Origin of the sequence: Allokutzneria multivorans (assembly GCF_039537405.1) — a bacterium.
Classification (GTDB): domain Bacteria; phylum Actinomycetota; class Actinomycetes; order Mycobacteriales; family Pseudonocardiaceae; genus Allokutzneria; species Allokutzneria multivorans.
In genome coordinates this window covers 1-55,819 of sequence record NZ_BAABAL010000024.1, presented here as the reverse complement: position 1 = coordinate 55,819, position 55,819 = coordinate 1, and the positions used below count along the sequence as shown (strand labels likewise).

Genomic DNA, 55,819 nt, shown 5'->3' with positions numbered 1-55,819 from the left:
CTCGTGGCCGCGTGCAAGGTGTTGTTCCACCGCTGGTCCGGCCAGCGCGACGTCGCAGTGGGCACGGTCGCCTCTGGCCGTGAGCGCGCCGAACTGGAGCGGCTGGTCGGGTTCTTCGTCAACACCCTCACGCTGCGGTCCACTGTGGATACTCAACGGACGTTCACGGAGTTCCTCAGTGACGTGAAGACGACGGTGCTCGACGCCTTCGCCAACCAGGAGGTGCCGTTCGAGCGCGTGGTCGACGCCGTGCAGCCCGACCGCGACACCAGCAGGACGCCGCTGTTCCAGACCATGGTGGTGCTGCAGAACGTGCCGGGCCACAGCGAAGGCTTGATCGGCTTGGAGGCGGAGGACGTCGAGCTGCCGGTGACGACGGCAAGCTTCGACCTCACGGTGGAGTTCTACGAACCCGACCTCACCGGTGTGATCAACTACAACGCGGACCTGTTCGACCACGCCACGGTCCAGCGGCTGGCCGACCAGCTCTCCGTTGTGCTGCACGGCATCGCGACCAACCCCGAGCGGCCGTTGTCGCAGCTGCCCGTGCTCACCGAGGGCGAAGAGCACCGCGTGATCACCGAGTGGAACGACACCGCGCGGGAGATCAAGGAAGCGACGTTCGCGGAGCTGGTGCAGGCCCAGGTCGCCAGGACACCCGACGAGCCCGCGCTGGTCCACGACGGCGGCTCACTGAGCTACGCCGAGCTGAACGCGCGCGCCAACCGCTTGGCTCGCGTGCTCGTCAGCCGTGGTGCTGGCCCGGAGCGGATCGTCGCGATCGCACTGCCGCGCTCGGTGGACATCATCGTGGCTGAGCTGGCAGTCGCGAAGACCGGCGCGGCGTTCCTGCCCGTCGACCCGGCGTATCCGGCCGAGCGGATCGACTTCATGCTTGACGACGCGAAGCCCGTGCTCGTCCTCCGTGAACTCCCAGACTCGTCCACTATGGACGATTCGAACCTGGATGTCGTGGTGAGCACGGAGAACGCGGCCTACGTGATCTACACGTCGGGTTCCACCGGACGCCCGAAGGGGGTTGTGGTCTCGCACAAGGGGCTCGCGAGCTTCGCCGCCGCCGAGGCCGAACGCTTCGACGTGCGGGCGGGCGATCGCGTGCTGGAGTTCTCTTCCCCCAGCTTCGACGCCTCCGTGCTGGAGCTGTGCATGGCATTGCCGACGGGCGCCGCGCTCGTCGTCCCGCCACCCGGCCCCCTGCTCGGCGACCAGCTCGCCGAGGTGATCAACACGCACGGTGTGACCCACGCGTTGATCCCGCCGGTCGCACTGGCCACTGTGGACGATGAGCTGTCGTCCTTGCGCAGCCTGGTGGTCGGCGGTGACGCGTGCTCGGCCGAGCTGACCGCGAAGTGGGCTCCCGGCCGTCGGATGATCAACGCCTACGGCCCCACCGAGTCCACAGTGGTCACGACGTGGAGTCAGCCGCTGGTTCCCGGAGCGCACCCGCCCATCGGCCGCCCGATCCCCAACACCCGGGTCTACGTGCTCGACGCGGCGCTCAACCCGGTGCCCGTCGGCGTTCCCGGTGAGCTGTACGTCGCAGGAGTCGGCCTCGCGCGCGGCTACCTCGCCCGGCCCGGCCTCACCGCAGAACGGTTCGTCGCCAACCCCTTCGAAGGCGCGGGCTCGCGGATGTACCGCACCGGCGACGTCGTCCGCTGGACCTTGTCCGGAGAGCTGCACTTCGTCGGCCGAGCGGATGAGCAGGTCAAGATCCGCGGCTTCCGCATCGAACTAGGCGAGATCGAAACCGCGCTCCTCGCCCACCCCGGCATCACCCAGGCCGCGGTCGTCGCCCTGGCCAACCGCCTCGTCGCCTACGTGGTCCCCAACATCAACGCCTCCTTTGACGCGTCTAACGCACTGAACGACCCGTTCAGCGCGCTCAACGCACCAAACGGGTCGTTCAGGGCTCCCAACGCGTCAAAGGGGCCGTTGGGGGTCAGTGTCGGAGAGCTTCGGGAGCACCTCGCGGAGCGGTTGCCGGAGTACATGGTGCCGTCGGCGTTCGTGGAGCTGGACGCGATCCCGATGACCTCGAACGGCAAGCTCGACCGCAAGGCGTTGCCGGAGCCGGACTTCAGCGCCGCGCAGGCGGAGTACGTCGCGCCGCGCACTCCGGTCGAGCAGGCGCTGGCCGAGATCTGGGCCGACGTGCTCGGCCTGGAGCGGGTCGGCGTGGAGGACAACTTCTTCAGCCTCGGCGGTGACTCGATCCTGAGCATCCAGGTCTCCTCGCGGGCCAGGCAGTCCGGACTCCGGCTGGCCACCAAGGAGCTGTTCCTGCACCAGACGATCAGCGCGCTCGCGCCGCACGTCACGACCGCGCAGGACGAAGCCGACCGCGCGGCCGTGGTGGGCGAGGTCCCGCTGACGCCGATCCAGCACTGGTTCTTCGGCTCGGACCGCGTGAACCCGCACCACTTCAACCAGTCCCATTTCGTGGAGCTGGCGGAGCGGCCCGACGTGGACGCGCTGCGCCGAGCCCTCACTGCGTTGATGGAGCAGCACGACGCGCTGCGCATGCGCTTCGAGCAGCGCGACGGTCAGTGGCACCAGCACAACGCGGACGTCGCACCGGTTGACGTCCTCACACTGTCCACAGAGGACGATGTGGAGGCGGTCGCCGACGAGGTGCACGCGAGCTTCGACCTGGGCACCGGGCCGCTGTTCAAGGCGGTGCTGTTCAACCACGAGAGGCTCTTCCTCGTCGCGCACCACCTCGTCGTGGACGGCGTGTCGTGGCGCATCCTGCTCGACGACCTCGACCGCGCCTACCAGCAGGCGGCGCGCGGCGAGAAGATCGATCTGGGCGGCAAGACCACGTCGTTCCGCGACTGGTCGAAGCAGCTCTCCGCGCACGTCGCGGACGGCGGCCTCGACCACGAGCGCGACTACTGGGCCTCTGCGACGGCCACCGCCGACCTGCCCGTCAAGCAGGGTGAGCCGGGCTCGGTCCCGGTGCTGCTCAGCCCCGAGGACACCGAGGCCCTGCTGCGCGGAGCGCCGACCGCCTACCGCACGCGCATCAACGACGTGCTGCTCGCGGCGTTGGCGTGGGCGCTGTCCCGGTGGACCGGCGAGGACCGCGTTTCCGTTGCGCTGGAAGGACATGGCCGAGAGGACGTGCTCGACGGAGTCGATCTGAGCAGCACGGTCGGCTGGTTCACCACGATGTACCCGGTCGCGTTGACCGTGCCCGACGGGGGCTGGCGCGAGCTGGTCAAGTCGGTCCGCAAGCAGCTGCGCAAGGTGCCGGGCAACGGCTTCGGCTACGGCGCGCTGCGTTACCTGGGCGGCCTGCCGGAGGGCGGCCCGGCTCCGAAGATCTCCTTCAACTACCTGGGCCAGTTCGATTCCAAGGCCCAGGACACCGAGCACAGCCTCTACCGCGCGGCGCTGCCGTCGATCGGCGCCGACCAGGACCCACGAGACAGCGCGGGCCACCTGGTCGACGTGGTCGGCGAGGTGACGGACGGAGTGCTCGGCTTCTCCTGGTACTGCCACGACGTGGAGTCCGTCTCGCGCGTGGCCGCCGACTTCGAGGCCGCACTGCGCGGTATCGCCGAGGACTGCCGATGACCACCACCGTTCCCCTGTCCCGCAACAGGAACTACACGATCCTGTGGACCAGCCAGGCGCTGGCCGAGGTCGGCTTCAGCGCGACCTCGTTCGCGTTCCCGCTGCTGGCGCTGCTGATCACCGGCTCGCCCGTGGTGGCGGGCGCGATCGTCGCGGTGGAGTCGCTCGGCCAGGTGCTGGTCGGCCTGCCCGCCGGGGCGCTGGTCGACCGGTGGGACCGCAAGAAGGTCATGGTGTGGTGCGAGGCGGCCCAGGCGGTCTCGCTCGGCAGCCTGGTCGCGGTCCTGTTCTGGGGCACCGTGACCGTGCCGCACCTCGTGGTCGTCGCGGCGGTGATGGGCATCTGCCGCGCGCTGTTCGAGCCCGCCGAGGACGCGTGCCTGCCGAACCTCGTCGCGGAGAGCCAGCTGTCCACGGCGATCGGTCTCAACGCGGCACGCAGCGCGCTCGGTGACTCCGGCGGCAAGGCGCTCGGCGGTGTCCTCTACGGCCTGAACAGGGCTTTCCCGTTCCTGCTCGACATGATCACGCACGTCATCGGGTTCGTCGCGCTGCTGTTCCTGCGCGTTCCACCGCGCGAGCGCGTCAAGCCCGAGAACCCGCATCTTGGTCGCGAGATCGCGGAGGGGCTGCGGTGGGTGTGGCAGCGCAAGGAGATCCGCGTGACCACGATCTGCGCGGCCGTGCTGAACATGTTCTTCGCGGGCTTCTACCTGGTGGTCCTGGTTCTGGCGCACGGAAGGGGAATCCCCGAGGCGGAACTGGGGTTCATGGCCGCGATGCTCGGTGTCGGCGGGATCGTGGGCTCGCTGTTCGCGCCCGCGCTGTGCGAGCGGCTGAGCCCGTACCTGTCGATCGTCGGCGTGTTCTGGGGCGTGACGGTGCTGACCCCGCTGACGCTGCTGTTCGACAACGGCTACCTGATCGGTGTCCTCTTCGGACTGATGGCTCTGCTCGCGCCGACCGCGAACACCACGATCAGCACGCACCAGATGCTGATCACCCCGGACGAGCTGCGCGGCAGGCTGGGCAGCGTGCTGACGCTCGTGGTCGGTGCCGCGTTCGGCGTCGGCTCGCTCGCCGGCGGTCAGCTCGCCGCTTCGCTGCCGCCCGTCGCGGCCGTGCTCACCTGCACGGGAGGGATCGCGGTGGTCACGCTCCTGGTGACGCTGAACCCGACTCTGCGCCGCTATCCCGCGAACCGTCCCGAACAGCTTTGAGGTCGTCGCACAGCAGCGTGGACTTGTCGATCGCGCCCGTGCGGTAGGCGGCGCGCCCGAGGAACTGCGAGAGCACCGGCGCGGTCAGCACCTGGAACAGCGCGACCAGCGCCAGGCCGACCGCGTACGACGGCGGAAGCTGCAACGCCGTGCCCGAGAGGATCAGCAGTAAACCGAGCGTCTGCGGCTTGGTCGCGGCTTGCAGGCGGCTGGGCACGTCCGGCAGGCGCAGCATGCCCAGCGCGCCGAGCACGCAGAACAGCGCGCCGCCGAGCAGGAGGACGGAGGAGATCACGTTCGTCACCGGTGGTCCTTCCTGTCCTCGATGAGCCGGACCGCGCCGATCGAGCCGAGGAAGCCCAGCAGCGTGATCGCCAGCAGCAGCGCGATGTTCATCCCCCGCCCGGACTCCGCCATCTCGACGGCGACCCCGCAGGCGATGAGCACCACCAGCACGTCCACAGCGAGGATGCGGTCCAGCGTCCTCGGCCCGCGCGCGAGCCGGACCAGCGTCAGCACTCCGGCCAGCACCAGCAGCCCGAAGGTGATCGTGAAGACAGTGCTCATCCCGGTTCTCCAAACGCCTTGATCACCCGGCGTTGCAGGCCGAGCACGTCCTCCCGCGCGCGGTCCACCTCCGCGTCCGAACGCACCCCGAGCGCGTAGACGTAGAAGATCCGCTCGCGCCGGTCCAGCTGGAGCACGAACTTGCCCGGCCCCAGCGACAGCAGGTTCGCGGCCGTGGCGATCACGTAGTCCTCGTCGGAGAGGACCGGGACCGCGATGACCGCCGCGCGCACCTTCCGCCCGTAGCGCAGCGCCTCCCACGCGACCCTGATCCCGGAGGTCACCAGGTCGGCCAGCAGGAACAACCCGAGCCGGAGCAGGCGGTGCGGGCGCCGCAGCATCCGCGAGCGCACCGGCGGCAGCGGGTAGAGCACCAGCACGCCCACCGCCACCACGCAGCCGAGCAGCACCAGCCCCAGGTCGACCGAACCCCACAGCATCAGCCACACCACGACGAGCCACACGAACGTCGAGATCATCGGGCGGCTCCCAGAACGGCTTCGCGGTAGGACTTCCCGTCGATCAGGTCGTTCGCCGCGCGCCCGCTGATCCCGGCCAGCGGTCCCGCGAAGACCGCGATCGCCACCCCCACGGCAACCAGCGCCGCTGTCGCGGAGACCATGCCGCGCGAGGTGTTGCCGGTGCCCACGGTGACCTCGTCGGTCGGATCGGGGTCCTCGTACGGCGGTCGGGTCTTGCCCCAGAACGCGCCGACCCAGATCTTGGTCACCGCGTACAGGCTGAGCAGGCTCGTCAGCACAGCCGCACCGGTGACCAGGTAGGCGGTGAAGGTGGCCGACTCCGCGCCCGCCCGCAGCAACGCGATCTTCGCGACGAAGCCGGAGAACGGCGGCACCCCGGCCAGGCTCAGCGCCGGGATCGCGAACAGCACCGCGACCAGCGGATAGGCCGTGGCCACACCGGACATCGCGCGCAGCGACACCGTCCCGGTGTGCCGGGTGATCAGACCGCCGACGAGGAACAGCGACGCCTGCACGGTGATGTGGTGCACCACGTAGAGGATCACGCCGGTCAGCCCGATCTCGGTGTAGAGCGCGAGCCCGAACAGCATGTAGCCGATGTGGCTGACCAGCAGGAAGGACATCATCCGGTTGATGTCGTTCTGCGCCAGCGCCCCCAGCGCTCCGACGATCATCGTCAGCAGCGCGGTCACCAGCAGCAGCGTCCAGATCGCCTCGCTGGTGAAGATCAGCGTCTGGGTCCGGATCAGCGCGTACACGCCGACCTTGGTGAGCAGTCCGGCGAAGACGGCGGTGACCGGCGCGGGCGCGGTGGGATAGCTGTCCGGCAGCCAGAAGTGCAGTGGCACCAACGCCGCCTTGATGCCGAACACCACCACGGTGAACAGCCCGAGGCTGGTCCGGATGCCCGGCGGCAGCTGCGCGACCTTGTCCGCGAGGTCGGCCAGGTTCACCGTGCCGGTGGCCGCGTACACAAGCGCGGTCATCGTGATGAACAGCAGCGAGGAGGTCAGGCTGACGATCACGTAGGTCATGCTCGCGCGCACGCGCTGCGCCGTGGTGCGCCTGGTGATCAGCACGTAGGACGCCGACAGCATGATCTCGAAGCCGACGAACAGCGTGAACAGGTCGCCGGTGACGTAGCAGAGCGCAACACCCGCGCACAGCACCAAGTACATGGGGTGGAAGGTGTTCGACGCCGTTCCCCGGCCGTAGTCGGTGATGCGCTGGCCGATCGAGAACACCAGCACGGCCAGCGTCACCACGGCCGAGACGAGCAGCAGCAACGCCGAGAGCCGGTCGGCGACCAGGGTGATCCCGATCGGCGGGCTGTAGCCGCCCATGCGCAGCACCGCCGGGCCCGCGCGGTCGACGTGCGCGAGCAGCACCGACGCGTCGACCACGATCGCCGAGAGCACGATCACGCCGAGCACGCGCTGCACGCGCGGGAAGGTGTTGAACGCCAACGACAACGCGGCGGCGAGCAGGGGAAGCAGGACGGGCAGCGCGACCAGGATGCTCACGGGGCGGCCTCCTGCACGAGGTCGTTGCGCTCGGCGGTGGTGCCGACGCGGCGGTCCTCGACGTCGTCCTGCACCTCGTCGTGCCCGAGCAGCACGAAGGAGCGGAAGGCCAGCGCCAGCAGGAACGTGGTCAGCGCGAAGGTGATCACGATCGCGGTCAGCGCCATCGCCTGCGGGAGCGGATCGACCATCGCTTCCGGCGCCGACAGTCCGGCGAACGGCGGCACTCCGGGCGGCCCACCCGCGACCTGGAGGAACAGGTTGGCGCCATGGCCGAGGATGACGATGCCCAGGATCACCCGCATCAGCGAGCGCTGCATCAGCAGGTAGAAGCCGACGGAGTAGAGCCCGGCGAGCAGGACCGCCATGGTGATGTTGATCGTCACTGGTCCTCCTCCAGGCTCACGCCGAGCGTGCCGAGCAGGTCGACCACCACGCCCACGATCAGCAGGTAGACGCCCACGTCCAGGAACAGGCTGGTGGCGAGCTTGACCGGCCCGAGCTGCCACACGTCGGTGGTGAGCACCGGCAGCCCGAACAGCGTCGGCACGAGCGCGGTGATCACCGCGATGCTCAGCCCGGTGCCGATCACCACCGGCGGGCGCACCCGGACCACGGCGCTCAGCTCGACCTTGCCGCCCGCGAGGTAGCGCAGCACGAACGCCAGCCCGGCGACGAGCCCGCCGGTGAAGCCGCCGCCGCTGTTGTTGTGCCCGGCGAAGAGCAGGTACACCGACAGCACGAGCACCGTCGGGAAGACGATCCGCGCGCACACCTCCAGCAGCAGCGAGCGCGGCCAGCCGTTGCAGTCCCGCTCGGTGAGCAGCCACCGCTCGCGCGGGGCGTCCCACTCCCACCACGGTCCCCTGTCGCTCATCGGTCCGCCTTCCGCCTGGCCCGGTGCGAGGCCAGGATCAGGCTCGCCGCCCCGGTCGCCGCGACCGCCAGCACCGCGATCTCGCCGACCGTGTCGAAGGCGCGGAAGTCCACGATGATCGCGTTCACCACGTTGCTCGCGCCCGCGTCCTCCTGCGCGCGCTGGATGTACTCCACGCTCGCCTCGGGCAGGCCGTCCCGGTTGGCGGAGAACAGCACCGCCAGCACCGCGACGAAGGTCCCGGCCACGCACGCCACGACCGCCTTCACCCACCTGCCCTCGCTGAGCGGGCGCCGGTCCTCGCTGAACCTCGGCGGCATCCTGCGGAGCACGAAGACGAACACCACCAACGTCAGCGACTCCACCAGGAACTGCGCGAGCGCGAGGTCCGGGCCGCCGTCCACCAGGAACAGCGCACCGATCCCGTAGCCGATCACGCCGGTCACCAGGACGGCGGTCAGCCTGCGCCGCGCCAGCACCGCGAGTCCGGCCGCGACGAGCACCACGATGGCGAGAGGCACCTGCATCCACGAGTCGAACCACTGCATGCGCGGCAGCGGAGCCACTCCGGCCAGCAGTCCCGCGCCCGGCACCACGACCGCGACCATCAGGATCACGCCGAGGTAGACCGGCACCGAACCGGCCTGCAACCGGCCGGTGACCCCGCGCGCCACGCTGTCCAGCGCCATCACCACGCGGTCGTAGCCGGTCTGCGCGTGCACCGCCTCCGGCAGCCAGCCCGCGCGCCCGGTGGCGAAGCGGTACACCAGCCAACCGCCGCCGAGCACCACCGCGGACAGCAGCAGCGGCAGCGTGAAACCGTGCCACAGAGCCAGTCCGTACGGCTCGGCGACGGGGTAGGCCGAGGCGTAGCCCGCGATCACCGGTTCCACGATCCCCGGCGCGAAGGCGAGCACGAGCCCGGCCAGCGCGGGGATCGCCACCGGCGCGGCGAGCGCGGCACCGGGCCCTTCACTGTCCACAAGGGACACTCCGGGCCTCGTGCCGAAAGCGCCGACGAGGAACCGCAGGCTGTAGGCGACGGTCAGCGCCGAGCCGAGCACCAGGACGACGAGCACGAGCGGCTCGGCCTGGAGCGCCTGGAACGCGGCCTCCTTGCCGACGAAGCCCAGCAGCGGTGGCGCTCCGGCCATCGACGCGGCCGCGAGCACGACGAACCCGGTGAACACCGGCCACCGCCTGCCCAGCCCGGACAGCTCGCGGACGTCCCTGGTCCCGGTGAGCTTGTCGATCACGCCGACCGCGAGGAACAACGCGGACTTGAACAACCCGTGCGCCAGCACCATCGTGGCGCCCGCGACGGCCGCGACGTGCTCGCCGACGCCCAGCAGCACGATCAGGAACCCGAGCTGGCTGACCGTGCCGAAGGCCAGCAGTTTCTTCAGGTCGTGCTCGCGCAGCGCCCTGACGCCGCCGAGCACCATCGTCCACAAACCCAGTACCACCAACGGGATCCACCACGCGGGCAGCTCCGCGAAGCCGGGCGCGAACCGGGCGACGAGGTACACACCGGCCTTCACCATGGCGGCGGCGTGCAGGTAGGCGCTGACCGGCGTCGGCGCGACCATCGCGGCGGGCAGCCACGGGTGGAAGGGCACCTGGGCGGACTTCGTCAGCGCTCCGACGAGCAGCAGGACCACGGCGACCTCGACCACAGCGCCGGAGGGCGGGTAGGCCACGATCGCGGAGATCCGGAACGAGCCCGCCGCCGTGCCGAGCAGGATCAGCCCCAGCAGCATCGTCAGCCCGCCGAAGCCGGTGACCAGCAGCGCCTGCGTCGCCGAGCGGCGCGCAAGCTTGGTCAGCCCCGCCCCGCCGACCAGCAGGAACGAGCACACGGTGGTGAACTCCCAGAACACGTACAGGGAGAACACGTCGTCGGCGGTGACCAAGCCGAGCATCGACCCAGCGAAGACCACCAGCAGCGAGGAGTTGCGCCCGATGCCTTCTGGCGGGGTGTAGGCCGCGTAGTAGACGAAGACCAGCGCGCCGACCCCGGACACCAGGACGATCATCAGCAGCGAGAGCGGGTCCAGCCGCAGCGTCAGGTCGAGCCCGATCGACGGCGCCCAGCTCAGCGTCTCCGTCGGCGGCGATCCATTGAGGACGGTCGCCGACCACGACAGCGCCGTCACGAGCGCGGCGGCCGGGGGCAGCGCGGCGAGCACGAACGCGGCCCTGCCCCAGCGCGCCGCGACGGCGGGAAGCAGTGCGGCTACGAGAAAGTGGACGGCGATCAGAATCAGCACTCCGGCACCACCCGGCGCCACACGCACTCGATCACCGTCACCGCCCGTCGCTCGATCAACCCCGAACCACGCACCACCATACTTCGCCGGTCCGACATTCGCCCACTTCGGAGCGGGAACCGTTGGTGCGCAAGGGAAAGAGCGAAGGCGGGCGACCCGGGTGGGCCGCCCGCCGAGCGCGAAGCGTCAGAGCTGCTGCTTGATCAGGTCCACGTAGGAGGACACGCGGGCGTACACGCCCGGCTTGCCCGCGAGGGCGCAGCCCTCACCCCAGGAGACGACGCCGATCAGCTTGCCGCCCGCGACCAGCGGACCGCCGGAGTCGGCCTGGCAGCTGTCCTTGCCGCCGTTCGGGTAGCCCGCGCACACCATCGACGCCTTGCGGTAGTCGGCGCCGTAGGCAGTGGCGCAGGTCTGGTCGGAGGTCACCGGCACGTCGACCTGGTTCAAGGTGTCGGAGTAGGTGCCGGTACCGGTGGTGTCGCCCCAGCCCAGGGTCTTGGCGACGGTGCCGGCCGAGTAGAGCCCGGAGTCCGCCGAGGTGGCCAGCGGCAGGGTCTTGTACGGCAGGTTCTGGTCCAGCGTCATCACGGCGACGTCGTCGCCCTGGGTGACGCTGCGGTAGTTCGGGTGCTGCCAGACCTTGGTGACCTTGGCCAGCACGCCAGCGCTGGTGCGCAGGTCGGTGCGCCCGGCGGCGACGCCCCAGGAGCTGGCCGCCTTGCCCGCGGTGCAGTGCGCGGCGGTGACGACCTTGTTCGGCGCGACGAGCGTGCCGCCGCACCACTGGGTGCCGTTGTAGATCAGCGCGACCGTCCACGGGTACTGCTCCGTGGTGGCGGGGCCGCCGCCGACGATCATCGGCGACAGGTCGCCGGACGGCTTGGCCGGTGCGGCGGTGGCGGTTCCGGTGGCGGCGATGCCGAGCGCCGCGGCGATGCCGACGATCTTGACCAGGTGACGCAGGGAGCCCACTGGTTCACTTCCTTTCCCCGTGCCCTCGAACGAGGTCCGGCCACGGGCGGGCCGGTTGAGAAAAGGCAACTCCAGAACGGGTTCTCCGGACAAGCGACGCTGGAGGGGCGACCGATCGGAGCAGGAACGGGGACCGAACGCCGCAGCGCGCCAGGGGTTTCGCGCTCGTCAAGGGCTCTGCCGAAATCCGGAGGGATTGTTGATTCCACAGTGGACGGCCTGAGAAAGTCCTTGCTGGACCTATGAAACCAGATGGTGTACGAGTCGCGCGAGTGCCTCGGCCGAACTCGTCCCGGTTTCCGCCGTGTAGACGACGACCCGCTGCCCCTCGTCGTCCGGCAGCAGCATCAGCTCGTCCGTCAGCGTCAACCGACCGACGACGGGGTGGTCGTACTCGCGCGCGTTGAACGCGCAGTTGCGGACCGGGTACTGCGTCCAGAGCGCGGCGAACTCCTTGCTCTGCAACGACAATTCCTCGATGAGGCGCGCGATGCCGTTGTCGGCGGGATACGCGCCGGAGATCATCCGCAGGTGCGCGACGGCATCGCGCATCTTCCGGTCGTGGTCGACGTAGAGATCGCGCGTGCGCTGGTCGAGAAAAACCAACCGCGCGAGGTTCACGGCTTGTGGCTCCGCGAAGTCGTGGTGCGACGCGAGCAGGGCGTGCGCGAGCCGGTTCCACGCGAGCACGTCCGTCCGCCGCCCCATCACGAGCGCCGGGACGTCCCGCATCGAGTCGATCATCAACCGCACGCTCGGCCGGAGCCGTTCTTCCGCGTTCGGCGTGCTTCCGCGAGCCAGCCGGTACAGGTGCGCGCGCTCGTCACCGTTGAGCCGCAGCACTCGCGCCACCGCGTCCAGCACGGAGTCCGAGGCGTTGCGATCGCGCCCCTGCTCCAGGCGCGTGTAGTACGGCACGCTGATCCCCGCGAGCTCGGCCAGCTCCTCCCGCCGCAGCCCACGCACGCGGCGCCTACCGCCCTCCGCCAACCCCACGTCGGTCGGGCTGATCCGCGCGCGGCACGCCTTGAGGTACTCCCCCAGCTCCATATCCTGACCTTCCCAGGGTCCTGGCTAGCGTTGCTCGTCACGACAACGCTCAACGCCATGAGAATCATCGTCATCGGCGCGAGCGGCACCATCGGGTCCGCCGTGTCGTCCCTCCTGGAAGCTTCCGGCCACTCCGTCGTCCGCGCATCCCGGTCCGGGCCCGTCCACGTGGACCTGGCCGATCCCCGCAGCCTCGATGCGCTGTTCGCTTCGGTCGCGGATGTGGACGGGGTGGTGTGCACGGCGGCCCATGCTCCGCTTCAGCCGCTGGCCGAGTTGGATGACGCGTCATTTCGACAGGTGAAGCTCGATGGCCAGTTGGCGTTGTTCTGGCGCGCGGTTCGAGCGTTGCGCGATGGCGGGCGCATCGTGCTGACCGCCGGTCGCTTCGAGGGCGCGCTGTGCCGAGGATCGGTGGGGGCGATGGTCAACGCGGCCTTGGAGGCGTTCGTGGAGAACGCTCGCGAGGAGCTGCCCCGGGGGATCTCCGCGGCGGTGGTCAGTCCGGGATGGGTTTCGGAGACGTTGGCGGGGATGGGCCGCAGCGGTGGGACTCCGGTGGCGGAGGTGGCTCGGGAGTACGTGGAGCTCGTCACCGGGGCCTGACGGGCAGGCGCGGCAGGACGTGCTCCCGGGCCGTGCGCTTCCACTCGGTCGAGCCCGAGGTGCCCCGGGGAGTTCGGCCCCGGCGCCGTGCGTCCCACCGCCCTGTTTCCTGGTCGCGGAGAAGCTCGCCACCATGGGCTTCTCACCCCAGGGACCGGGTTGAACGCGCTGGGGCTGATCCGCGAGCACGGACTGGATCAGTCCGTGGTCGACGAGGTCGTGGCCGAGTAGGCAGAGCCGACCGTTGCTCGGACTGCCACTCGGTCACGTCAGCGTGGTTCAGCTCCAGCAGGGCCGTGCTTCACGGGCAGCGGGTCTCGAAGCTCTCCGCCTTGTCGTTGGCACCGATGCGGCCCAAGTGCGGTTCCGACTTCTCCGGCCTGATTTCCCAGGACTTGCCCTTGGTGTTGTCATCGTCGAAGAGGACGATCGTGCAGTTGGTGAGGTTGTGCAGGGAACTGATCTCGTTGTCCCCGTTCCACCCGTCGATCTCGTACTTGGTGTTACCGGAAGGAGGATCGAGGAAGATGTAACGGTCACCTGAGTAGTTCTCGTGCTCCCACATGCAGACGTGGCCGCCTGGGCACTGCACGTCCGCGTTGGCGGTCGGCGTCAGGACGACAGACGCGGCGGTGGCGAGCGCCAGTGCGAGTGCGGTTCTGGACATGGTTCTCCTTGTTCGGGGGAACTCACGGTAATTCTCCCCGCACCGCCGGTCGCCCTGATTCACCCGCCGACGAAAACGTGCGCCGCTCGCATTGCCCTGGGCGTCGCGAACCCCTTGCCGCACACGGGACGTGCGGCGCGCCGCGCTTGTTCGTCAGCCACGACAGGACACCCGGCGGACCAGATCACGAAGACGACTGCCGCAATTCTCGTCAATGTCACAGATTCCGTGGACAGAGCAATTCAGCACCTACCCCGCGCTCCGCACGACGATCGGGGCGATCTTGTCGACGACGGCGCACGGGGACAGCGACTGCGGCGGTGTCCCGCCACGCTTCACCGGCTTGGGCTGCAGGTCGACGCCGATGAGGTGGGCGTTCTTCGACCCCTTGGGCTCGGAGGAGCGGTAGTTGAGGGAGAGCGTGCAGTACTCCGGCAGGCCAGGCATGAAGTTCTTGCTGAGCCGAATGCCGCTGAGGCCCGCGATGGACACCGCGGGGGTGTCCGCGGTGACCGCCTGCTCGACGTTGAGGTGGAAGTCCAGGCCCAGCTCGTAGCTGTAGGGATCACCGGCCTTGGTCAGGACGATCTCGCACGCGTAGGTCGTGGCGCGCCCGACCCTCTCCACCGTCCAGCCGGGGAACTCCGCGACGACCTGCGCCTGGGCCGCGCAGGGGTCCTTGCCCAGCAACGACTTCCCCGTGGGCGGGGCGGTGCGGGCCGGGAACGAGAGCAGCTTCGCCGCGATCGCCCCCGTGTAGGCCTTGGTGTCCGCGCACGCCTCGGGCCACGTCGCCCGCTGCCCCTGCCCGACCGCTTTGTAACCCTCGACGATGAAGGCGTAGCCGCTCTCGGCGATCGGCAGGCGGTAGGTGCAACCGGAGTCGATGAGCTGCTTCTCGGAACGGAAGACCTTGTGCCCGCCGGCCTCTTCCTCGACGTCCCTGTCCTTCGCCCTGTCGATCTCGGTGTAGATCCTGGTCGAGACCTCGAAGCGGTGGACCGGATCGGCCGCGCCGGAGTTGCCGGAAAGGATCTTGCAGCCGAGCAGGCCGGGTCCGGGCGTGGTGGTCTGCTTGGAGCCGTACTTCTTCATCGGCTCCGGGTCCAGCGCCAGGCACAGGTCGGCCGCGCGGAGCTTGGCCGTCAGCGCGGCGCTCTCCGGCAACGAAGCCACCCGCTGCGTCTCCTCAAGCGCGGCCGCCGCGGAGACCTCACGTGCGACGCTGGGCTTCGTGCTCGTCGGCGGAGGCGGGGCAGCCCCCGGCTGAGCGCTCCCGACCACGGTGGACGTGCAGCCGGTGAGCAACGCCGCCACAACGGCAGCACCGACCACGGCTCGACAAGAAGACGTGCGCATTCCCAGCCCCTCGTGAAGTCATTGCTCCGGCGGAACCTACCGGAAGTTCGCCGTGGACCTCAGACGGAGAACCGGCCGAGACGGTTCCCAGCGCCACCGTCGCGATCGGGGCCGACCGGTATCCACTATCTGTCCACAAAGGACGGATACCTGGGCGGCGGCGTTATGGTGATCGTTGCTTTGTCCCCCAGCCGGGAGTCTCATCGGATGACCTTTGCCCTGAACAGTTTTTCGCGTTCGGCGGGTGCTGCCAGCAGCACGGGGACCTACGCCGACGTGCTCGGCAAGGGAACAACGCTGGCCGTCGGCTTCCGGCACGCCCTCTGCCTGCTGATCGGTGCCGTCTGGTTGGCGTTCCCGCCCCGGCCCTTTCCCGTCCTGATCGCCACGGTCGCGTTGATGGTGTGGTCGGCCGTCCGGCTTCGGGACCGCCGTGCGGGTCCGGGCTGGGTGACGGCCGACCTGCTGGTCGTGGCCGCGTACCTCGCGGTCCCCGCGAACATGGCCGCGTCAGCCTCAGCCATCGGTGGCACCACTCAACTGAAGCTCGCCTACGCGATGGTCATCTCGTTCGGGATCGAGCAGAGCGTGCGGCGGTCGGCGGCCAGCCTCGCGGTGGTCCTGGTGGCGCTGTTCGTGGGGTTCCGCAACGTCCCGGGCCTTGACGTGGGCACGTTCATGGGCACCTTCAACGTGCAGTACCTCTTCGTGTTGTGGGCGATGTCGGTCGGCGCGCGGCAGGTGGTGCTGCGAGCCGCGAACGGCGTCGACGTGCTGCGGGAGGCGTTGGCACGGACGCAGATGCTGGCCACGGTGAGTGGGGCGCGGCGACGTTACGAACGTGAGCAGATGGCATTGATGCACGACACCGCCGCGTGCACGCTGCTGATGGTGAGCACGGGCGGTGTCGCGGACGAGCGGGCGCTGGCCGCGCAGGCGCGTCGAGACCTGGCCGCTCTTGAGGCCGGGGTGCCGGTGTTCGACGACAGCGCTGACGACGGCGTGGATCTGGTGGTGTTGCTGGCGGGCATCGCGAGCGACTGCCGCACACCGTTGACGCTGGTGGGGCTCGGGAGTCTGCGGGTCCGGCAGGCGGTCGCCTGGGCGGTCACGTCGGCCGTTCGCGAGGCGTTGACCAACGTCGACCGGCACGCTCGGGCCCGTTCGGTGGTGGTCGAGATCCGCGACCACAGCGTCCTGGTCATCGACGACGGGATCGGGCTCGGACGGCGGGAGGCGGGTGCTGGGCGGCACGGGATTCGCCGCTCGATCGTCGGACGGATGCACGGGGTCGGCGGCAGCGCGTCCGTGACAGGCGTGCTGGGCGGCGGCACGCGGGTCGAGTTGACGTGGACGTCGTCCTCGGGTGCGGGTGAAGCAGACGAGGGCACGGGCACATCGCGCATCGCCAGTGGCATCGAACGACTCGAACTCAAGCTGGCGTTGGTTCTCGGCGGTATCGCGATCGTCGACGTGGTGATGCAGTCGTCACGGGTGTGGTCGGAACCTGCACCAACGCCGCCTGTGTGGGCACATGTCGCGTTGACCGCGGTGGTCGTGGCGTGCGCGCTGACGGCGATGTTCGCTGCGCGTCGGCGGCGCAGGACAACTGTTGGCTTGATGGTGGTCGCGGTGTCCGTGTCGGTGTTGCTGTGCCTGCTGTTGCCGACGAAGGAAATGCTCGGTGTGGAGAACTGGAGCGTCGGTGCCGCCGGGTGGACGATCATCGCGCTCGGGTCACGCGAGCCCAGAAGCGTCACCATGACCGCGTTGGGCGGGTGGTGGCTCCTGGTCTGCGCCACCACGCTGACCCGTGCTCCGAACGCCGACACGGTCGCCCTGCTCGGCCACGTCACTTCGACGATCCTCGGCGTGCAGGTGCTGATCATGCTGCTCGTCGCCACGGTGCACCAGATCGCGCTGGTCGCCGCCGAACGCGATCGCGAGCGGCGGACGATCGAGTTGGCCATGGCCGTCGACCGCGTGCTCAAGCAGGAATGCCAGCGGCGCTACCGCGACCAACTCCGGTCGGTGGTGCCGATTCTCAGGGGTCTCGCCGAGGGGACGATGTCGCCGAAGTCGCCGACCGTCGTAGGGGTCGCCCGAGTTGAGTACGGCCGGCTGCGGCGCCTGTTCGACCATGCGGACCGGATGGACCACTGGCTGTTGGCCGACCTGAGCGCGGAGATGGACGACGCGGAGGCACGCGACGTGCGCGTCACCGCCGAGGCCGCGAGCGGGCTTCCGAACATCTCCGATGAGGCACGTGCCTATGTACGGGCCGCCGTGGCGCCCCTGTTGGCGACGAGCGCGACAAAAGCTCGAATAGTGTTGACGACCGAGTCCGGGCAGCTGGTCGTCAGCGTCGTGTGTGACGCCACCGAGGTCCCGTTGCGCGAGAACGAACTTGGTGGCGGAGTGGAATCGGAACTGGTCGTCGACGAGGAATCGGAGACGGTCTGGTTGCGGCTGCGCTGTCCGTCCACGGACGTGGAAGGGGCCCGCAGGTGATCACAGTCGCGGTCATCGACGACCATCCGCTCATTCACGGCGGGGTCCGGGAGTGGTGCCGGAACAGCACGCCGCCGATCGAGGTCACGACCACGTGGGAGAGCCCCGGCGCGTTCCTCTCCGCCGAGCCGCGGCCGGAGGCGAGCGCGGTGGTCCTCGATCTCCAGTTCGGCAACGCGGCTCCGGATCTGGGGGCGCTCCAGGAGATCTGCGGCATCGGCTACCGAGTGGTCGTGCTCTCCCACTACACCGAACCGGACCTCGTGATGGACTGCCTCGACGAACGCGGCGTGTCCAGTTTCCTTTCCAAGGGCGAGAAACCCGCGAACGTGGTGGCCGCCTTGCACGCGGCGGCGGCCGATCTTCCTCACCAGAGCATCACCATGACCAAGGCCATGCACTTGGGGCGCTCGCCGCACCGGCCTCGCCTGTCCAACCAGGAACGCAAGGTCCTGCTGCACTGGTTCCAGACCGAGTCGAAGGTGCTCGTCGCCAAGGAGCTCTACCTGACGCCCGCCACCGTCGACACCTATCTGGCCCGTATCCGTACCAAGTACGCGGCGGTCGGGCGACCGGCTCCGTCGAAGGCGGCGCTCGTCGCGCGAGCCATCCAGGACGGGTTGGTCACTCCCGACGAGCTGTGAATGTCCTGTGATTACAGGACAGACGGCGCGGTCACGCCCTCGCGACACTCGGTGAGCTCAGTTCACCGACGCGGGATCGGACCGTCCCTTGATGCACCGAAATCTGACGTTTGCCTTGGTAGCGGCCACGATCGCGCTGCTGACGTCGTGCAGTCCGAGCCGGGACGATCCGCCGAACGAGGCGAAACAGGAGGCCGTGGCCACCATCGCGTGGATACGCGGTGAGGGACGGGCGGCGGTCGCGGTGCACGACACCGCCCGGTCCCTGATCTCGGCGGAGATCACGGTGTCGAGCTGCGACGCCGCCGTCGACGCCCTCGACAGGACCTCCACGCCCGTCGCCGTGGTGGAGACGATCACCAAGGTCCCCAACGCGGACCTCCGCGCGGCGCTGGAGGAGGAGCAGGGCTTGTTCCGCGCGGTCGTGAGCGACACGACGCGGGGCCGCCCGTCGGAGCCGGACGCGGGCGTGGACCAGCTCCGGATCGTGGCCGACGCCGTGACCGCGCTGATCCGCCATCTTGAGGAGCTGGCGCGATGAGGTCGTTCATGGTCGCCGTCTGCGTGCTGAGCCTGCTTTCCGCGCCCGAAAGTGCTGCGGCCCAACCAGCTCCCACGCGCACATGGCTCGTGCTGGGAGACTCGTACTCCTCCGGTGAAGGCGTCCAGAACACCGCGACCCCGAGCGAACACCAGCCGCCCGAGTCCGGGGAGCGGGTCCGGGACTGCCGACGGGCCGACGGCACCGAGGGCAACGCGTCGTCGTGGGCGCCGACCGCGTACCGGATGGTCGCCGCCGAACTGCGGGTGTCCCGGATGGACTTCCTGGCGTGCACCGGTGCCATCTCCGATGAGATCCCCGGCCAGATCGCCGAGGCGCGGAAGCGGTTCGGCGTCGACAAGTGGGACATCGTCACCTTCAGCGTCGGCGGCAACAACATCAGGTTCGCCGACATCATCAAGGACTGCATCGGCATCAGGCTGACCTGGCGAGCGTTCGTGGATCAGCCCGTCGGCTGCAAGATCACCACCGACCAGCTCCGGGCGCGGGTGGACGTGCTGGCCGGACGCGCGGGAATCACGCAGGACCAGTACCGGGGCGAGACGACGCTTCCGCAGATCTACAAGAAAGTCGCAGAACACGTCAAACCCGGCGGCCATGTCATCGTTCTCGGATATCCGAACATCATCGAGGACACCGCCGAGTGGCCACTGATGAGCATTCCTCCCTGGCTCGTCAAGGTCAGGAAATTCAGTTGCGGACTTTTCTTGCGCAACGACGTGCCGCTGCTCCGAGCCGGTGCCACCTACCTCAACCAGCGAATCCAAGACGTGGTGAGGGAAGCCGACCTGAAACACGAGGACGCGGGCATCCGTTTCGATTTCCTGGACATCTCCCAGAAGCCCTACGAGGACCCTTCGACCGGTCGGCACAGCATCTGCACCGATGACCCGTGGCTGCACGGCGTGAAGATCGACGGCGAGGTCCCTGACCTCTATTTCAAGAAGTCGTTCCACCCCAACCAAAGCGGCTACGACGCGACCGGCAAGGTGCTCGCCGACCACCTCCGCGCACGCCTCAAGGCGGACGAGGTGGTTCGGTCCTGCCCGCTTGTCGGGTTCACACCGAACTCCGACGACAGCGCCTTCGAGATCAGCTCGGCAGGAGTGCCGTGCGACGAGGTCGAGTCGATGCTCCGCGAGGCCCGCCGAACGACCGGCTTCTCCAACAGTTTCCGGGTGAACGGATTCGACTGCCGGGTGACCGGCGTGAACACCGAGGGCATGATCACCCGGATTTTCCGCTGCGGGAAGGACCGGAGCTGGTTCACGTTCCACCGCGAGTGAGGCCCGGTGTCATGTGATTACCGGACAGACGCCGCGCGATGCCCTTCGGATACTTGTTCCACCAGGCCACGAATGACAGATCGAGGAGAACCACGATGCCGAACCTCCAGTTCGCGCCCGGCGAAGAGAACATCACCGAACAGAGCTTCAGCCCTTCGGTCGTCATGTTCTGGCTGAAGACCACCATGGGTGTTTCCAACACCCGGATCGCCACGACCTCGCCGAACACGCTTCTCGGTGTCATTCCCCTCGGCTACGGGGACGCGATGTACCCGCTCGCGAACGTCGCCGGGGTCAGCGTGAACACCAAGCTCTCGGTCTCCCGGTTGATCTTCGGCCTGATCCTGCTCGCGATGGGCTCGGCGGCGAGTTCGGCCGGAGCGCTGGGCCTGATCATCGTGGCCATGGCGATCAGCATGCTCGCGAACGCGATGAGCGCGAACCTCCAGATCACCAACAACGCCGGCGGGGTCTCGACCGTGAGCGTGTCGATCCTGGAGAAGGCCAAGCTCGAACAGTTCCGGGAACAGATCAACCAGCGGCTGTTCGCCGACCACGCGGCGCTCCGGCACGGCGAGCACATGCAGGTGCAGAACCAGCAACTGCTCACCCAACAGCAGCAGCTGGACGCGCAGATCACGCAGAACGTGATGAAGCAGCAGGAGTCCGACCCCGGCCAGCAGCCGTGACACCGACCGGAAGGTCACCCGCGACGCGGGTGACCTTCCTGACGGGCATCACGATCCGGTGCGCGACACCGTGTGCCAGGTCAGCTGAGTGGGCCTCCGGCCGCTGGCGACGAACTCCGCGAGCGCCTCGGCCAGCAGGGCGCGGGGAACCCACGCTTCTGCCGGAAAGGTGACGTTCTCGTCCTCCCACTCCTCTGCGGTGTGCCCGCGGGTGTGTGCTGGAGGGTTGTCCCGATCGGAGTAGTACATCGCGCCGTGCTCACCGTCGACGACGATCACCACTTGGTGGTCGGGGCCTTCGCCCCACGGTGGGCGGCCGTGGTGGGTGATCACGGCAGAGCCGATCTTGGGGTGGGCGAGGATGTCGATCACTCGTGCGGCTTCGTCCGGGGAGTTCGCGGTGATGTCGTTCTCCTGGGCGCCCGCGGCGAAGTCCCGGTAGACGGCGGTGATCACGGCTGGGCTCCTCGATAGGCGTGGGTCGTACCGTTGGTCTCGACGACGACGAGTTCGGCCCCTGGTGGCAGGAACCGGTGCAGCTGAGCATGGCACGTCAGCCAGCCGGGTTTGCGGATGCCGCACGGCTCTCTGTTGATCGCGATCATCTCGCGCGGCGGAGGTGCACCGGGTGGTTGGGTCGCCGCGAGCGCGCGCATGCGCATGGCGAACTGGATCTCGATGTGGCGAGCCAGCAGCGGCGGTGCGTACGGCGGGCACAGCTCCAGTTCGTGCGCGTGCTTGGTCGCAGCGTCGAACCACGCGCTGTTCTCACCGGAGGTCAGCGTGACGACCGTGCCGTTCGGCGCGACCCACGCGCCGGTGGCTCGCCCGCGAGGCTCGACAGGCGCAGGCAGGCGGGCGCGGGCCTGATCGAGTGCTGCCGCACGTTCGACGGGATGCAGATGGCCAGCCTCCTTGTGGCTCGGGCTCTTTCCCCGGTCTGTCTCGCTGAGGCGATGCCCGCCCAGCCCAGCGATCCAGGTCTCGACCCGCTCGGGCAGCGCTCGCAGCGTTCGTCGAACGGCGCGGAGGTCGTCCTTGACGTTCTCCAGCAGCGCGTGGACTTCGTCCCGCGCGGAGTCGGGGCTGCCGTCGGTGACTCGGTACCAGCTGGTGGCGGCGGCGTCGACGGTGTCTTCGGCGAGGTCGATCAGGCCGAGCGGGAGTTCGGCCACGGCGGCTCGCGCGGCAGCGGCGACCTCGGCTACGGACACATGCCGAGGCTGCTGCTCCGGTGCGCGCCCGCGGGTGGGTTTGGTCGGAATCCACTCGATCGGCGCAGGTTCCAGGTCAGTGGCCTGTAAACCCGCGAAGGGCTAGACGCTGGTCAGGTCGCGTGACGGGGAGCTGCGGAACGGGGCCAGGAACGTGGGCACGATGTGCTTGCGGTTGCGCACGAGAGCCGCGACGGCGATGGCGGCGTAGAGGGCGCACAGGGCGTAGCGGGCCTCCTGGCCGGGCAGCGCGAACTGGGCGGCGAAGAGGGTGAGCAGGGTCCAGGCGGCCCAGCGGGGGAAGCGCAGCGCCAGCAGGGCGGAGACGCCGAGCAGGGTCTGGGTGGCGGTGAGCAGGAACTCCTCGACCTGACGGGCGTCGAGGGCGAGGGTGCCGGAGCCGCCGCCGATGAGGTAGGCCAGCGGGAGGCTGCCGACGAGCAGGGTCCACTGGTTGACCTTGCTGGAGATCAGCGTGCCGATCGCGGCGGAACCGTTGCCGCGCAAGGCGAACAGGATCGCGACGATGAATTCGGGGGCCTCGGAGGCCAGGGGTGCGAGCCACTGGACGAGGAGGAAGCGGTCCACGCCGAGCTGGGTGCCGGTGTCGATGAGGGCGTGCGCGAACGGTTCGGCGCAGAGCAGGATCACGACGGCGGCGAAGACGAACAGGGCTGCGACGAGGGGGCGGCGGACGGCGGGCGCCAGGGCGCCGATCGTCGCGGCGGGGCCGACCAGGTCGGGCTCCTCCGACACCTCGGCGCGGGAGACCTTCCAGAGGTAGAAGCCGAAGAAGCCCAGCATTGCCAAGCCGAACACGAGGGTGATCTGACCGCTGACGGGCACCACGAACGCGACGACGGAGGCCACGGCGAGGAAGCCGAGCTCGGTGCGGTGGGAGGGGTCGAGCACGAGTTCGCGCACGGTCCGGCCGGAGCGGCGGGAGGCGACCTTGAGCGAGATGAGCACGACGGTGGACCAGCCGAGGCCGAGCAGCAGGCGGTTGGAGCCGGTCATGTTGGCGGCGGCGTAGGCGACGAACTCGGGGTTCTGGCCCGCGGTGTAGGCGAAGTAGAGGTCCACCACGTACTCGGGCAGCACGGCGATGAGCGCGAGCAGCGCGATCGCCAGGCCGCCGGAGATGTCGACCTGAGCCGCCTCGGCCGCCCACGCGAGCACGAACGACGCGGCCACGACGGCGGCGCCGAACAGCAGCAGCGCGAGCCAGGGCACCACCGCGGCGCCGGTGAGCCGGAGCACGAGGGCGGGGGTGGCGAGCGCGCCGCACAGGGACAGCGACCGGAGCAGAACCTTCACGGCACCGACGGTCGCACACGCTTCGACGTTTTCGCAATCACCAAAATGTTGGCGCGGCTAGCCCCGAGTTGGGGCGCAGGGAACAATGAATCTCGTCATGCCGAAAAATCCCGAGCCGACGCCGCTCCAGCTCAGCGCGGCAGCCGCCACCTTCGCGTTGTTGTCCAGCCCGCCGCGGCTGCACCTGGTGTGGCTGTGCGCCCAGGGCACCTACGACGTGGGCACGCTCGCCCAGCGCGTCGGCGTGAGCATTCCCACGGTCAGCCAGCACCTGACCAAGCTGCGGCTCGCCGGCGTGGTGACGGCGCGGCGCGAGGGACGGCACCACTTCTACGCGGTGGACGACCCGCACGTGCTGACGCTGCTGGACCAGATCTTCGAGCACATCGCGCCGGACGGCAGCCTCGCGCCCGACCCGTGACCAGTGCCCGTGGTCAGTGCCCGTGATCAGTCGGCGAAGGACTGACCGCGCGCGGCGAGCTCCTCGCCGAGGATGCGGATCGACTTCGGGCCGACGCCGTGGATGCCGAGCAGCTCCTTCGCGCTGACCTTGGTGAGCTGGTCGAAGGTCGTGTAGCCGTTGGCGGCCAGCTCGCGCGTGGCCACCTTGCCGATCGCGCGGGGGAACTCCGTCGTCACGCGCTCACCAGCTCCGCGAAGAGGTCCAGGACGCGGCGCACGGCGGGCCGGGACGCGCTCGCCCTGGCCACCTCGATGACCGCGCGGTCGGCGTCGGTGATCTTGCCGAGCGGCTTGGCCAGCACCTCGAACAGGCCTGCGGGCGGCATGCCGCAGAACCAGACCAGCCCGGAGGTCGTGCCGAGCGCGAGGTGCTCGCCGTCGGCGGAGGTCGCGAGCGTGCAGCCGGGCAGCTCGAAGCCCTCGGCGTGGGTCAGGGTCGCCAGGTCGAAGAGCACCATCCGCACCGGGCTGCCGACGCGCGTGCTCATCGCCGCGAGCAGGCCGCGCTCGGGCACCACGCGCAGGTCGACGAGCGGGCTGCCCAGCTCCGGCGGCACCTTGACCCGGTCGCCGCGCACGAGCTGGTCGCCGTCGCGGCTCCAGCGCGACAGGTGCCCGTCGCCGTCCATGGTCAGCAGGGTGTCGGCGTCGACGAAGGCGGTCTCGCGGACCCATCCCGCGTCCTTCGCGCTCGCCAGCAGCTCGGCGTCGGCGTCCAGCAGCGCCAGTTCGGCGCCGCCGAGCGCGAAGCGGCCCGTTCTGCTGTGGACGGACAGCGAGGCGGGCCGGAACCTGTCGCCCTCGGGGACCGCGCGGCGGACCTCACCGTCCACTCCGGACCCGACGAGCAGTTCGCCGGTGTTCGCCACGGCCACGAAACCGTTGAGGGAACGGGCAAGCGCCTCGATGGAGCCGCCGTGCTTGGCCAGGATCTCGCGCTCGGCGCCGATGTGCCGCGCCAGCACCGAGCCCTCGGCGCCGGTGTTCTCCGCCGTGATCACCGCGTGCCCCAGGTGGAGCACGTGCGCGAAGCCCGCCTCCACGGTGTGCATGGACAGCTCGTTGCCGGAGGAGACCTCCAGCTCGATGATCGAGCCCTGCTCCTTCTGCCTGCCGTAGCGCGGGTCCCAGGTGGGGGCGTGGAAGCCGGCCGTCGCGGCGATCCTGGTGGCATCGGGTGAGAGCGACACGCTCTGCACCACCGAGCTGCCGACGCGGTAGCTCAGCGCCCAGTGCTCCGGCGAGCCGGTCAGCTCGTGCACGACCTGGAGCGTCTCGATCTCGGCGAGCTGGGCGAACAGGCTCCAGTCGCTGTCCGGCCGCCACTGCCCCGCCAGGTGCACCAGCTCGACCGCTTGGCCGAACGGGCGGGTGCGGGCGAACTCCCACAGGCGCGGCTGCTCGTCGTTGTCGGCGAAGGCGAGCCCGATCTGCATGACCTGCTCGTCGGTCAGCTTCGCGCGGGCGAGCAGTGTCCCTTGTGGATCGATCTCGTGGTAGGCCTCGATCTGGTTGGCGCGCAACAGGTACAGCGCGCACTCCAGCGGCTTCTCCGGTTGCAGGCCGTGCCGCATCAGGAACTCGATCCGGCGCGGGTGGCCGATCGCGGCCTCGCACAGGCGATCCGTCAGCGACGGCGTCGACAGGATGCGCCGCCGCGCGATGCGGCCGATGGCGCGTTCGGCGTGCAGCGCGGCGTCCAGCAGCTCGCCGGGGTCGACGTCGGCGCCGAGCGCGATCGAGGACAGCGGTGGCACGCGGCGCGGATCGGGCTTGACAGGGTTGTGCAGCAACGCGTTGAGCACCTGCTCGTGCTCGCTGAGCGCCCACAGCGCGTAGAGCTGGTCCCCGGTCGCGGCGGCGCACGCCTCGACGACCCCGGCACGCACGTCCTCGTCCTCGTCCTCGAAGAGCTCGACGAGTTCGACGCCGTCGCGCCACTCCTGCAACAGCTGCCCGTGCAGCGCGGCGGTGACCAACCGGGGTTTGCCGTCGGTGGCCAGCGCGCGCAGCTGGCGCACCACCTTGCGCAGCGAGGACTCCCTGGTGGTGACCCAGCGGTCGGCGACGAGCTCGCCCGCCCACGCCTGGTACGGGTGGCGTTCGTCGCGGGCGATGGCGATCAGCGCGTCCAGCGCGCTCGGGAACCGGTCCTCGGCGGCGCCGACGAGCTGGACCCACGCCGGGTACCCGCGATCGCGCCAGCGGCTCTTCGACCGTCTGACCAGCTTCGCGGCTTCCCTGCTGTCCATATGGGCCAGAGTCTAGGCACGCGCCCTACGCTCTCCCAGCATTCGCGCGCCAAGTGATACCAAGTTAGGCCGATCCGGCGGCAAGGGTTGACCGCGGCAGCTCGCGGTGGGCGCGCTCGCGGGCCCCTGTCACATTCACCGACCGCGCTTCGTCAAGGGTGCATGCACACCGTTCTCGCTTGCATCACCATCGCCGCGAACCTCGGCATCGCCGTCGCCGACTTCGCCAAGGCTCCGTTCGTCGTGGCGAACTCGTCGGAGGTTGGGGTGCCCGCGTCGTGGCTGCCCGTGCTGGGCGGGTTGAAGGCGGCGGGCGCGGCCGGGGTTCTGTTGGGGTTGTTGGGTGTTCCGCTCGTCGGAGCGGTGGCCGCTTTCGGGTTGGCGGTGTTCTACGTCGGGGCCGTGGTGGCTCACCTTCGCGCTCGCGTGTTCCGCACTGTCGTCGTACCGCTGGTGTTCTTGGCGATGCCGGTGTTGCTGCTGAGCGGATGACGTTCAGCGGACCGCGAACACCATGCCGATGTCGGCGGATCGCTGTGCGGATTCCTGTTCGGCCGCGACGGTGAAGCCGCGCGCGGCGAAGATCTCGCGGATCCGCTCGTGGTTCTGGCGCCAGCCCTCGACCTCGACGACGGCCTGACGGACCAGCGGCCAGTGCCGTTCCTCGATGCCGCGCAGCACGTCGATGCGGTCGATGCCCTGCTCGTCGATGACGGAGGACAGCGACCTGACGCGGACCCGGTGGGTCTCGAACTGCCGCATCACCCGCGTCTTGCGCCCGACGAGAAGAGCGTGGCTGCCGGGAAGTAGCTGAAGTCCAGCTCACACTCATCGGAGCCCAGGCCGTGGGGAAGCGCGGTCACGCGTCCGTTGAAGAACTCCCGGGCGTTGCACTCGAGCAACGCGTACAGCGGCGGCAGCGGCTCGAAGGCGCCGATGTTGGCACCCACGTCGAACACGGTCGCACCCGGCGAGAAGCTCACGCCGTGGTCGAAGTACCCGCGCACCTCCTCGCGGAGGAAAGCTGCTTCCCAGGAGTTGACGCAGTGAAGCTTGAAAGCAGTCATGGTTGTGCACAGATCCTTGTTTGATTCGGAGCCGACGACATGCTGTGGTGTTATCTGCAAGGACGCCGAACAACGACTCGTCGGTTCTCTCTTGGTTCCGCGCCCGGGAAGAGACCATCAACTGATCGGTTCGGCGTGAACACCCGCGCCACCACGACCTCGAATGCCGAAACGCGTTCGAACCCTCGAACGCAGGTCAGGACACCTTCAGAGCCCATCAGGGAGAAAAAGTGAAAGACGGTGAATATCCGCCGTCCCCGACGGGACTCGTTCTGGAGTTTCGTCGGCGACTGAAAGATGTTCGGATTGAGGCCGGTAATCCGACCGGCGCCGAGATGATCCGCGCGCTGCGCAACTCAAAGGGACCGCGACTGCACCCGTCGACGCTGTCGGAGTTCGCCTCCGACAAAAGACCGACGTCGCTGCCCGGACAGGACTTCGTCCACGCGTACGTGCGCGCGTGCCACCGGCACCGAGGCGACTCCCCCGAGGAGGTCGACCGGCAGGTCCACAGCTGGCTGGCCTCGCGCACGGACGTCGTCGTCGCCCTTGGCATGAGCGTCACCCCGGTCGAGGCGGACTCCCCCGAGGCACCGAAGCCCTCCGTCGATCTCAACCTCGTCTGCGATCCGGTGGAGCTCGGCGACGCGCTGCGGCTGCGGGTGACCGCCTCCGGTCGCGAGCGATCCCGGGTGGCCACGGAGCTCGGAAAGGGTCCGGCGTGGTTCGAGGACGTTCTCAGCGGCCGCGAACTCCCCTCGCCGGAGCGGTGGGCCGAGCTGATGTCACTGCTGTCGGTCTCCAAGGGCGACCTGACCGCGTGGCACTGCGCCTATGCGCGCGTTCAGCACCATGCGGCCCGATGCGCCGCGCGGCCGGCGCGACGCCGGACCGCCATCCTGGTCGGAGCCGCCGCCGTGGTGGTCCTCCTGCTGCTCGGCGTCGGAACCTACCTGAGCTCGGGCGGTGACAGCCGCGACGCGAACGCCGAGCTGATGTCGCAGAACAGCCCCTGCCTCAGCGGGGGTCCCGGCTACAGCGTGCTCAACCACCACAGCAGCATGCTCATCAACAACCAGGACCGACCCCGGATGGGGATGCAGCGCGGCGCGACGGCGATCGGCACGCGGTACCAGCTCGCCCAGCCGCACGCGGAGCACAAGACCTGCCTGATGACGTTGCGCGCCAACACTTCCAACGGACCGCTGTGCCTCACCGCGGCCGGTGAGCCGGACATCGCGTGGCGGCCGTGCGATGACGCGCTGCCCGCGCAGCAATGGGTCGAGGAACCGCACTGGAACGACGGGACCTCCCAGTGGGCTCGCCTGCACTCCGCCGCCGATCCCGAACGCTGCCTGCAACAGGCAAGGTCCGATGGCGCGGGCACACCGCTGACAGTCGCGGCGTGTTCGACCAACTGGTTGCAGCACTGGAGATTGCTACCGCCTTCCTGACGCACGGTGTCGCCGGACGTCGCGGACGTCTCGTCTCAACCCCCACCAGGCCATGGAGTTCTACCGCGAGATGGGCCCCTGGGAGAAGGAGGGGCCGGTCAAGGGCTCTGTCGCGCTTCTTCCTCGCTCGCGGCGCCGGCACGCACGAACCGGGTGCCCCATTCGCGCAGGTGCTCGGCGAACTCCGGTGGCCCGAGCACCTCGAAGCCCGCGCCGACGTTGCCCAGTGCCTGTGTCGGCCAGTCCAGGCTGGTCGAGGTCATGGTGAGGTGGCAGCGGTCGGCTCCGGCGGGCTCGATCGTCCCCCACTGGCCGACGACCTGCCGCACCCGCGCCTCGGGCGCGTGGACGAGGACCCGCACGGTGTGGGCGGCGGGGGCGCCGGTGCTGGTGCGGAGGAAGGCCGCGGCGTCTTCGGCAGGCAGCTCGCGCGGCCGGAACCGCGCCCCGGTCCGGCTGGGACCGGTCAGCCGGTCCAGGCGGAAGCTGCGCCAGTCGTGCCGCGTCAGGTCGTAGGCGACCAGGTACCAGCGCGCACCCTGCGCGACCAGCCGGTGTGGCTCGACCTCGCGTTCGGTCGGCGCGGCACCCCGTGCCGCGTAACCGAACCGGATTCGTTCCTCGTCCCGGCACGCCTGGGCGATCGCGGTGAGAACGTCGGCGGCGACGATCGGTCCGGCCGAGGTCGGCGACACGGTCATGGCGCGCAGGGCGTCCACCCTGGCGCGCAGCCTGGGCGGCAGGACTTGCACGACCTTGGTGAGCGCGCGGACCGCTGCGTCCTCGATACCGGCGATTCCACTGTGCACGGCGTCGCCCATGCCGACCGCGAGCGCGACGGCTTCCTCGTCGTCCAGCAGCAGCGGGGGTAGGACGGCACCCGGTGCCAGTTGGTAGCCGCCGTCGGTGCCCCGGGAGGCCTCGACCGGGTAGCCCAGGTGTCGCAAACGGTCGATGTCACGGCGCAGCGTGCGTGCCGAGACCTCCAGCCGGTCCGCGAGATCGGACCCCGCCCAGTGCCGATGGGTCTGCAACAGGGACAGCAAGCGCAAGGTTCGGGAGCTGGTGTTCGCCATGTCTCCATTCTGCTGACCTTTAGGACACAAAGTGGCCTGAAGCCGCTCTAGCGTCCTCCACGACAGCCGAAACCGACCGAGGGAGACCCACGATGATCACTCGCGAGATCCACCTGGCCAGCCACATCACCGGCGTTCCCGGCCCGGAGCACTTCACGGTCGCCCACACCGAGATCGACGGTGAGGTGCTGGTGCGCACCGAGCGGCTGGGCCTGGCCGCGACGTACCTGGAGCTGATGCGCGCTGACTGCCACCTCCCGGTGCCCGCGTGGCAGCCCGGCCAGCGGGTGGGCGTGGCGGCGGTCGGCACCGTCGTCCGCTCCTCCAGCGACGCGCTCCGGGTGGGCGACGCGGTGCAGTCGATGACGGGGTGGACCGAGTACTCCGCCGGTCCCGCCGACTCCTACGTCAAGCTCGACCGCGACGCGTTCCCTGACCTCGGATTCCACCTCGGCCAGGGCCCGACCGCCTTCTACGGCATGGCCGACGTCGCGGCCGTGGGTGAGGGCGACGTCGTGTTCGTCTCCGGCGCGGCCGGCGGTGTCGGTTCACTGGCCGGGCAGATCGCCAAGCGACTCGGCGCCGCGCGGGTGATCGGCAGCGCGGGGAGCTCGGCGAAGGTCGACTACCTCGTCAACGACCTCGGATTCGACGCCGCGTTCGACTACCGCGACGACCCCGCCGCACGGCTGAGGGAACTGGCGCCCGAGGGCATCAGCGTCTTCTTCGACGTCGTCGGCGGCGCGCAGTACGACGCCGCGCTCCAGGTGGCGCGGCCGGGCGCGCGGTTCGCGCTGTGCGGTTCGCTGTCCAGCCAGCTCGGCGACTCCGCCGAGCGGTTCCCGCAACCGGACCGCGCCGAAGCGGAGGCCAGGGGCGTCGTGCTGTCGCCGTTCTCCTGCTACCACACACCCGAGCAGATTTCGGCGTGGCACAAGCACTTCCGCTTGTGGCTGGACGAGGGGCGCTTCGTCTTCCCCCAGACCGTGGTCGACGCCGCGATCACCGACGTGCCGCAGGCGTTCCTGGCCTTCCTCGGGGGCGCCCACCGCGGCAACGTCTCGGTGCGGCTGACGTGAGCACGCTGTCGCTTCGTGTCCTGAACCGCGCCCTGTTGCAGCGGCAGTTCCTGCTGGCCCGAACCGACGCCACTCCCCTGGAGGTGATCGGGCGTCTGGTCGCGATGCAGGCCCAAGAGCCGAACTGGCCGTTCGTCGGCCTGTGGAGCCGAATCCGGGGATTCGAGCACTCCGACCTCACGACGCTGCTCGAGGACCGGCAGGTGGTGCGGTCGAGTCTGTTGCGCAGCACGCAGCACCTGGCTGGAGCCGATGACTTCCGTCGGTTCCGGCCGCTGCTGCAACCGGTGCTCGACCGCACGGCGCGCACGGCCTACTTCAGCCGCAACAGCGCGGGCCTCGACACCGACGAGCTGGTGGCGACGGGCCTGCGGGTCCTGGGCGGTCGGGCGATGCCCCGCAAGGAGCTGGCCCGGCGACTGGCGCAGGGCCACCCCGGCCGCGACGGACGGATTCTGGCGGGCGAGGTGGAGGTGCGGACCGCGCTGGTCCACGATCCGGCCACCGCCGGGTGGGGCGCCTGGGGCAACCGGTCGTCCGTGTCGGTCACGGCCGTCCGGGTCGCCGAGCCCGCGGGCGCCAAGGAGCTGATCCGCCGGTACCTCACGGCGTTCGGCCCTGCCAGCGTCAAGGACGTGCAGGCGTGGAGCGGGTTGACCCGGTTGAGCGAGGTCGTCGCGGAGATGCGCGCCGAGCTGCGCTGGTACCGCGACCCGCACGGCGGGGAACTGGTCGACCTGGCCGATGCCGAGCTGCCGGACCCCGACACCCCCGCCCCCGCGCGGTTGCTGCCGGGCTTCGACAACGCGCTGCTCGGGCACGCCGACCGGACCCGGATCATCTCCGACGAGGACCGGAAGCGGATCATGCCCGGTCGCGCGCTGGTGCGGCCCGCGTTCCTGGTCGACGGCCGGGTGCACGGCAGCTGGTCGGTGTCCGACGGGGAGCTGCGACTGACGGCGTTCCGGCCGCTGCCGGTCCAGGACCGCGCCGCCGTCGCGGACGAGGCGCAACGCCTGCTGCCGTTCGTGGCGGCGCGCCGCGTGTCCTTCTCCGCTCCGTCCTGATCGACGGCGCCGGTCTCCCGGTGCGGTCGCGACTGTCAGGGGGCGGTGCGACGATGCGGCTCCGACCCCGAGCCAGGAGGAACGCCGTGACTTCTCGCCTCAACCCCTACCTCAGTTTCACCGACAACGCCCGCCAGGCCATGGAGTTCTACCGCGAGGTCTTCGGCGGCGAGCTGGCGGTGAACACCTTCGGGGAGTTCGGCATGACCGAGAACGCCGACCTGGTCATGCACAGCCTGCTCACGACGGACGCGGGCTTCACCTTGATGGGCGCGGACACCCCGCCCGGGATGGAACACCAGCAGGGCAGCAGCATCACGGTCTGCGTCAACGGCGACGACGTGGAGACGTTGCACGGCTACTGGGACAAGCTGATCGACGGCGGCACCGTGGCGACCCCGTTGGAGAAGCAGATGTGGGGCGACGAGTACGGCGCCTGCGAGGACCGCTTCGGCATCCCGTGGATGTTCAACATCTCCCAGCCGCAGGGCTGAACACCGGCGAGGAGGCCCGGCCCAGCGCGGACCGGGCCCCACCGTCACAGATAGGTCAAGGTGACGTACTGGTGGGCGAAGTTGATCCACCCGTTGCAGCTGATCCGTGTGCCCCTCTCGGTGGTGACGTACCCCTTGTCGCCGGAACGCAGCGGGCCGCAACCGTAGGCAAAGCCCCTCCAGTGCGTCCCCTTCCGTTCCTGGCACAGCGTGCTGAACGGCAACTGGAGGAAGAGGCCCTTGGTCTTGCCCTGCCTCGCGCACTTCTGCACCGGGGTGTCCGCCGCCGCGTGAGCGGTGGTCGCCGGTACCACGATCGCGCCGAGCGCAAGGGCGCTCGCGACCAGAACGGATCGAATCCTCACGGTTCCTCCTTCGTCGGCCCACGGCGGACGCTACGTGCGGTGAAGATCGTCAGAAATGCCATCTTCATGGCGCCTAGCAGCGAAAACGGTTGCATCAGCGCTTCGGATGACAATGCGGGAAGAAGCGCTTCACAGCGCCTGAGCACCGGCTGCGCGAGCGAACAGCTCTACGGAGGAAAGCCCGCGGCGGTGCATTCGAAGGCTTGATCACCATTCGGCGGGCCGCATGCGGTCAGCCAAGCTGATATCAGGAGGTGTTAAGTTAACATCCAAGGCCTCAACCTGGAGGTGGGTCGTGGGTGAGCTGGCGGTCGGCGTCGACCTGGGCACGCAGGGTGTGCGGGCCGTGGTCAGCGACCTGCGCGGGCACGTGCTCGGGCAGGGGCACGCGCCGCTGGCGAGCCGCCGCGAGGGTGACCGGCACGAGCAAGACGCCGAGCAGTGGTGGAGCGCGGTCGGCACGGCGGTGAGCGCGGCGCTGGCTGAAGCGCCGAAGTGGCCGGTGCTGGGTGTGGCGACGTGCGCGACCTCGGGCACGGTGGTACTCACGGACGAGGCGTTGCGGCCCACGTTCCCCGCGTTGATGTACGACGACCTCCGCGCGCGGGGCCACGGCGTGCTGAGCAAGATCGACGCAAGCGTCTGGGAACGCCTCGGGGTGCGTCCGCAGCCGTCGTGGGCGCTGGGCCGGATCGCGTGGCTGCGCGACCGGCAACCCGCCGGACTCGTGCTGCACCAAGCGGATTTCGTCACCGGACGCCTGGCCGGGCGCCCGGTCGCGGCGGACACGAGTCACGCGTTGAAGTCGGGGGCTGATCCGGTCACCCGAGACTGGCCGGAGGAGGTCCTCGCGGCGCTGGGGCCGTTGCCGGAGCTGACGAAGCCGGGCGCGGTGCTCGGAGAGGTTTGCGCGGAGGCGGCGGAGCACACGGGACTGCCGGTGGGCACGCCGATCATCGCGGGGATGACGGACGGGTGCGCGGCGCAGCTGGCGACCGGGGCGCTCGACGTCGGCAGCTGGAACTCCGTGCTGGGCACCACCTTGGTGGTCAAGGGGGTCGCTGAGCGGCGGATCATCGACCCGGACGGCAGTGTCTACAGCCATCTCTCCCCCGACGGGCACTGGTGGCCGGGCGGCGCGTCGAGCATCGGCGCCGGTGTGCTGGGCAGCGAGTTTCCCGGGCGGGACCTGGCGGAGCTGGACGCGAGGGCGCCGCTGCGCGAAGCACTGGGTTGCGTGAGCTACCCGTTGGCCGGGCGGGGCGAGCGGTTCCCGTTCGTGCGGCCGGACGCGGAGGGGTTCACGCTCGGCGAACCGCGCGATGAGCTGGAGCGCTACGCGGCGGTCCTCCAGGGCGTGGCGTTCGTGGAGCGGCTGTGCTTCGAGCACGTCGCGGGGCTCGGCGCACCGGTCGGCGACACGATCCGGGTGACCGGCGGAGCGGTGCGCAGCGCGGCGTGGACGCAGCTGCGCGCGGACGTGCTCGGCCGGAGCCTGGAGCTGCCGGAAGTCGCGCAGCCCGCCTTCGGCATGGCGGTGCTGGCCGCCGCGAGCGCCACGAAGACGACCGCGGCCGAGGCGGCGCGAGACATGGTGCGCGTGGCGCGGGTGTTCGAGCCGGACGCGCGGGTCGGCGCGGACCTCGAACAGGGGTATCAGCGGCTGAGGAGGAGCCTGCTCGATGACTGAGATCATCGTTGTGCGACACGGGGAAACCTTGTGGCACAAGGAAAATCGCTATGCTGGGCGCTCCGACGTCGCCCTGACCGAGCGCGGCGAGGAGCAGGCGGCGGAGCTGGCGGGCTGGGCGGAGGGCGCGGGCCTCGCGGCCGTGCACTGCTCGACGTTGAGCCGCGCGGTGATCACTGCGCGGACGGTCGGCGCCCGGACCGGGCTGACGCCGGTGGTGGACGCGCGGTTGCTGGAGCTGGACTTCGGCGACTGCGACGGGATGACCGCCTCGGAGATGCCCGCCGATGTGCGCGAGCGCTTCGAAGCCGATCCGGTCGCGAACCACCTGCCCGGCGGCGAGCACCCGGAAGCCGCCGCGAAGCGCTTCCTGGAGGGCTTGACGGCTGCCGTCAAGGAAAACGGGCGTGTCTTGGTCGTCGCACACAGCACGGCGCTGCGGCTCGCGCTGTGCGAGGTGCTGGGCATCCCGTTGGCCCGCTACCGCACGGCGTTCCCGGTGATCGAGAACTGCCGTGGCGCACGGCTGCGAGTTCGAGGCGGCGAATTCTCCTTGCTGTCGTTGAACGAACGGCTGGCGGCATGAGCGAGCAGAACCTGTCGCGGCGCCGCGAGGAACGGCTGGATGAGCTGACCGCGCTGTTGCTGGCCGAGGGCACCGGGACCGCGCAGGACCTCGCTGAGCGCTTCGACGTGAGCCTGATGACGATGCACCGCGACCTCGACGAGCTGGAGCGGCGCGGCCTGGTGCGCAAGTTCCGCGGTGGTGTCACCACGCAACCGTCCGGGGTCTTCGAGAGCACGGTGCTCTTCCGCCAGCAGGCCATGATCGCCCAGAAGCAGGCCATCGCGCGGGCGGCGCGGCGGCTCGTGGAGCCCGGCATGTCGATCATGCTGGACGACTCGACTTCGGTGCTGGAGCTGGCAAGACTCCTTGACGGCATCACTCCGCTCCGCGTGGTCACGAACTTCCTGACCGGATTGAGGACGCTCGCCGGGACGCCGGGGATCTCGCTGACCGCGCTCGGCGGGGACTACGACCCCAACCACGACTCTTTCCTCGGAGTCGGGTGCGTCGAGGCGATCGAGGCGCTGCGCGTGGACGCGGTTTTCGTCTCCACCTCGGCCGCCGCCGAAGGTCTCGCCTACCACCAGGAGCAGCACATCGTCTCGGTCAAGCGCGCGATGCTCGCCGCCGCCGCTCGGCGTTTTCTGTTGCTGGACAGCGGAAAGCTCGGCCGCGTCGCGTTGCACCGCGTGGTGCCGTTGGAGTCCTTCGACCTGGTGATCGTCGATGAGGGGATCTCCGAGGAGCAGCTCGCGGATCTCCGTGAGCGTGGGATTCCGGTGGAGGTGGCGTGAGCGGCTTCGAGGGCGTGCTCTTCGACATGGACGGCGTGATCGTCGAGTCGGAGCACCTGTGGGAGGAGAGCTGGACGGTCAGCGCCGCCGAGCGCGGGTACGCGTGGACGGCGGAGGACACCTCCACGGTGCAGGGCATGAGCGCGCCGGAGTGGTCGGCCTACGTCGCGGCGCGCGCCGGGGTGCCGGAGGAGGCCGAGACCGTCCGCGCGGAGTGCGTGAAGTTCATGGTGGACAAGGTGATCAGCGGCTCGGTCCCGCTGATGCCCGGCGCGGCGGAGCTGGTGCGCGCGGTGTCCGGCCTGGTCCCGGTCGCGGTCGCCTCCTCGGCGGCGCGGGTGGTGATCGAGGCGGTGCTGGCCGAGCACGGGCTGGCCGACCGCTTCGGCGCGGTGTGCTCCAGCGAGGAGGTCCCGCTGGGCAAGCCCGCCCCGGACGTGTACCTGGAGGCCGCGCGGCGGCTCGGCGTCGATCCCGCGCGGTGCATGGGGATCGAGGACTCCAGCAACGGAATGCGCTCCGCGAGCGCCGCCGGGCTGACGCTGGTGGCGCTGCCCAACGCGGCGTACCCGCCGAAGCCGGACGCGCTCGCACTGGCCGCCCACGTCGCGGCCACCCACGACGACGCACGCGAGTACATCACCGGGAGGCTGACCCCATGACCCTTCGTGTTCTCGCGGCGGGCGACAACTTCGTGCTGAGTTCGCTGCTGAAGAGCGCCGTGCTGGCGGAGGTCCCGGACGCCGAGGTGTCCACAGTGGACTTCCCGTGGCCGGACGTGCCCTTCGGCAGGGTCGCCGAGGTGGACGAGGCGACCGGCACCGAGGACGAGATGATCGCCGCGCTGCGCGGGCACGACGTCCTGGTGACGCAGATGGGTGCGGTGACCGAGCGCGTGCTGCGCGAGTGCCCGGAGCTGGGGCTGGTCGCGGTCAGCAGGGGCGGGCCGATCAACGTCAACATCCCGGCGGCGACCGAAGCGGGCGTCGCGGTCTGCTCCGCACCGGGCCGCAACGCGACGGCCACCGCGGAGATGACGATCGCGCTCATGCTGTCGGTGCTGCGCAGAGTCCCGGAGACGCACGCGCACACCGCGAACGGTGAGTGGCGCGGGGACTACTACCGCTACGAGCGCTGCGGCCTTGAGCTGGAAGGCACCCCGGTCGGCCTCGTCGGCTACGGCGCGATCGGCAGCAGGGTGGCGAAGGTGCTCACCGCGTTCGGGGCCGAGGTCATGGTGTACGACCCTTACGCCGATCCGGAGCTGCCGGGACTGGTGCACGACCTCGACGATCTGTTGGTGCGAAGCCGGATTCTCACGCTGCACGCGCGGGTCACGGAGGAGACCGAGGGGCTGATCGGGATGCGCGAGCTGTCGATGCTGCCGCGAGGGTCCTATGTGGTCAATGCGGCGCGCGGCGCGTTGCTGGACTACTCGGCGGTCGTGGAGGCGCTGCGCGACGGGCACCTCGCCGGAGCCGCGTTCGACACGTACGCGGTGGAGCCGATTCCGGCAGGAGATCCGTTGCTCAGCGCGCCGAACGTGGTGATGACCCCGCACATCGCCGGTGCTTCCAAGGCGGTCGCGGAGAAGGCCGCGCGCATCGTGGCCGCCGAGGTCGGTCGGTTCGCGCGCGGCGAGGCATTGGCCAACTGCTCCAACCCGGAGGCGCGCGATGTACGTCGGAGTTGATGTTGGCACGTCCGTCACCAAGGCCGTTGCCTTCGGTCCCGATGGCGCACAGGTGGACAGCGAATCCGTTCAGACCAAGCTGATCCACCCCGCGCCCGGGCAGACGGAGCAGGACGTCGACGAGGTGCTGCGGTCGGTCACCACCGTGCTCGACGCGGTGGTTTCGCGCGTCGGCCAGCCGGAGTTCGTCGCGATCACCGGCCAGGGCGACGGCCTGTGGCTGTCCGATGTGGACGGACGCCCTTCGCGCGCCGCGGTGTCCTGGATGGACGGTCGCGCCGCCGGGACCGTGCGGGAGTGGACCGCCTCAGGGGTCGAAGAGGCGCTGTTCCGGGTGAACGGCAACATCCAGTTCCCAGGCAGCCCAGCCGCGATCTTGTCCTATTTGGACAGGCACGAGCCCTCAGCGCTCGACCGCTCCGCGACGGCGGGGTACTGCAAGGACATCGTGTTGCAACACCTCACCGGTCTGCGGGCGACCGATGCCTCCGACACCACCATGCCGTTCGGCGATCTGCGCGGCGGCTACAGCGCGCGAGCCTTGGAGCTGACCGGGCTCGGTCACCGAGCGAACCTGCTGGCCCCGATCCACGCCAGGCAACCGGTCGGCGAGCTGCGCCTGGCTGGCACCGCTCTCGCGCGGGGAACTCCGATCGTGTCCGGGCCTTACGATCTGCCCGCGTGCGCGCACGGCTCCGGCGTGGTCTCCCCCGGCGACGGCATGGTGATCATCGGAACCACCTTGGCGTGTCAGGTGATCACCGACTCCCCCGACACCTCCGGCCGCCCCTCCGGGCTCACGCTGGCCACCGGGGTGCCCGGCTCGTGGTTGCGCGCGATGCCCGCCATGGTCGGCACCGCCTCGCTCGACTGGGTGCTGCGCATGATCGGCCAGACCACGAGCGCCGTGCCCGCGCTGCTCGCCGAGTCGCGCCCGGGGGCCGACGGTGTCGCGGTGCTGCCGTACTTCTCACCCTCCGGGGAGCGCGCCCCGTTCGTCGACCCGTCCGCGCGCGGCCAGTTCACCGGCTTGACCTTGCGCACCTCGCGCGCTGACCTCGTGCGAGCCGTCTGCGAAGGCATCGCTTACGCCGCACGGCACTGCCTTGAAGCGGCTGGCCTGACCGGTTCGCTGGCCGTTGCCGGTGGTGGCGCGCGGAGCCCGGAGTGGTTGCAGGTCTTCGCCGACGTCCTCGACCGGCCGCTGAGACTGCCCCGGTGTTCGGAGGTGGGCGCGCGCGGTGTCGTCGTGAACGCCTTCGGTGCGCTCGGGCTGGAGCACGACGCCGAGTCCTGGACCGGCTCCGAGCAGATCATCGAGCCGGGCCAGGACGTCGCGCGCTACCGCGAGGGGTACGAGCGGTACCTCGCGCACCTCGCCGCCGCGCGCCCGCTCTGGACCTAGGCTTCGAGTTCCTTGTCCTCGCCGCGCTTGCGGAGGTAGGAGAAGCCGGGGATGCCCAGGATCGCCTTGCGCACGTCCTTGGTGACGTCGAGGAGCTCGTGGATGTCCGGGCCGACGCGGTCCAGGGTGCCCAGGATCGGCATGATGTCGGTGATCAGGTGCTCCGCGAGCTTCGGCAGCTCGTCGACCAGCTTGATCGCCGCCTCGATCTCGTGCGCCGACAGCTCGGTGACGAAGCGCAGCATCGGCTTCGTCGTCTCCAGGATCTCGTCCACCGCGGCCGTCACACGGCGCGCGTGCGCCACCGCCTCCTCCGAGGAGGTGATCACCGCGTCCGTCCGCTCGACGAGCTCGTTCGCCCGCCGCACCACGTCCTCCGCGGCCGTGAGCAGGTTGAGCACCCGGCCGGGTATCGACACCACGGTCGTCGTCGTCTGCACAGCCCAGTCGAACACGGTTCGCGGGCCGGGGAGGTTGAACACCATGCCTCCAGTCTGCCGGAAATCCGCACCGGGGGTCGCGGGACAGGCCCGGCGTTGGGCAGATGCTCGCGTTTCTCGTTGGAGCGCCTGGGAATTCGTTGCTGGCTGGAAGTGAGCACCCCTACCGCCGGCTCGGCAGGCGCGGAGCCGAGCGGCGGACAGCCGTGTCAACCGGTCGGTCGATACGGCACCCCCACCGCGCTGCAACGGTGAGGACATGCTCACCGCACAGGCCATCAACGTGACCCGGTTCGACCTCGGTGACGTGGGCGGGCTGCGGGTTCGGCTCGGCTACGCGCCACTGACCACGGCCCTCTCGCTGGCGCTCGACGCGATCGGCGGGCGGCGGCGCGGGGCTCCGGAGTCGTGGCGCTCGGCGCTGCGGCTGGCGGCCCCGCCGGGCAGCCAGCACGCGCTCGCACCCCTGACCAGCGGGCAGCACAGCGTCCTCCCCAGCTGCTTGCTGCCCGCTCCCACGCACGCCCCGGAGCCGGTTCCGGTGCAGCTGGAACGCTTGCGCGCCACCGATCCCGCGCTGCTGCTCGGCCAGCTCGAGGAGATCTTCGACGGCGGCACCCCGCCGGTGCGGTGGCGCTCCGCGGCGCTGAGCCCCCGGCGGTGGCTGGACAGCTATGTCGGTGTGCTCGCCACGTCGTGGCGGGTGTTCGCCCCGCTGTGGAGGCGCGGCGAGGCGGTGATGCGGCGTGAGGCCGAGCGCGTGGGGCTGGCGGTGGTGCACGGAGCGGTGGAACCGTTGCTGGCCACGCTGCTGCCGTCGGCGAGGCTGCGTGACGGCGTGCTCGAACTGCCCGATCCGGAACCGGCTTCACTGCACGTGCCGGGCCGCGAACTGGTGTTGGCGCCGATGCTCTCCGGGCACCGCGCGGGCGCGCTCGGCGTCGAGGGCGGCGCGGGGTGGTTGGCCTATCCGGCGCGCGGAGTCGGCCAGCTGTTCGACGCCACTTCGGCGAACACGACTGACGGGTTGAGCGCGGTCGTCGGCCCGGTGCGCGCCACGTTGCTGCGCGCGCTGGACCGGCCGTTGACGATGGGTGAGCTGGCCGCGATCGGCGGTTGTGGCCCGAGCACGACGACCTACCACTGCGAGCGGCTCGAGGACGCGGCGCTGATCCACCGCGAGCGCGTCGGCCGCTCCGTGCGGATCAACCGCACCGAACGCGCCGACGCGCTGATGGACCTGCTGGCCTAAGCCCTGTCCTGTAAGTCATCAGGTTCGCCGGTCTTGAAGACACCCCAACCGCCGCTGGCACCGTGAGCGGGATGCACAGCGCCACCACTTACAGGACAGGCCTTGGAGCGCTGGAGGACTAGAGCACCGCGCCGATCTGGTCGGCCAGCTTGGTCATGATCTTCGCGTAGCTGGCGTAGCTCATCGGCGCGACCGCGTCCCACCCGGCGAAGCGGTTCGCCGCGGCGGCGGGCAGGGCGGCGAAGACGGCGTTGCGCTTCATCTGCTCGGGGGTGAACGAGGCGGGGCGGGTGTCCCACATGAGCACGTCCGCCTTGTACGCGCCCGCGTTCTCCCACGACAGCCGCTCGAAGTAGCCGCCACCGGCCGTGTCCGGGTTCTTCGGCGTGGTGATCGGCAGCCCCAGTTCCTTCACGTAGTAGTCGAGGTCGGGGTTGCGCGCGGGCACGACCACGAAGTACTCGTCCTGCACTCCGCCGACGGCGAGGATCGTCTTGCCCGCGGCCCTCATCCGCTCACCGAGCGCACGGAGCCGCCGTGCCGCAGCGGTGAACCGCTCTTCGTCGGCCTTGACCCGCGCGGAGTCCACGTCGCCGCCGAGCGCGCGGGCGAGGTCCTTGTACTTGCGGATGCTCTCCGGCAGCGCGATGCCGGACTGCGCGACGCCGAGGGTCGGCGCGACCGGCTTGACGACCTTCTCCTGCTCCTCGGTGAGGTGCCAGAGCCCGGCGAACTCCTTGTACTTCCCGCTGACCACGAGCTGTGGCCGCAGGGAGGTGAGCGTCTCGATCCGGACCTCGCCGTAACCCGGACCGGTGACGTCGGTGACCGCGTCCGGGTCGATGCCGCCCGCCTCCGGCTCGACTCCCCCGGAGCTGGTGCGCAGCGGCCCGAAGGTGCCGACCACCGTCACCCCGAAGTCCTTGAGCGCCCCGGCCGCGGAGACCTGCGCGACGATCCGCTGCGGCCTTTCCGGCGCGGTGACGGTGATCCCGCGATCGTCCACATAGGACCAAGCCGCGCCCTGCCGCTCCGGCGTCCTCGGAGCGCACCCCGCGAGCAGTCCGACGGCCAGCACGAGGCCGACGAGCCTCCGCACCACAACCACCTCCATCAATTAGGTGAGGCTAACCTACCTTCCGCTTCCTGCCCTGCGGCATGCCCCCGCGAAGCTCCTGGATTCACGCCTGGTGTAACCCGTTTAGCGGACAGGCACCGCCGTTGTCTAAGGTCCGCCGCATGACGATTGCGTGGGGGCCCGCGGTGTCCGCGGTGCGCGCAGGACGACACGGGCGGGTCACCGTCACGTTCACGCCGACGGGGTGGGAACTGCGGCCCAGCCCGGTGACCACCGCCGACCTGTCGAAGTGGTTCTGGTGGAGCTTCGGCGTGAGCCTGCTGTTCGCGTGGCTCGGCTTCATCCCGCACCTCGCGGGAGCCCCGAAGGAGGTCGCCTTCGCCTTCGCCCTCCCCGGCGCCCTGCTGCTGCTCGGTCTCCTCCTCTACGGCGTGTTCTCGGTGATCGCCGAGTTCGTCGCGTTCCTCGGTGCGATGTTCGGCCTGGCCACGCGCGCCGGGCGCAAGCGCCTCTTCGCCAGCCCCAGGCCTTCGCCGGACGCCGCGCCGCTGCTCGTGCTGCCCGCCAGCGCCGTCGCGGGAGCGCGCGCGAGCCGGCACTGGCGCCGCGTGGTGATCACCGTGCGCATGATCGACGGCATCGAGTTCCGCTACTCGCGCTTCGGCATGCGCCGCCACCGCGAGGACCTGGAGCGGGGCTTCACCAAGCTGCTCGGCCCGCGCCTGACTACGGCATAGCGTCCAGTTCGACCACGCGCCCGCAGCCGGCTGACAGCCTCGCCGCCTCGATGATCTCCAGCGCGGCGATGGCTTCCGCTGGCGCGACCGGGACCGGCGCGCCGTCCCGCACGGACGCGACCACGCCCCGGTAGAAGTTCTCGTAGGCGCCGCGCTCGGTCTCCAACGGGCGCTCCGCGCCCTCGATTCCCAGTGTCCCCCAACGGTCTTCGGGCTCCACTCCCCAGCCCGCCGAGCCTGGTCGAGCACCGGCCTTCAGCGCGGCCTCCTGCCCGTCGAGGCCGTGCTTCACGTAGGCCGCACGGTCGCCCAGAACACGGAAGCGCGCACCGCGCTGAGCCGCGAGCGAACTGGACCACAGGTGCGACCGCACGCCTGAAACGTGGTGCAACGCAACGAAGAAGTCGTCATCGACCTGCACGTCGGGGCGCAGTCGCGACACCTCCGCGTACACCGAGCGCACGGGCCCGAACAGGTGCAGTGCCTGGTCGATCAAGTGCGCGCCGAGGTCGAAGAGCACCCCGCCCGCCTCCTCGGCCCCGGCCTGCTCGCGCCACCCCTGCTTCGGCGTGGGCACCCAGCGGTCGAAGCGCGACTCGAAGCGCGAAACGCGGCCGAGCTCACCGCTCTCGACGAGCGAGCGAGCCGTGCGGAAATCGCCGTCCCACCGCCGGTTCTGGAACACCGTCAGCGTCAGACCGCGCTTCTCCGCGAGCGCGGCCAGCTCCCGCGCCTGCACCGAGGACGGCGCGAACGGCTTGTCCACGACCACCGGCAACCCGTGCTCCAACGCGGCGGTGGCCAGCTCGACGTGCGTGCGGTTCGGCGTGGCCACGACGACCAGGTCGTGCTCGCCCGAGGCGAAGAGCTGCTCAGCGGAGTCGAGCGCGACCGCGCCCGGGTGCTCCCGCCGCAGCCGTTCACGCTTGGCGGGGTCGGTGGTGACGACGGAGGTCAGGGCGAGCCCCGGCGTGGCGGCGATCAGCGGCGCGTGGAAGACGGCGCCCGCGATGCCGTAGCCGAGCAGGCCGACGCGGATCTCGGAATGCATGACCCCATTTTAGCAACACCGTTGCGTAAAATTCGCGCGGCCCAGTAGGATCGTCCTGGTGCCTGCTGGTGTGAACCTCGACGTGGTCCGCGACCACAACTCCGCCCTCGTGCTCTCCCTCGTCCGGCGCAGCGGGGAGCTGAGCAGGGTCCAGGTCGCCGAGCGCACCGGGCTCACCGGGCAGGCCATCTCCAAGATCATCGCACGGTTGCTGGCCGAGGGCCTGGTGCACGAGGCGCGGCGCGAGGTGAACGGGCGCGGCAAGCCCAGGACGATGCTGCGTCTGGTCGGCTCGGCCAGGCACGCGCTCGGCGCGCACATCGACCGCGACGAGCTGCGGCTGGTGCTGGTGGACCTGACCGGCGAGGTCGTGGCGAGCCGCGCGCGCACCTACGAACGGACCCCGCTGGAGCCCACGACGGCGGTGGACATGCTCGGGGACATGGTCGCCGAGATGGTGGCCGAGCACTCCCCCTCGGAGATCACCGGGCTCGGCATCGGGCTGCCCGGACCGCTGGACCACGCCAGCGGGACGGTGCTCGGCGCGACGCACCTTCCGGGCTGGGACAAGGTCCCGCTCGCCGAGCTGGCCGCCGAGCGCACCGGGCTGCCCGTGCTGGTGGACAAGGACACCAACACCGCGATCCTGGCGGAGAACTGGGATCGGGGCGACACGCTCAACGACGCCGCGCTGGTCTACGTGGGTACCGGTATCGGCGCGGGCCTGGTGCTCGGCGGGCGCGTGCACCGTGGCGCGCGGACCAACGCGGGCGAGTTCGGGCACACCACGCTCAGCGTCGACGGGCCGCTGTGCGCCTGCGGCAGGCGGGGTTGCGTCGAGGCTCTGTGCGGCCCGGCCACGATCGGCGGCGGCCCGCGCTCGGCCGAGGAGGCCGCCGTCTGGACTCCGGAGGCCGGAGCGCGTTTCACCGCGATCTGCGCGGCGGCCCGCGACGGGGACCCCGACGCCGTTCAGGAGCTGGCCGGGGCCGCTCGGCTGCTCGGCGTCGCGGCGGCGGATCTGGTGGCGTTGCTGGACATCGACGTGGTGCTGCTCGGTGGGCGGGCGTTGCGGGACTGCTCGGAGATCTACCTGCGCGAGGTCGCGCGCGCCCTGCACGAGCAGGAAGGCGAATCCGTCGTCGTCGCGCTCGCCGGACTCGACCCCGACCAGGTGGCCGCCGGTGCCGCGCGGCTGGTGTTGGGGCGCACGCACTACGCCATGCAGTGATCAAGCCCTAATGTGGCTCCATGAGGCGGATTCACGCGTGGCTGTCCGAGAACCTCCCAGCGCTGATCGAGGAGCACGGAGTCCCCGGCGCCGCCGTCGCGGTCCTGGCGGACGGCGAGGTGGTCGATGTCGCGGCGGGCGTGCTCAACCAGGGCACCGGGGTCGCGGCGACCACTGATTCGCTGTTCCAGATCGGCTCGGTCACCAAGCTGTGGACGGCCGCCCTCGTCATGCAGCTCGTCGAAGAGCGCGTGATCGGGCTCGACGACCCCGTCACCCACCACCTGCCCAGCCTCCGCCTGCCCGACGAGCGGGTGACGATCCGCCAGCTGCTCGACCACACCAGCGGCCTCGACGGCGACGTCCTCACCCCGACCACGCGCGGCGACGACGCCATCGCGCGCTACGCGGACACCGTGGCTCCGGGCCTGGCCCAGCTCACGCCGCCCGGTTCTGGCTTCTCCTACTGCAACTCCGGCTACGTGATCCTCGGCCGACTCGTGGAGGTGTTGCGCGGCAAGCCTTTCCACGTCCTGCTGCGCGAGCGCATCGCCGATCCCCTGAAGCTGGGCCACGTCGCGACCCTCCCCGAGGAGGCGCTGTTGCACCGCACCGCCGTCGGTCACTTCGCGCGAACCCCGGCCCACGTGTGGAACCTGCCCGCCTCGATCTCCCCAGCCGGTTCGCTGCTCTGCACCAGCGCCCGCTCCCTGGCCCTGTTCGGCGCAGGGCAACACGAGCTGTTGTCCCAAGAGACCGTCACCACCCTCTGGGAGTCCACTGTGGACGTTCCGGAGATCGGTTCCTTCGCCACGCACTGGGGCCTCGGCTGGGCGTCGTTCGGCTGGGAGGGCGCTCGCGTCCTCGGCCACGACGGCGGCACCATCGGCCAGGCCGCTTTCCTCCGCGTCGTCCCCCGGGCCGGAGTCTCAGTGGCTGTGCTGACCAACGGCGGTTCCACCGTCGGCCTGTTCGCCGACGCGGTGCTTGGCCACGTGCTCAGCGAACTCGCCCATGCCCGTCCACCCGCCAGGCTCACCCCGCCCGTCGCTCCCGCTCCGATCGACGCTTCCTTGGTCACCGGCACCTACAGTTCCCCCGCCCTCCGCTTGGAGATCGCCGCCGACGCTTCCGGTTCAGCCACCGCCCGCGTGTCCGCCGTCTCCGAAGAAACGCGCCTGGCCATGCCCGAGCCTATGATCAAGAAGATGGTGCGCCTGGACGACCGCCGCCTCATCAGCGTGGAGCCCGGCATGGGCGGCAGGCACGAGGTCTACGTGTTCGTCGGCGACAACGGCCCCGCCGACCACGCCTTCGGCGGCGGCCGGTTGCTCCCGCGCGTCGCCTGATCGACGCCCTGGGCCTGGTGAGTGCGTGAGCTGCGGATTCCAGTCACGGTGCCGCTGAGGGTTGGGATGTCTTCAAGACCATCAAACCCCCCTGTTGATCATCGTTAACCGCCGCAAACCCTGCGGCCTTGCGGGGTTTGCTGTCGTTGGAGACGGTGGGGGTGGGGGTTGGGTGGTCTTGAAGACACCCCAACCCTGGGCAGGGCCTAGAACGGTGCGGGTTCGGCGATCGGTTCGAGTTCGGTGTCATAGGTGCGCTTCGCCGGTGTGGTCCAGGTGTGGGTGCCGTCTTCCCGGTTCTCACACCGCCAGTTCGAGTGCGTCTTCATGGTGTGGTGATGACGGCACTTCGGTCGCAGGTTGCGGATCGTGGTGTTCGTGCCGTCGAACGGTCGGCAGTGGTCGAGGTCGCAGCGGTGTGAGGGTTGCTGGCATCCGATTGCTGTGCACCTGGGGTAGCGGGCGTTGATCAACTCCCGCTGTTTCGGCGACGGCCGGTAGGTATCGCTGACCTCTTCCGCCATCCCAGTGACCGGATCAGTCAAGATCCGCTTCCAGATGCCGCCTTGGGCGATGTCCTGCGCGACGCCCGTGGGGATCGGCCCGTATCCCGCGAGCATGCCGGGGTCATCGGTGAGGCCCAGGAGTGCGGTGATCGGCATCGTCAGGTACACCATCGTCTGGCCCTGCGGCGCCGGGGTATCCAAGCCCAGCAACAGATCCCGAGCCACATCCGCCCGCTTCTGATCCAACGTCCGATCATCCTTGGGCAGAGACTTCGCGATGCGGTCGATGTGATCGAAGGCCATCGCCGTGTCATGCGCGGTCATGGTGTGACGCAGCTCGGCCATGCCGTCGTCCAGGTTGATCTTCTCCACCAGACGCCGCTTGCGCTTCTCCTCATGGCGAGCGTCGGCCGCCTTGGGGTCGAGTTTGTGGATCAACGTCTGAGCACGCCGCCGGATCGAGGTATAGGTACGGGTCGGCGCGTACTCCAGCAGATTCGCCTCGGCGATCGAAGCGTTGGGCTCCTTCAAGATCCGCACCTGATCCACGATCAACAACGCCTTGCTTTCGTCGATCTCTCCGGCCGAGAGGGCCGCGAGCACCTGGGGACGCTCGGTCAGCTCGGAGGCGTTGGACAAGATCCGATCAGCACCACGTCGGGAGATGTGCAACGCCCACGCGATCTCATTCTGCACGAACCGATAATCACGATCATCGGCAGCCACATGGAATTCGGTCAAGGCCGTAGCCAGGGTCGCTTTCGCATGACACAAAGCCCGGTGAGCAGCCTCAACATCACAGAGAAGGTCATCGAGGTTCATACCCCCAATAATACCCGCAAATAATAGTCGATCATGGCCCTAAAGAATGAATTCCCAGGCGCCCGCAACCCCGAAAACGCAACCCCCACAAAACGCAAGGCGCACAACGCGACCGAGGCTTTACCTGGGGTGCGCGTGCCATACGCTTCCGCGAGGGCCGGGGTTCCATCCCGTGCCCCTGTAAGGCCCAGGGGCACGCGCAAGGGGTTCCCAGGTCAAGCCGACCCCACCCAACAAACCCAGCGAACCCAACAAAACCGGGAAACCCAACCGCACCCCGCACCCAAAGAGCTAAAAAACCTCACCCACGACTCAAAACATAAGAATCGCCAGGAATCATCCCAGCCACCACGTACCCCGCCGCGAACGCCACCGAAAGAGCCTCACGCACCGCAACCCGCCACCGCTCCGCCAACACAGGATCAGAAACCCGCAACGCCTCAATGTCCGGCGGCACCGCAACGGTCACCGAAGACGACGTCGGCGGATCGAACAAGACAAGCGATGCGTCAAGCAGCGGCTGGACCGCACCCAGCAATGCCGGAGCTGGCGCAGCGGTCAGCGGCCACTCCACCAGGAGCCGGTCGCCCTCCGACGGACCGTAGAAGTTCGGCAGGTACCGCACGGTCCGAGCGCCGAGCTTCACGAGGGTGAAGTGCGCGTTGCGCCGCACCACCGGGTCGAAGGTCCAGTGGATGGTCTTGACACCGCGTTCCAGGGCCCAATCCCGTTGGTGGAGCTTGAGAGCGAGCCCGACGCCGCGACCCTGCCACGACGCCCGGACCCCGGCCACGTGCGAGTGCAGGCCGCCGGAGGAGTCGAAGAAACCGACGGCGGCCCCCACCAGCTCCCCGCCGAAGTAGGCTCCCGCCACGTAGTTCCCGGTGAGCCGGAGCGCGCACATCAGATCGGCCGGAACCGGTGACGCGGCGACGTCGGTGGCCCAGATCTCGCCGAACAGCTCGGCAACCTCGTCGTACTGCGCGACTTCGGTCAGCTCGGCGATCACTTGACGTGCTCCTCCACCCAGTCCACGAGCCTGCGGCTGTAATCCATGCGGTGCGACGGCCTGCCGTTGAGCAGGAACAGGTGGCTCGCGCCCGGGTACCGGACGAGCCGCGTGGGGACTCCGCGCACGCGCAGCGCGGTGAACCACTGCTCCGCCTGGCCGATCGGGCAGCGGTCGTCGTTCTCCCCGTGCAACAACAAGGTCGGCGCCTGGACGTGGTGCACGGAACGGATCGGGTCCTGTGCGGCAAGGGCTTCCGGATCGGCGTGCGGAAGCGCGCGGAACTCCCGCGAGCCGAGGAAGTGCCCTGCGTCCGAAGTTCCGTACATGCTTGTCAGATCGGCGACGCATCCGCCGGCGACCGCCGCCGCGAACAGGTCGGTGTGGCTGGTCAGCCAGCACGTCGCGAAGCCGCCGTAGCTGTATCCGCACACCGCTGCCGAGGACGCGATCCCCGATGACATCAACGATCGCACGGGCTCCACGAAGTCCCGCTGGTCCGCGACACCCCACCCGCCGAGCGCGGCGGTGAAGAACTCGGCGCCGTAGCCGTCGCTCGCGCGCGGGTTGAGCAGCAGCACCGACCACCCCTTGGCGACGAGAACTTGGTGGTAGAAGTGCTTCCCGTCGAACACCGGGGACCACGCGTTGTGCGGCCCGCCGTGGATGTCGAGGAGCAGCGGCCCCGGCGCGGTCAGCGAAGGATCGCGCAACAGCCACCCGTGGACTTGGGTCCCGTCGGAGACCGTGAACGACATCGGCGTCGGCTCGACCAGCTCGACCTCCGGCAGCGCGTAGTCGGTGAGCCTGCGCGGAGCACCGTCCACTGTGGTCACGAAAACATCACCGGCACAGGAAGGGCTCGACTCCACGTAGCACAGCTGACTGTCCACAACGGACACTCCGGAGACGACCGTGTCCGGAGCACCGATGATCTTGCGCGGAGTACCGCCCGAGACCGGGACCGCGTACACGTGCGTGCAACCCCCGTCCCGCGCGGTGAAGATCAGCGAGGAGCCCGAGACCTGCGGCGCGGCTCCGGGATATCCGGGCCCGCCGGACATCACGTTGCGGTCGAATCCCGGCGTGAGCTCGGAAAGCGACTCCCGCACGAGCCGGACGTGCCCGGCCCCCTTCCCGTCGGTCACGGCCAGCACCAACCCGTCGGGCGACCAATGCGTGCCGACAACAAGTTGATCACCAGTGGAGAAAGCGCGCTCTTCGACGTGCACGGTCGAACTCGGCACGACATCGCCGTCGGTCACCGCGTAGGTCAGCTCACCGTCCGGTGACCACGACGGGCCGGACACGTGGAAGTCGCCTGAGGTGACCTGCTGGGGCGTCGCCCCCTCGACGAACTCCAGGACGAACAGGTGGTTCCGCAACTGCCGCACGAGGCCGGAGCCGTCCGCCTTGTAGTCGATCCGATCGACGACGACCGGTTCCGTGCACCGCTTCTCCTGGTCGACGTCCTCCCCGCCAAGATCGACCGGAGCGCAGAAAGCGAGCTTCTTCCCGTCCGGGTGCCACAGCGCCGGACCCGCGCCGAGCTGCCGCGACGTCAGCTGCCGCGCCTCACCACCGCCCACCGGCAGCTGCCACAGCTGCTGCTTGCGCAGGAACACCACGGAGCCGCCGTCGGGCGACCAGCGCGGCGCGGAGTCGTCGTCGCCCAGGGTGAGCTGCCAGGGCTGACCACCTTCGACACCGCCTTCGACGTCGACGAGCCACAGCGCGCTGCGCACCTCGTCGGCGTCCTCGTCGTCGTGGTGCAGCACGTAGACGACCGTGCGACCGTCCGGCGAGAGCCGCGGATCGGCCGGGACGCGCAGGCGGTACTGGTCGGTCCACTCAAGCCGTCGCCGGGTCATGCCCGAACGCTACAAACGTTCACGCTTCGGCGCTTGCTCCCTCAGGACGAAATCCGGGCGATGATCCCGGCGAGGCCGTCGCGCACCAGCTCCGGCTGGCCGGTGTCGAGCCCGTGCGTGACCTCGTACCAGGGCCCGAGCCGGTGCCACTGGAGCGCGCGACGCCGGAGTTCTTCCGACACGCCATACGTTTCCGCCAGCGCGTCGGCGAACTCGGGCGGAGTGCCGAACAGCGTCCAGGCGAGGTCGATCGCGGCGTCGCCGAGGTGGACGTCCGTCCAGTCGATCACTCCGCTCACAGCCCCTTCGTGGCACAGCAGGTGCTCCGGGCCGAGGTCGCCGTGCACGACCGACTCCGTCCGCGGCACCCGAAGGTCGTCCAGCAGCGCGAGCGCGAGCGGCTGATCAGGCAGCATCGGGACCACCTCGGCGCGGAACCGGTCAAGCTCAGGGACAGCGCCCTCGGCCAGCCCGTGCCGGAGGGCCTCGGCCGGGTCGGTGTCGTGCAGCGCGCGCAGGAAGCGGCCGACCACGCGCCCGTCCGCGCCGGTCAACGCCTCGGCGGGCTCGCCGGGGACCAGCTCGTGCCGCAGCACCAGCGGCTGCTCGCTGACGACGACCGGGCACGGCACGGGCAGCGGCAGCCTCGGAGCCAGCCACGACATCACGCGCGACTCCGCGAGCAACCGGGGCGCCACCTCGGGGCGACGGGGCCTGCGCTCGACCCAGCGGCCGTCGACCAGCGTGGCCGCGCTGTCCCATCCAGAGCTGAATTCCATGATCGCCATCAGACTCTCCGGGGCCGCCGCGCGCACCCTGTTTTCCGCGCCCCGCAGAGCGCAAGAAAAAACTTGCAAAAGTATCCCTAGATGCCTTCTTGAGTCAGCTTCACATCCCCATTGCTTCGGGTAAGACCCGACAACACCAGCCAAACGGGTGAATTCACTTCAGCTCCCCGATCAGAACCGACCGCTGGTCCAGGACACCCGCTTTCCCGTCTCCCCGGTGTTGTAACTTGCGCGCACCTCATCCGCCCCAGCCCTCGGAGCCGCATCGGTGAGCAGTACCGCACCGCCGTCCGCCGACCACCCGCCAGCCGAACCGCTCGCGGTGCTCGGCATCGGTTGCCGCCTGCCCGGCGGGGCCGACTCGCCCTCGGCCTACTGGCGGCTGCTGCTGGAGGGCCACGACGCGGTCACCGAGATCCCGGCCGATCGCTGGGACTCCGACGCGCTCTTCGACCCCGAGCCCGAGGTGCCCGGCAGGACAGCGTCCTCGTGGGGCGGGTTCCTGCGCGACGCGCACACCTTCGACACCGCGTTCTTCGGGCCCACCAACGATTTCGACCAGCGCGAACGACTGCTGGCTCAGGTCGCGGTCGAGGCTCTGGAGCACGCCGGGCTGCCCGGCGCCGACGCGGGTCTGTTCACCGCCGGGCTGCCTTCGGGCGCGGGGCGGGTGGCCGACCTGCTCGGACTGTCCGGGCCGAGCGTGGCCGTGTCGGCGGGCAACTCCTCCGCGCTGGCCGCGCTGCACGTCGCCTCGGCCAGCCTGCGCGCCCGCGAGTGCGACGTGGCGCTGGTCGGCTCCGCCACGCTCGTCCTCGACCCCGCCGAGTCGCTTTCCTTGTCCGCCAAGGGTTTGCTGTCCACCTCCGGCCGGTGCCGGGCGTTCGAGGCGCGCTCCGACGGCTTCGTGCTCAGCGACGGGTGCGGCGTCGTCGTGCTCAAGCGGCTCGCCGATGCCTTGTACGACAACGACCGCGTGCTCGCGGTGATCCGCTCCTCCGCGGTCAGCCGCTGCGACATGGGCACCGTCGTCGGCAACGCGCTCGCCGCCGCCGAGGTCCGCGCGGAGGACGTCGGTTTCGTCGAGACGCACGGCAGCGGCGTGCCTGCCGAGGACACCGCCGAGTTCACCGCGCTCAGCAAGGCTTACCGGTGCGCGCTCGGCGCGGTGAAGTCCAACATCGGGCACACCGGCGCCACGTCCGGGATGGCGGGCTTGATCAAGGCGGTGCTCGCGGTGCGCGCCGGGATCATCCCGCCGACACCGCACTTCGCGGAGTGGCACCCGTCGCTGCCCGCGTCGGACCTGACGGTGCCCACCGCGCCGACCGAGTGGCCGGACTCCGCGCGGCTCGCCGCCGTCTCGACGATGGACGAGCTCGGCGGCAACGCCCACGTGCTCCTGGAACCGGCTCCGCCCCGTACCCCAGCTCCGCGCAAACCATTGCCCAGCCGCCTCGGTGTGCCCTTGTCGGCCAGCACCGCGCTCGCCCTCGCCGAGACCGCGATGCGGCTGGCCGACTGGTTGGAGGGCGACGGCGCGGACAGCAGCCTCCAGGACGTCGCCTACACCCTCGCCCGCCGCCGGCCGCGCGCCGTGCAGGCCGTCGTGACCGCTTCCGACATCGGTCAGCTGGTCGACGCGCTGCGCGAGTGCCCGAGGCTGACCGGCGTCGACACGGTGGTCACCCACGGCGAGCTGCTCGACCTGCCGCCGACCGCGTGGGACCGCACCGCGTTCCCGCCCGCGCGGCCGTTGCCCGAGCCGCACCCGTTGCTGGGCACGCGCATCGAGGTGCCCGCTACCCGCCGCCACGTCTGGCAGGCCGAGATCGGCGCGGCGCGCTTACCGTGGCTCGCCGAGCACCGCATCGACGGCGTGCCCGTTCTGACCAGTGCCGCGTACTTCGAGATCATCCTCGCTTCGGCCGCAGAGCACTTCGCCTGCCCACCGCAGGCTGTCGACGTTCGCGGCGTTGAGCTGCACCACCGCGCCGAGCTCGGCTGCGGCACCACGATCTCCACCCAGCTCACCCCGGTCGACGAGGGGCGCGCGAAGATCGAGGTCTTCGGGCGCGCGGGCGAGGAGTGGACCCGCCTGGCCACCGCGACCGTCCGCCACTACATCGAGTTCCGCCAGGAGCCTCCGATCGAGGTCGACGGCGTCCTGACCGATCCGGCCGAGCTGTACGCGACCTCGCGCGGTCACGGCATCCACCACGGCCCCGCCTTCACCGCCGTCGTCGGCCTGCTCGGCCCCGGCCTCGCGCGTGTCAGGGTGCCGAAGTCGGTGCGCGGCGCCTCGACCCGTTTCGTCGTGCACCCCGTGCTGCTCGACGCGTGCTTCCAGCTGCTCGGCGCCGGTCTGTTGCCGGTGTCCGTCGGTTGGCTGCGCGTGCACGGTGATCTCCGCCGTGCCGCGTACTGCCGCGCGGAGCTGACCGAGCTGTCGGGCACGGTCACGGTCGCCGACCGCGAGGGCACCGTGTTGCTGGTGGTCAAGGACGTCCAGCTGTCCGGCCGCGAGAAGTCCGCTCGCGGAGTGCACGACCCCACGCTCACGCGCGCCGAGGTGGAGGCAGATCTGATCGGCCACCTCCGCACCGTGCTCGGGCTCCCGGAGAGCACCGTGATCGACTCCGCCACCCCGCTGCTGGAGCTCGGCGTCGACGAGACCGTGGCCACCGAGCTGCGGCTGCGCGTGGAGCGGGGTCTCGGCCTGCTCGTCCCCGACCATCCACTGTGGACGAACGGCTCGCCGGGCGCGCTGTCCGCCTACCTGGCGAACCGCTTCGGCATCGCGGGCGGCTGACTGGACGAGTGCTGGGCGGCGTGATTGTGTTCTGATCCGTGACCGCGAGCCAGACCTTCGACCGGTGCCGTCCGCTGACCTCCCTGCGGCTGTCCGTCGAGGTGGCCGTGCTGGTCGTCGTGCTCGCCGCGTGCTCGGCGTTCCTGCCGTGGGCCCAGTCCCGCCCCGGCGCGCGGCTGAGCGATCCGCTGCTGGAGCTGCTGCCGTCCGCCGACCTGTCCGAGCCGATCTTCGTGCTCACCTACGGCTCGCTCGCCGTCGTCCTGGTCGTTCTGCTGCGCACCAACCGGGAACGCCTGGTCACAGCGCTGCGCGCCTACTCGCTGATGGTGCTGCTGCGCATGCTCACCATCACGTTGATCCCCCTGGAACCGCCCGAGGGCATCGTCCCGCTGCGCGATCCGCTGTTCATGCTCGGCGGCCCCGGCCAGTACATCGACCACGACCTGTTCTTCTCCGGCCACACCGCCACCGCCGTGCTCCTGCTGCTCGCCACCGACCGCCCGTGGCTGCGCCGCCTCGGCACCGCCACCGTCGCCGCGATGATCCCGGCCCTCCTGGTGCAGCACTGCCACTACACCCTCGACATCGCCGCCGCCATCCCCGCCGCTCTCCTCGCGTGGCACGCCGCCGTCGCCACCCGTGCCTGCGACACCGGCCCCGCCTGCACCTGCGCCCTCGGCGTCCCCCGCTCGAGTCAGAACGGTGCCGGTTCGGCGATCGGCTCCAGTTCCGTGTCATAGGTGCGCTTCGCCGGGGTCGTCCACCGGTGGGTGCCGTCGTCGAGGTTTTCGCACCGCCAGTTGGAGTGCGTCTTCATGGTGTGGTGGTGCCTGCATTTCGGCCGCAGGTTGCGGATGGTGGTGTTGGTCCCGTCGAAGGGGCAGCAATGATCAAGATCGCAGCGGTGTGCGGGCTGCTGGCATCCGATGGCCGTGCAGCGCGGGTACCGAGCGTTGATCAACTCTCGCTGTTTCGGCGACGGACGGTAGGCGTCACTGACCTCCTCCGCCATCCCAGTGACCGGGTCGGTCAGGATGCGTTTCCAGATGCCGCCTGCTGCGATGTCTTGGGCGACGTGGGTGGGGATGGGTCCGTATCCCGCGAGCATGCCCGGATCATCGGTCAGCCCGAGCAGTGCCGTGACGGGCATCGTCAGGTAGACCATCGTCTGCCCCTGCGGCGCCGGAGTATCCAAGCCCAGCAACAGATCCCGCGCCACATCGGCCCGCTTCTGATCCAGGGTCCGGTCATCCTTCGGCAGGGACTTCGCGATCCGGTCGATATGGTCGAAGGCCATCGCCGTGTCATGCGCGGTCATCGTGTGACGCAGCTCGGCCATACCGTCGTCCAGGTTGATCTTCTCCACCAACCTGCGCTTGCGCTTCTCCTCATGGCGGGCGTCGGCCGCCTTCGGGTCGAGCTTGTGGATCAACGTCTGGGCGCGGCGCCGGATCGAGGTGTAGGTACGAGTCGGGGCGTACTCCAGCAGGTTCGCCTCGGCGATCGAGGTCTGGGGTTCTTTCAGGATGCGGATCTGGTCGACGATGAGCAGGGCTTTGCTCTCATCGATCAACCCGGCCGACAGAGCCGCCAACACCCGGGGACGCTCGGTCAACTCCGAGGCGTTGGACAGGATGCGATCCGCCCCGCGTCGGGAGATGTGCAACGCGCAGGCGATCTCATTCTGGACGAACCGATAGTCACGATCGTCGGCGGCGATGTGGAATGTGATCAAGGCTGTGGCGAGTTCCGCTTTCGCATGACACAGAGCGGCCTGTTTCACCTCAACCTCAACGAGAAGTTCATCGAGGGTCATACCCCCAATTCTACCCGCAAATAATAGTGGATCATGGCCCTAAAGAATGAATTCCCAGGCGCCCCAACACCCGAAAACGCAACCCTCACAAAACGCAAGGCGCCAACAGAACCGAGGCTTTACCTGGGGTGCGCGTGCCATACGCTTCCGCGAGGGCCGGGTGTTC

55 protein-coding genes (1 of these 55 cut by a window edge) are annotated in these 55,819 nt (G+C 69.8%); 27 read left to right on the top strand and 28 right to left on the bottom strand.

Annotated elements, in window-relative coordinates; genetic code table 11:
• Together ABD798_RS34155 and ABD798_RS34150 are read left to right on the top strand one after the other, a co-directional pair.
• Positions 1-3,603 carry the 3' portion of a non-ribosomal peptide synthase/polyketide synthase gene (locus ABD798_RS34155; protein ID WP_344884660.1) on the top strand. Its footprint begins 15,747 nt before the window's first position, so only the last 3,603 of its 19,350 coding nucleotides appear in the window; the start codon falls outside the window, past its left edge; it ends in the stop codon at positions 3,601-3,603.
• On the top strand, positions 3,600-4,823 hold the full coding sequence (locus ABD798_RS34150) for an MFS transporter (RefSeq protein ID WP_344884657.1): 1,224 nt from the start codon (positions 3,600-3,602) through the stop codon (positions 4,821-4,823). Before ABD798_RS34155 ends, ABD798_RS34150 begins: the two co-directional genes overlap by 4 nt.
• Here ABD798_RS34150 and mnhG read toward each other — a convergent pair.
• The 9 genes from mnhG to ABD798_RS34105 form a co-directional block, all read right to left on the bottom strand.
• Entirely contained in the window at positions 4,756-5,127 is a 372-nt protein-coding gene (gene mnhG, locus ABD798_RS34145) for a monovalent cation/H(+) antiporter subunit G (protein WP_344884654.1), read from the bottom strand. The genes ABD798_RS34150 and mnhG overlap by 68 nt on opposite strands.
• On the bottom strand, positions 5,124-5,390 hold the full coding sequence (locus ABD798_RS34140) for an MrpF/PhaF family protein (RefSeq protein ID WP_344884651.1): 267 nt from the start codon (positions 5,388-5,390) through the stop codon (positions 5,124-5,126). Before ABD798_RS34140 ends, mnhG begins: the two co-directional genes overlap by 4 nt.
• Positions 5,387-5,869 (bottom strand): Na+/H+ antiporter subunit E, encoded by a 483-nt coding sequence (locus tag ABD798_RS34135; protein ID WP_344884648.1) that lies wholly within the window; start codon positions 5,867-5,869, stop codon positions 5,387-5,389. Before ABD798_RS34135 ends, ABD798_RS34140 begins: the two co-directional genes overlap by 4 nt.
• Positions 5,866-7,395: a Na+/H+ antiporter subunit D gene (locus ABD798_RS34130; protein ID WP_344884645.1), complete on the bottom strand. Its 1,530-nt coding sequence runs from the start codon at positions 7,393-7,395 to the stop codon at positions 5,866-5,868. The genes ABD798_RS34135 and ABD798_RS34130 overlap by 4 nt, the downstream gene beginning before the upstream one ends.
• Entirely contained in the window at positions 7,392-7,781 is a 390-nt protein-coding gene (locus ABD798_RS34125; protein WP_344884643.1) for a Na(+)/H(+) antiporter subunit C, read from the bottom strand. Before ABD798_RS34125 ends, ABD798_RS34130 begins: the two co-directional genes overlap by 4 nt.
• Positions 7,778-8,272, bottom strand: a complete 495-nt coding sequence (locus tag ABD798_RS34120; RefSeq protein WP_344884640.1) for an MnhB domain-containing protein — start codon at positions 8,270-8,272, stop codon at positions 7,778-7,780. The genes ABD798_RS34125 and ABD798_RS34120 overlap by 4 nt, the downstream gene beginning before the upstream one ends.
• Positions 8,269-10,542, bottom strand: coding sequence for a hydrogen gas-evolving membrane-bound hydrogenase subunit E (gene mbhE, locus ABD798_RS34115; RefSeq protein ID WP_344884637.1), 2,274 nt, complete (start codon positions 10,540-10,542; stop codon positions 8,269-8,271). Before mbhE ends, ABD798_RS34120 begins: the two co-directional genes overlap by 4 nt.
• Positions 10,543-10,728: 186 nt before the next feature.
• Positions 10,729-11,517, bottom strand: coding sequence for a S1 family peptidase (locus ABD798_RS34110; RefSeq protein ID WP_344884634.1), 789 nt, complete (start codon positions 11,515-11,517; stop codon positions 10,729-10,731).
• A gap of 240 nt (positions 11,518-11,757) precedes the next feature.
• A complete protein-coding gene (locus ABD798_RS34105; protein ID WP_344884631.1) occupies positions 11,758-12,567 on the bottom strand; it encodes a helix-turn-helix transcriptional regulator in 810 nt (269 codons plus the stop codon).
• Between the two features lie 57 nt (positions 12,568-12,624).
• Between ABD798_RS34105 and ABD798_RS34100 the strand changes: the two genes are divergently transcribed.
• Positions 12,625-13,173: an SDR family oxidoreductase gene (locus ABD798_RS34100; RefSeq protein WP_344884628.1), complete on the top strand. Its 549-nt coding sequence runs from the start codon at positions 12,625-12,627 to the stop codon at positions 13,171-13,173.
• A gap of 301 nt (positions 13,174-13,474) precedes the next feature.
• On the opposite strand, the gene ABD798_RS34095 is transcribed toward ABD798_RS34100, so the two are convergent.
• Positions 13,475-13,840, bottom strand: coding sequence for a peptidase inhibitor family I36 protein (locus ABD798_RS34095; protein WP_344884625.1), 366 nt, complete (start codon positions 13,838-13,840; stop codon positions 13,475-13,477).
• 249 nt (positions 13,841-14,089) lie between these two features.
• Positions 14,090-15,199, bottom strand: a complete 1,110-nt coding sequence (locus ABD798_RS34090) for a hypothetical protein (protein WP_344884622.1) — start codon at positions 15,197-15,199, stop codon at positions 14,090-14,092.
• Between the two features lie 207 nt (positions 15,200-15,406).
• On the opposite strand from ABD798_RS34090, the gene ABD798_RS34085 reads away from it, so the two are divergent.
• The 5 genes from ABD798_RS34085 to ABD798_RS34065 all read left to right on the top strand — a co-directional run bounded on the left by ABD798_RS34085 (position 15,407) and on the right by ABD798_RS34065 (position 20,891).
• On the top strand, positions 15,407-17,710 hold the full coding sequence (locus ABD798_RS34085) for a sensor histidine kinase (RefSeq protein ID WP_344884619.1): 2,304 nt from the start codon (positions 15,407-15,409) through the stop codon (positions 17,708-17,710).
• Positions 17,707-18,354, top strand: a complete 648-nt coding sequence (locus ABD798_RS34080; RefSeq protein WP_344884616.1) for a LuxR C-terminal-related transcriptional regulator — start codon at positions 17,707-17,709, stop codon at positions 18,352-18,354. Before ABD798_RS34085 ends, ABD798_RS34080 begins: the two co-directional genes overlap by 4 nt.
• 91 nt (positions 18,355-18,445) lie before the next feature.
• On the top strand, positions 18,446-18,895 hold the full coding sequence (locus ABD798_RS34075; protein WP_344884612.1) for a hypothetical protein: 450 nt from the start codon (positions 18,446-18,448) through the stop codon (positions 18,893-18,895).
• Complete coding sequence (locus ABD798_RS34070; RefSeq protein WP_344884609.1) at positions 18,892-20,202, top strand: SGNH/GDSL hydrolase family protein; 1,311 nt, start codon at positions 18,892-18,894, stop codon at positions 20,200-20,202. Before ABD798_RS34075 ends, ABD798_RS34070 begins: the two co-directional genes overlap by 4 nt.
• Before the next feature lie 95 nt (positions 20,203-20,297).
• On the top strand, positions 20,298-20,891 hold the full coding sequence (locus tag ABD798_RS34065) for a hypothetical protein (protein ID WP_344884606.1): 594 nt from the start codon (positions 20,298-20,300) through the stop codon (positions 20,889-20,891).
• Between the two features lie 48 nt (positions 20,892-20,939).
• On the opposite strand, the gene ABD798_RS34060 is transcribed toward ABD798_RS34065, so the two are convergent.
• From ABD798_RS34060 to ABD798_RS34050, 3 genes are all read right to left on the bottom strand, one after another.
• Positions 20,940-21,347, bottom strand: coding sequence for an Imm1 family immunity protein (locus ABD798_RS34060; protein WP_344884602.1), 408 nt, complete (start codon positions 21,345-21,347; stop codon positions 20,940-20,942).
• Positions 21,344-22,105 (bottom strand): DddA-like double-stranded DNA deaminase toxin, encoded by a 762-nt coding sequence (locus ABD798_RS34055; RefSeq protein ID WP_344884599.1) that lies wholly within the window; start codon positions 22,103-22,105, stop codon positions 21,344-21,346. Before ABD798_RS34055 ends, ABD798_RS34060 begins: the two co-directional genes overlap by 4 nt.
• 102 nt (positions 22,106-22,207) lie before the next feature.
• Positions 22,208-23,422, bottom strand: coding sequence for a sodium:proton exchanger (locus tag ABD798_RS34050; protein ID WP_344884596.1), 1,215 nt, complete (start codon positions 23,420-23,422; stop codon positions 22,208-22,210).
• A 97-nt stretch (positions 23,423-23,519) separates the two neighbouring features.
• Between ABD798_RS34050 and ABD798_RS34045 the strand changes: the two genes are divergently transcribed.
• Positions 23,520-23,843 (top strand): ArsR/SmtB family transcription factor, encoded by a 324-nt coding sequence (locus tag ABD798_RS34045; RefSeq protein ID WP_086829224.1) that lies wholly within the window; start codon positions 23,520-23,522, stop codon positions 23,841-23,843.
• A 26-nt stretch (positions 23,844-23,869) separates the two neighbouring features.
• Here the strand turns inward: ABD798_RS34045 and ABD798_RS34040 are convergent, their stop codons facing one another.
• Both ABD798_RS34040 and ABD798_RS34035 read right to left on the bottom strand, forming a co-directional pair.
• Complete coding sequence (locus ABD798_RS34040; protein WP_344884592.1) at positions 23,870-24,061, bottom strand: helix-hairpin-helix domain-containing protein; 192 nt, start codon at positions 24,059-24,061, stop codon at positions 23,870-23,872.
• Complete coding sequence (locus tag ABD798_RS34035; protein ID WP_344884589.1) at positions 24,058-26,136, bottom strand: hypothetical protein; 2,079 nt, start codon at positions 26,134-26,136, stop codon at positions 24,058-24,060. The genes ABD798_RS34040 and ABD798_RS34035 overlap by 4 nt, the downstream gene beginning before the upstream one ends.
• Positions 26,137-26,298: 162 nt before the next feature.
• Between ABD798_RS34035 and ABD798_RS34030 the strand changes: the two genes are divergently transcribed.
• A complete protein-coding gene (locus ABD798_RS34030; protein ID WP_344884585.1) occupies positions 26,299-26,628 on the top strand; it encodes a DoxX family protein in 330 nt (109 codons plus the stop codon).
• A 3-nt stretch (positions 26,629-26,631) separates the two neighbouring features.
• On the opposite strand, the gene ABD798_RS34025 is transcribed toward ABD798_RS34030, so the two are convergent.
• Together ABD798_RS34025 and ABD798_RS34020 are read right to left on the bottom strand one after the other, a co-directional pair.
• On the bottom strand, positions 26,632-26,898 hold the full coding sequence (locus ABD798_RS34025; RefSeq protein WP_344884582.1) for a hypothetical protein: 267 nt from the start codon (positions 26,896-26,898) through the stop codon (positions 26,632-26,634).
• Positions 26,898-27,203, bottom strand: a complete 306-nt coding sequence (locus tag ABD798_RS34020; protein ID WP_344884578.1) for a class I SAM-dependent methyltransferase — start codon at positions 27,201-27,203, stop codon at positions 26,898-26,900. Before ABD798_RS34020 ends, ABD798_RS34025 begins: the two co-directional genes overlap by 1 nt.
• 335 nt (positions 27,204-27,538) lie before the next feature.
• Between ABD798_RS34020 and ABD798_RS34015 the strand changes: the two genes are divergently transcribed.
• Positions 27,539-28,657, top strand: coding sequence for a helix-turn-helix domain-containing protein (locus ABD798_RS34015; protein ID WP_344884575.1), 1,119 nt, complete (start codon positions 27,539-27,541; stop codon positions 28,655-28,657).
• A gap of 98 nt (positions 28,658-28,755) precedes the next feature.
• On the opposite strand, the gene ABD798_RS34010 is transcribed toward ABD798_RS34015, so the two are convergent.
• Positions 28,756-29,733: a helix-turn-helix transcriptional regulator gene (locus ABD798_RS34010; RefSeq protein WP_344884572.1), complete on the bottom strand. Its 978-nt coding sequence runs from the start codon at positions 29,731-29,733 to the stop codon at positions 28,756-28,758.
• Positions 29,734-29,825: 92 nt separating this feature from the next.
• On the opposite strand from ABD798_RS34010, the gene ABD798_RS34005 reads away from it, so the two are divergent.
• The 3 genes from ABD798_RS34005 (at position 29,826) to ABD798_RS33995 (ending at position 32,373) form a co-directional block, all read left to right on the top strand.
• Positions 29,826-30,812 (top strand): zinc-binding dehydrogenase, encoded by a 987-nt coding sequence (locus ABD798_RS34005; RefSeq protein WP_344884569.1) that lies wholly within the window; start codon positions 29,826-29,828, stop codon positions 30,810-30,812.
• Positions 30,809-31,879: a winged helix DNA-binding domain-containing protein gene (locus tag ABD798_RS34000; RefSeq protein ID WP_344884566.1), complete on the top strand. Its 1,071-nt coding sequence runs from the start codon at positions 30,809-30,811 to the stop codon at positions 31,877-31,879. Before ABD798_RS34005 ends, ABD798_RS34000 begins: the two co-directional genes overlap by 4 nt.
• Positions 31,880-31,965: 86 nt before the next feature.
• Positions 31,966-32,373: a VOC family protein gene (locus ABD798_RS33995; RefSeq protein ID WP_344884563.1), complete on the top strand. Its 408-nt coding sequence runs from the start codon at positions 31,966-31,968 to the stop codon at positions 32,371-32,373.
• A 44-nt stretch (positions 32,374-32,417) separates the two neighbouring features.
• Here the strand turns inward: ABD798_RS33995 and ABD798_RS33990 are convergent, their stop codons facing one another.
• Positions 32,418-32,738, bottom strand: coding sequence for a hypothetical protein (locus ABD798_RS33990; RefSeq protein ID WP_344884560.1), 321 nt, complete (start codon positions 32,736-32,738; stop codon positions 32,418-32,420).
• 39 nt (positions 32,739-32,777) lie between these two features.
• Here ABD798_RS33990 and ABD798_RS33985 point away from each other — a divergent pair, with 39 nt between their 5' ends.
• The 7 genes from ABD798_RS33985 to ABD798_RS33955 all read left to right on the top strand — a co-directional run bounded on the left by ABD798_RS33985 (position 32,778) and on the right by ABD798_RS33955 (position 38,888).
• Positions 32,778-32,945, top strand: a complete 168-nt coding sequence (locus ABD798_RS33985) for a hypothetical protein (RefSeq protein WP_344884557.1) — start codon at positions 32,778-32,780, stop codon at positions 32,943-32,945.
• A gap of 88 nt (positions 32,946-33,033) precedes the next feature.
• Positions 33,034-34,428, top strand: coding sequence for an FGGY-family carbohydrate kinase (locus tag ABD798_RS33980; RefSeq protein WP_344884554.1), 1,395 nt, complete (start codon positions 33,034-33,036; stop codon positions 34,426-34,428).
• A complete protein-coding gene (locus ABD798_RS33975) occupies positions 34,421-35,014 on the top strand; it encodes a histidine phosphatase family protein (RefSeq protein ID WP_344884551.1) in 594 nt (197 codons plus the stop codon). The genes ABD798_RS33980 and ABD798_RS33975 overlap by 8 nt, the downstream gene beginning before the upstream one ends.
• Positions 35,011-35,790: a DeoR/GlpR family DNA-binding transcription regulator gene (locus tag ABD798_RS33970; protein ID WP_344884548.1), complete on the top strand. Its 780-nt coding sequence runs from the start codon at positions 35,011-35,013 to the stop codon at positions 35,788-35,790. Before ABD798_RS33975 ends, ABD798_RS33970 begins: the two co-directional genes overlap by 4 nt.
• Positions 35,787-36,452 (top strand): HAD family hydrolase, encoded by a 666-nt coding sequence (locus tag ABD798_RS33965; protein ID WP_344884545.1) that lies wholly within the window; start codon positions 35,787-35,789, stop codon positions 36,450-36,452. Before ABD798_RS33970 ends, ABD798_RS33965 begins: the two co-directional genes overlap by 4 nt.
• Positions 36,449-37,483 (top strand): 2-hydroxyacid dehydrogenase, encoded by a 1,035-nt coding sequence (locus ABD798_RS33960; RefSeq protein WP_344884542.1) that lies wholly within the window; start codon positions 36,449-36,451, stop codon positions 37,481-37,483. The genes ABD798_RS33965 and ABD798_RS33960 overlap by 4 nt, the downstream gene beginning before the upstream one ends.
• Complete coding sequence (locus tag ABD798_RS33955) at positions 37,467-38,888, top strand: FGGY family carbohydrate kinase (protein ID WP_344884539.1); 1,422 nt, start codon at positions 37,467-37,469, stop codon at positions 38,886-38,888. The genes ABD798_RS33960 and ABD798_RS33955 overlap by 17 nt, the downstream gene beginning before the upstream one ends.
• Here the strand turns inward: ABD798_RS33955 and ABD798_RS33950 are convergent.
• Positions 38,885-39,373, bottom strand: a complete 489-nt coding sequence (locus ABD798_RS33950) for a hypothetical protein (protein WP_344884536.1) — start codon at positions 39,371-39,373, stop codon at positions 38,885-38,887. The genes ABD798_RS33955 and ABD798_RS33950 overlap by 4 nt on opposite strands.
• Before the next feature lie 214 nt (positions 39,374-39,587).
• On the opposite strand from ABD798_RS33950, the gene ABD798_RS33945 reads away from it, so the two are divergent.
• Positions 39,588-40,580 (top strand): ArsR/SmtB family transcription factor, encoded by a 993-nt coding sequence (locus ABD798_RS33945; RefSeq protein ID WP_344884533.1) that lies wholly within the window; start codon positions 39,588-39,590, stop codon positions 40,578-40,580.
• A gap of 118 nt (positions 40,581-40,698) precedes the next feature.
• Here the strand turns inward: ABD798_RS33945 and ABD798_RS33940 are convergent, their stop codons facing one another.
• Positions 40,699-41,694: an ABC transporter substrate-binding protein gene (locus ABD798_RS33940; protein WP_344884530.1), complete on the bottom strand. Its 996-nt coding sequence runs from the start codon at positions 41,692-41,694 to the stop codon at positions 40,699-40,701.
• Between the two features lie 125 nt (positions 41,695-41,819).
• On the opposite strand from ABD798_RS33940, the gene ABD798_RS33935 reads away from it, so the two are divergent.
• A complete protein-coding gene (locus ABD798_RS33935) occupies positions 41,820-42,395 on the top strand; it encodes a hypothetical protein (protein WP_344884527.1) in 576 nt (191 codons plus the stop codon).
• Here the strand turns inward: ABD798_RS33935 and ABD798_RS33930 are convergent.
• Positions 42,385-43,446, bottom strand: coding sequence for a Gfo/Idh/MocA family protein (locus ABD798_RS33930; protein WP_344884524.1), 1,062 nt, complete (start codon positions 43,444-43,446; stop codon positions 42,385-42,387). The genes ABD798_RS33935 and ABD798_RS33930 overlap by 11 nt on opposite strands.
• Positions 43,447-43,504: 58 nt before the next feature.
• On the opposite strand from ABD798_RS33930, the gene ABD798_RS33925 reads away from it, so the two are divergent.
• On the top strand, positions 43,505-44,677 hold the full coding sequence (locus ABD798_RS33925; protein ID WP_344884521.1) for an ROK family transcriptional regulator: 1,173 nt from the start codon (positions 43,505-43,507) through the stop codon (positions 44,675-44,677).
• 20 nt (positions 44,678-44,697) lie between these two features.
• Positions 44,698-46,026: a serine hydrolase domain-containing protein gene (locus tag ABD798_RS33920; RefSeq protein WP_344884518.1), complete on the top strand. Its 1,329-nt coding sequence runs from the start codon at positions 44,698-44,700 to the stop codon at positions 46,024-46,026.
• Between the two features lie 206 nt (positions 46,027-46,232).
• Here the strand turns inward: ABD798_RS33920 and ABD798_RS33915 are convergent, their stop codons facing one another.
• From ABD798_RS33915 to ABD798_RS33900, 4 genes are all read right to left on the bottom strand, one after another.
• Positions 46,233-47,354 carry an HNH endonuclease signature motif containing protein gene (locus ABD798_RS33915; protein WP_344884515.1) on the bottom strand — a complete coding sequence of 374 codons (1,122 nt, stop codon included), beginning with the start codon at positions 47,352-47,354 and terminating at the stop codon, positions 46,233-46,235.
• A gap of 301 nt (positions 47,355-47,655) precedes the next feature.
• Entirely contained in the window at positions 47,656-48,363 is a 708-nt protein-coding gene (locus ABD798_RS33910) for a GNAT family N-acetyltransferase (RefSeq protein WP_344884512.1), read from the bottom strand.
• A complete protein-coding gene (locus ABD798_RS33905; protein WP_344884509.1) occupies positions 48,360-50,234 on the bottom strand; it encodes a S9 family peptidase in 1,875 nt (624 codons plus the stop codon). The genes ABD798_RS33910 and ABD798_RS33905 overlap by 4 nt, the downstream gene beginning before the upstream one ends.
• A gap of 41 nt (positions 50,235-50,275) precedes the next feature.
• Positions 50,276-51,022: a phosphotransferase gene (locus ABD798_RS33900; RefSeq protein WP_344884506.1), complete on the bottom strand. Its 747-nt coding sequence runs from the start codon at positions 51,020-51,022 to the stop codon at positions 50,276-50,278.
• Positions 51,023-51,290: 268 nt separating this feature from the next.
• Here ABD798_RS33900 and ABD798_RS33895 point away from each other — a divergent pair, with 268 nt between their 5' ends.
• Both ABD798_RS33895 and ABD798_RS33890 read left to right on the top strand, forming a co-directional pair.
• Entirely contained in the window at positions 51,291-53,834 is a 2,544-nt protein-coding gene (locus tag ABD798_RS33895; protein ID WP_344884503.1) for a beta-ketoacyl synthase N-terminal-like domain-containing protein, read from the top strand.
• Positions 53,835-53,872: 38 nt separating this feature from the next.
• Positions 53,873-54,577: a phosphatase PAP2 family protein gene (locus ABD798_RS33890; RefSeq protein ID WP_344884500.1), complete on the top strand. Its 705-nt coding sequence runs from the start codon at positions 53,873-53,875 to the stop codon at positions 54,575-54,577.
• On the opposite strand, the gene ABD798_RS33885 is transcribed toward ABD798_RS33890, so the two are convergent.
• Positions 54,532-55,653: an HNH endonuclease signature motif containing protein gene (locus tag ABD798_RS33885; RefSeq protein WP_344884497.1), complete on the bottom strand. Its 1,122-nt coding sequence runs from the start codon at positions 55,651-55,653 to the stop codon at positions 54,532-54,534. The genes ABD798_RS33890 and ABD798_RS33885 overlap by 46 nt on opposite strands.
• Positions 55,654-55,819: the final 166 nt, after the last annotated feature.

Excerpts from the sequence above, each read along its gene's own strand:
- ABD798_RS34150 (WP_344884657.1), top strand. The coding sequence starts at position 3,600 with ATGACCACCACCGTTCCCCTGTCCCGCAACAGGAACTACACGATCCTG.
- ABD798_RS34140 (WP_344884651.1), bottom strand. The coding sequence starts at position 5,390 with ATGAGCACTGTCTTCACGATCACCTTCGGGCTGCTGGTGCTGGCCGGA.
- ABD798_RS34135 (WP_344884648.1), bottom strand. The coding sequence starts at position 5,869 with ATGATCTCGACGTTCGTGTGGCTCGTCGTGGTGTGGCTGATGCTGTGG.
- ABD798_RS34120 (WP_344884640.1), bottom strand. The coding sequence starts at position 8,272 with ATGAGCGACAGGGGACCGTGGTGGGAGTGGGACGCCCCGCGCGAGCGG.
- ABD798_RS34105 (WP_344884631.1), bottom strand. The coding sequence starts at position 12,567 with ATGGAGCTGGGGGAGTACCTCAAGGCGTGCCGCGCGCGGATCAGCCCG.
- ABD798_RS34100 (WP_344884628.1), top strand. The coding sequence starts at position 12,625 with ATGAGAATCATCGTCATCGGCGCGAGCGGCACCATCGGGTCCGCCGTG.
- ABD798_RS34095 (WP_344884625.1), bottom strand. The coding sequence starts at position 13,840 with ATGTCCAGAACCGCACTCGCACTGGCGCTCGCCACCGCCGCGTCTGTC.
- ABD798_RS34090 (WP_344884622.1), bottom strand. The coding sequence starts at position 15,199 with ATGCGCACGTCTTCTTGTCGAGCCGTGGTCGGTGCTGCCGTTGTGGCG.
- ABD798_RS34085 (WP_344884619.1), top strand. The coding sequence starts at position 15,407 with ATGACCTTTGCCCTGAACAGTTTTTCGCGTTCGGCGGGTGCTGCCAGC.
- ABD798_RS34075 (WP_344884612.1), top strand. The coding sequence starts at position 18,446 with ATGCACCGAAATCTGACGTTTGCCTTGGTAGCGGCCACGATCGCGCTG.
- ABD798_RS34070 (WP_344884609.1), top strand. The coding sequence starts at position 18,892 with ATGAGGTCGTTCATGGTCGCCGTCTGCGTGCTGAGCCTGCTTTCCGCG.
- ABD798_RS34065 (WP_344884606.1), top strand. The coding sequence starts at position 20,298 with ATGCCGAACCTCCAGTTCGCGCCCGGCGAAGAGAACATCACCGAACAG.
- ABD798_RS34045 (WP_086829224.1), top strand. The coding sequence starts at position 23,520 with ATGCCGAAAAATCCCGAGCCGACGCCGCTCCAGCTCAGCGCGGCAGCC.
- ABD798_RS34035 (WP_344884589.1), bottom strand. The coding sequence starts at position 26,136 with ATGGACAGCAGGGAAGCCGCGAAGCTGGTCAGACGGTCGAAGAGCCGC.
- ABD798_RS34030 (WP_344884585.1), top strand. The coding sequence starts at position 26,299 with ATGCACACCGTTCTCGCTTGCATCACCATCGCCGCGAACCTCGGCATC.
- ABD798_RS34025 (WP_344884582.1), bottom strand. The coding sequence starts at position 26,898 with ATGCGGCAGTTCGAGACCCACCGGGTCCGCGTCAGGTCGCTGTCCTCC.
- ABD798_RS34020 (WP_344884578.1), bottom strand. The coding sequence starts at position 27,203 with ATGACTGCTTTCAAGCTTCACTGCGTCAACTCCTGGGAAGCAGCTTTC.
- ABD798_RS34015 (WP_344884575.1), top strand. The coding sequence starts at position 27,539 with ATGATCCGCGCGCTGCGCAACTCAAAGGGACCGCGACTGCACCCGTCG.
- ABD798_RS34010 (WP_344884572.1), bottom strand. The coding sequence starts at position 29,733 with ATGGCGAACACCAGCTCCCGAACCTTGCGCTTGCTGTCCCTGTTGCAG.
- ABD798_RS34005 (WP_344884569.1), top strand. The coding sequence starts at position 29,826 with ATGATCACTCGCGAGATCCACCTGGCCAGCCACATCACCGGCGTTCCC.
- ABD798_RS33975 (WP_344884551.1), top strand. The coding sequence starts at position 34,421 with ATGACTGAGATCATCGTTGTGCGACACGGGGAAACCTTGTGGCACAAG.
- ABD798_RS33970 (WP_344884548.1), top strand. The coding sequence starts at position 35,011 with ATGAGCGAGCAGAACCTGTCGCGGCGCCGCGAGGAACGGCTGGATGAG.
- ABD798_RS33960 (WP_344884542.1), top strand. The coding sequence starts at position 36,449 with ATGACCCTTCGTGTTCTCGCGGCGGGCGACAACTTCGTGCTGAGTTCG.
- ABD798_RS33955 (WP_344884539.1), top strand. The coding sequence starts at position 37,467 with ATGTACGTCGGAGTTGATGTTGGCACGTCCGTCACCAAGGCCGTTGCC.
- ABD798_RS33950 (WP_344884536.1), bottom strand. The coding sequence starts at position 39,373 with ATGGTGTTCAACCTCCCCGGCCCGCGAACCGTGTTCGACTGGGCTGTG.
- ABD798_RS33945 (WP_344884533.1), top strand. The coding sequence starts at position 39,588 with ATGCTCACCGCACAGGCCATCAACGTGACCCGGTTCGACCTCGGTGAC.
- ABD798_RS33940 (WP_344884530.1), bottom strand. The coding sequence starts at position 41,694 with ATGGAGGTGGTTGTGGTGCGGAGGCTCGTCGGCCTCGTGCTGGCCGTC.
- ABD798_RS33935 (WP_344884527.1), top strand. The coding sequence starts at position 41,820 with ATGACGATTGCGTGGGGGCCCGCGGTGTCCGCGGTGCGCGCAGGACGA.
- ABD798_RS33930 (WP_344884524.1), bottom strand. The coding sequence starts at position 43,446 with ATGCATTCCGAGATCCGCGTCGGCCTGCTCGGCTACGGCATCGCGGGC.
- ABD798_RS33920 (WP_344884518.1), top strand. The coding sequence starts at position 44,698 with ATGAGGCGGATTCACGCGTGGCTGTCCGAGAACCTCCCAGCGCTGATC.
- ABD798_RS33915 (WP_344884515.1), bottom strand. The coding sequence starts at position 47,354 with ATGAACCTCGATGACCTTCTCTGTGATGTTGAGGCTGCTCACCGGGCT.
- ABD798_RS33905 (WP_344884509.1), bottom strand. The coding sequence starts at position 50,234 with ATGACCCGGCGACGGCTTGAGTGGACCGACCAGTACCGCCTGCGCGTC.
- ABD798_RS33900 (WP_344884506.1), bottom strand. The coding sequence starts at position 51,022 with ATGGCGATCATGGAATTCAGCTCTGGATGGGACAGCGCGGCCACGCTG.
- ABD798_RS33885 (WP_344884497.1), bottom strand. The coding sequence starts at position 55,653 with ATGACCCTCGATGAACTTCTCGTTGAGGTTGAGGTGAAACAGGCCGCT.